General features: G+C 71.9%; 43 protein-coding genes (1 of these 43 running past the window's edge). 16 read left to right on the forward strand and 27 right to left on the reverse strand.

Translation table 11 applies throughout. From position 1 onward, the window contains the following. The 3 genes from AC069T_RS08965 to dxr form a co-directional block, all read right to left on the reverse strand. Positions 1-163: flavodoxin-dependent (E)-4-hydroxy-3-methylbut-2-enyl-diphosphate synthase (locus AC069T_RS08965; protein ID WP_450881400.1), on the reverse strand; the 163-nt coding region annotated here is incomplete at its 3' end. Positions 164-324: 161 nt separating this feature from the next. Next, on the reverse strand, positions 325-1,629 hold the full coding sequence (locus AC069T_RS08970) for a M50 family metallopeptidase (RefSeq protein WP_478782098.1): 1,305 nt from the start codon (positions 1,627-1,629) through the stop codon (positions 325-327). Then, positions 1,626-2,888, reverse strand: coding sequence for a 1-deoxy-D-xylulose-5-phosphate reductoisomerase (gene dxr, locus AC069T_RS08975; RefSeq protein ID WP_478782099.1), 1,263 nt, complete (start codon positions 2,886-2,888; stop codon positions 1,626-1,628). Before dxr ends, AC069T_RS08970 begins: the two co-directional genes overlap by 4 nt. A gap of 289 nt (positions 2,889-3,177) precedes the next feature. On the opposite strand from dxr, the gene AC069T_RS08980 reads away from it, so the two are divergent. Next, positions 3,178-3,627, forward strand: a complete 450-nt coding sequence (locus AC069T_RS08980) for a lamin tail domain-containing protein (RefSeq protein ID WP_478782100.1) — start codon at positions 3,178-3,180, stop codon at positions 3,625-3,627. Between the two features lie 90 nt (positions 3,628-3,717). Here the strand turns inward: AC069T_RS08980 and AC069T_RS08985 are convergent, their stop codons facing one another. After that, a complete protein-coding gene (locus AC069T_RS08985; RefSeq protein WP_478782101.1) occupies positions 3,718-5,658 on the reverse strand; it encodes an acyl-CoA dehydrogenase family protein in 1,941 nt (646 codons plus the stop codon). Positions 5,659-6,047: 389 nt separating this feature from the next. Here AC069T_RS08985 and AC069T_RS08990 point away from each other — a divergent pair, with 389 nt between their 5' ends. Next, entirely contained in the window at positions 6,048-7,055 is a 1,008-nt protein-coding gene (locus AC069T_RS08990; protein WP_476755613.1) for a LacI family DNA-binding transcriptional regulator, read from the forward strand. A gap of 115 nt (positions 7,056-7,170) precedes the next feature. Continuing rightward, the gene (locus AC069T_RS08995) at positions 7,171-9,222 is read left to right on the forward strand and encodes a glycoside hydrolase family 31 protein (protein WP_478782102.1); all 2,052 of its coding nucleotides are present in this window, start codon (positions 7,171-7,173) and stop codon (positions 9,220-9,222) included. Positions 9,223-9,282: 60 nt separating this feature from the next. On the opposite strand, the gene AC069T_RS09000 is transcribed toward AC069T_RS08995, so the two are convergent. The 7 genes from AC069T_RS09000 to AC069T_RS09030 form a co-directional block, all read right to left on the reverse strand. Beyond that, the gene (locus AC069T_RS09000) at positions 9,283-9,996 is read right to left on the reverse strand and encodes a glycoside hydrolase family 12 protein (RefSeq protein WP_478782103.1); all 714 of its coding nucleotides are present in this window, start codon (positions 9,994-9,996) and stop codon (positions 9,283-9,285) included. Positions 9,997-10,040: 44 nt separating this feature from the next. Next, positions 10,041-12,242 carry a glycosyl hydrolase family 95 catalytic domain-containing protein gene (locus tag AC069T_RS09005; RefSeq protein WP_478782104.1) on the reverse strand — a complete coding sequence of 734 codons (2,202 nt, stop codon included), beginning with the start codon at positions 12,240-12,242 and terminating at the stop codon, positions 10,041-10,043. Next, the gene (locus tag AC069T_RS09010; protein WP_478782105.1) at positions 12,235-14,214 is read right to left on the reverse strand and encodes a beta-galactosidase; all 1,980 of its coding nucleotides are present in this window, start codon (positions 14,212-14,214) and stop codon (positions 12,235-12,237) included. The genes AC069T_RS09005 and AC069T_RS09010 overlap by 8 nt, the downstream gene beginning before the upstream one ends. Then, positions 14,214-16,424, reverse strand: a complete 2,211-nt coding sequence (locus tag AC069T_RS09015; protein ID WP_478782106.1) for a 1,4-beta-glucanase — start codon at positions 16,422-16,424, stop codon at positions 14,214-14,216. The genes AC069T_RS09010 and AC069T_RS09015 overlap by 1 nt, the downstream gene beginning before the upstream one ends. A 152-nt stretch (positions 16,425-16,576) precedes the next feature. Continuing rightward, entirely contained in the window at positions 16,577-17,512 is a 936-nt protein-coding gene (locus AC069T_RS09020) for a carbohydrate ABC transporter permease (RefSeq protein WP_478782107.1), read from the reverse strand. Continuing rightward, the gene (locus tag AC069T_RS09025) at positions 17,509-18,576 is read right to left on the reverse strand and encodes an ABC transporter permease (RefSeq protein ID WP_478782108.1); all 1,068 of its coding nucleotides are present in this window, start codon (positions 18,574-18,576) and stop codon (positions 17,509-17,511) included. Before AC069T_RS09025 ends, AC069T_RS09020 begins: the two co-directional genes overlap by 4 nt. Positions 18,577-18,580: 4 nt before the next feature. Next, positions 18,581-20,263, reverse strand: a complete 1,683-nt coding sequence (locus AC069T_RS09030; RefSeq protein ID WP_478782109.1) for an extracellular solute-binding protein — start codon at positions 20,261-20,263, stop codon at positions 18,581-18,583. Between the two features lie 365 nt (positions 20,264-20,628). Here AC069T_RS09030 and AC069T_RS09035 point away from each other — a divergent pair, with 365 nt between their 5' ends. Next, a complete protein-coding gene (locus tag AC069T_RS09035) occupies positions 20,629-23,472 on the forward strand; it encodes a glycoside hydrolase family 3 C-terminal domain-containing protein (protein WP_478782110.1) in 2,844 nt (947 codons plus the stop codon). A 114-nt stretch (positions 23,473-23,586) separates the two neighbouring features. Here the strand turns inward: AC069T_RS09035 and AC069T_RS09040 are convergent, their stop codons facing one another. The 3 genes from AC069T_RS09040 to AC069T_RS09050 all read right to left on the reverse strand — a co-directional run bounded on the left by AC069T_RS09040 (position 23,587) and on the right by AC069T_RS09050 (position 29,439). After that, complete coding sequence (locus AC069T_RS09040; RefSeq protein ID WP_478782111.1) at positions 23,587-25,032, reverse strand: aldehyde dehydrogenase family protein; 1,446 nt, start codon at positions 25,030-25,032, stop codon at positions 23,587-23,589. A gap of 429 nt (positions 25,033-25,461) precedes the next feature. Next, complete coding sequence (locus AC069T_RS09045) at positions 25,462-27,165, reverse strand: PucR family transcriptional regulator (RefSeq protein WP_478782112.1); 1,704 nt, start codon at positions 27,163-27,165, stop codon at positions 25,462-25,464. A gap of 117 nt (positions 27,166-27,282) precedes the next feature. Next, complete coding sequence (locus AC069T_RS09050) at positions 27,283-29,439, reverse strand: ATP-binding protein (protein WP_478782113.1); 2,157 nt, start codon at positions 29,437-29,439, stop codon at positions 27,283-27,285. Positions 29,440-29,799: 360 nt separating this feature from the next. Between AC069T_RS09050 and gabT the strand changes: the two genes are divergently transcribed. Both gabT and AC069T_RS09060 read left to right on the forward strand, forming a co-directional pair. Next, entirely contained in the window at positions 29,800-31,134 is a 1,335-nt protein-coding gene (gene gabT, locus AC069T_RS09055; RefSeq protein ID WP_478782114.1) for a 4-aminobutyrate--2-oxoglutarate transaminase, read from the forward strand. Between the two features lie 199 nt (positions 31,135-31,333). Beyond that, positions 31,334-32,155, forward strand: coding sequence for a phosphatase PAP2 family protein (locus AC069T_RS09060; protein WP_478782115.1), 822 nt, complete (start codon positions 31,334-31,336; stop codon positions 32,153-32,155). On the opposite strand, the gene AC069T_RS09065 is transcribed toward AC069T_RS09060, so the two are convergent. The 8 genes from AC069T_RS09065 to AC069T_RS09100 form a co-directional block, all read right to left on the reverse strand. After that, positions 32,094-33,917 carry a chitinase gene (locus AC069T_RS09065; RefSeq protein ID WP_478782116.1) on the reverse strand — a complete coding sequence of 608 codons (1,824 nt, stop codon included), beginning with the start codon at positions 33,915-33,917 and terminating at the stop codon, positions 32,094-32,096. The genes AC069T_RS09060 and AC069T_RS09065 overlap by 62 nt on opposite strands. A 109-nt stretch (positions 33,918-34,026) precedes the next feature. Then, entirely contained in the window at positions 34,027-34,479 is a 453-nt protein-coding gene (locus tag AC069T_RS09070) for a hypothetical protein (protein WP_478782117.1), read from the reverse strand. A gap of 125 nt (positions 34,480-34,604) precedes the next feature. After that, the gene (locus AC069T_RS09075) at positions 34,605-36,023 is read right to left on the reverse strand and encodes an NAD(P)/FAD-dependent oxidoreductase (protein ID WP_478782118.1); all 1,419 of its coding nucleotides are present in this window, start codon (positions 36,021-36,023) and stop codon (positions 34,605-34,607) included. 27 nt (positions 36,024-36,050) lie between these two features. Then, on the reverse strand, positions 36,051-36,851 hold the full coding sequence (locus tag AC069T_RS09080; protein WP_478782119.1) for an ABC transporter permease: 801 nt from the start codon (positions 36,849-36,851) through the stop codon (positions 36,051-36,053). Next, positions 36,852-37,778 carry an ABC transporter permease gene (locus AC069T_RS09085; RefSeq protein ID WP_476755601.1) on the reverse strand — a complete coding sequence of 309 codons (927 nt, stop codon included), beginning with the start codon at positions 37,776-37,778 and terminating at the stop codon, positions 36,852-36,854. It lies immediately after the preceding gene. Next, the gene (locus tag AC069T_RS09090) at positions 37,778-38,929 is read right to left on the reverse strand and encodes an ABC transporter ATP-binding protein (RefSeq protein WP_478782269.1); all 1,152 of its coding nucleotides are present in this window, start codon (positions 38,927-38,929) and stop codon (positions 37,778-37,780) included. Before AC069T_RS09090 ends, AC069T_RS09085 begins: the two co-directional genes overlap by 1 nt. 5 nt (positions 38,930-38,934) lie before the next feature. Then, positions 38,935-40,182, reverse strand: coding sequence for a polyamine ABC transporter substrate-binding protein (locus AC069T_RS09095; RefSeq protein ID WP_478782120.1), 1,248 nt, complete (start codon positions 40,180-40,182; stop codon positions 38,935-38,937). A gap of 53 nt (positions 40,183-40,235) precedes the next feature. Next, a complete protein-coding gene (locus AC069T_RS09100; protein WP_478782121.1) occupies positions 40,236-41,756 on the reverse strand; it encodes a gamma-aminobutyraldehyde dehydrogenase in 1,521 nt (506 codons plus the stop codon). 207 nt (positions 41,757-41,963) lie between these two features. Between AC069T_RS09100 and AC069T_RS09105 the strand changes: the two genes are divergently transcribed. Then, a complete protein-coding gene (locus AC069T_RS09105; protein WP_478782122.1) occupies positions 41,964-42,566 on the forward strand; it encodes an NADAR family protein in 603 nt (200 codons plus the stop codon). 31 nt (positions 42,567-42,597) lie between these two features. Here AC069T_RS09105 and AC069T_RS09110 read toward each other — a convergent pair whose 3' ends face one another. Then, positions 42,598-43,557 carry a DUF4190 domain-containing protein gene (locus AC069T_RS09110; protein WP_478782123.1) on the reverse strand — a complete coding sequence of 320 codons (960 nt, stop codon included), beginning with the start codon at positions 43,555-43,557 and terminating at the stop codon, positions 42,598-42,600. A 54-nt stretch (positions 43,558-43,611) separates the two neighbouring features. On the opposite strand from AC069T_RS09110, the gene AC069T_RS09115 reads away from it, so the two are divergent. Together AC069T_RS09115 and AC069T_RS09120 are read left to right on the forward strand one after the other, a co-directional pair. After that, a complete protein-coding gene (locus AC069T_RS09115; protein WP_478782124.1) occupies positions 43,612-44,760 on the forward strand; it encodes an adenosine deaminase in 1,149 nt (382 codons plus the stop codon). Positions 44,761-44,954: 194 nt separating this feature from the next. Then, entirely contained in the window at positions 44,955-45,653 is a 699-nt protein-coding gene (locus tag AC069T_RS09120; protein ID WP_478782125.1) for a glycerophosphodiester phosphodiesterase, read from the forward strand. A 45-nt stretch (positions 45,654-45,698) separates the two neighbouring features. On the opposite strand, the gene AC069T_RS09125 is transcribed toward AC069T_RS09120, so the two are convergent. Together AC069T_RS09125 and AC069T_RS09130 are read right to left on the reverse strand one after the other, a co-directional pair. Next, on the reverse strand, positions 45,699-46,889 hold the full coding sequence (locus AC069T_RS09125) for a polyamine ABC transporter substrate-binding protein (RefSeq protein WP_478782126.1): 1,191 nt from the start codon (positions 46,887-46,889) through the stop codon (positions 45,699-45,701). Between the two features lie 225 nt (positions 46,890-47,114). Continuing rightward, positions 47,115-48,554 carry a gamma-aminobutyraldehyde dehydrogenase gene (locus AC069T_RS09130; protein ID WP_478782127.1) on the reverse strand — a complete coding sequence of 480 codons (1,440 nt, stop codon included), beginning with the start codon at positions 48,552-48,554 and terminating at the stop codon, positions 47,115-47,117. Between the two features lie 163 nt (positions 48,555-48,717). Between AC069T_RS09130 and AC069T_RS09135 the strand changes: the two genes are divergently transcribed. The 7 genes from AC069T_RS09135 to AC069T_RS09165 all read left to right on the forward strand — a co-directional run bounded on the left by AC069T_RS09135 (position 48,718) and on the right by AC069T_RS09165 (position 55,758). After that, a complete protein-coding gene (locus tag AC069T_RS09135) occupies positions 48,718-49,233 on the forward strand; it encodes an Lrp/AsnC family transcriptional regulator (protein ID WP_358853908.1) in 516 nt (171 codons plus the stop codon). After that, positions 49,218-50,597, forward strand: coding sequence for an aspartate aminotransferase family protein (locus AC069T_RS09140; protein WP_478782128.1), 1,380 nt, complete (start codon positions 49,218-49,220; stop codon positions 50,595-50,597). The genes AC069T_RS09135 and AC069T_RS09140 overlap by 16 nt, the downstream gene beginning before the upstream one ends. Before the next feature lie 331 nt (positions 50,598-50,928). Continuing rightward, a complete protein-coding gene (locus AC069T_RS09145; protein WP_478782129.1) occupies positions 50,929-51,666 on the forward strand; it encodes an ABC transporter ATP-binding protein in 738 nt (245 codons plus the stop codon). Then, positions 51,648-53,003, forward strand: coding sequence for a hypothetical protein (locus AC069T_RS09150; protein ID WP_478782130.1), 1,356 nt, complete (start codon positions 51,648-51,650; stop codon positions 53,001-53,003). Before AC069T_RS09145 ends, AC069T_RS09150 begins: the two co-directional genes overlap by 19 nt. Positions 53,004-53,133: 130 nt before the next feature. Further along, entirely contained in the window at positions 53,134-53,541 is a 408-nt protein-coding gene (locus AC069T_RS09155) for a VOC family protein (protein WP_478782131.1), read from the forward strand. A gap of 245 nt (positions 53,542-53,786) precedes the next feature. After that, on the forward strand, positions 53,787-54,926 hold the full coding sequence (locus AC069T_RS09160) for an LOG family protein (RefSeq protein WP_478782270.1): 1,140 nt from the start codon (positions 53,787-53,789) through the stop codon (positions 54,924-54,926). A gap of 178 nt (positions 54,927-55,104) precedes the next feature. Beyond that, positions 55,105-55,758 (forward strand): LAETG motif-containing sortase-dependent surface protein, encoded by a 654-nt coding sequence (locus tag AC069T_RS09165; protein ID WP_478782132.1) that lies wholly within the window; start codon positions 55,105-55,107, stop codon positions 55,756-55,758. Between the two features lie 161 nt (positions 55,759-55,919). On the opposite strand, the gene AC069T_RS09170 is transcribed toward AC069T_RS09165, so the two are convergent. Next, a complete protein-coding gene (locus AC069T_RS09170; protein WP_478782133.1) occupies positions 55,920-56,981 on the reverse strand; it encodes an ABC transporter ATP-binding protein in 1,062 nt (353 codons plus the stop codon). Then, positions 56,981-57,671: the 3' end of an ABC transporter permease gene (locus AC069T_RS09175; RefSeq protein ID WP_478782271.1), read on the reverse strand. The gene runs 917 nt beyond the window's last position; 691 of the gene's 1,608 nt are visible here — the last part of the coding sequence; its start codon lies beyond the right edge, outside the window; the stop codon is at positions 56,981-56,983. Before AC069T_RS09175 ends, AC069T_RS09170 begins: the two co-directional genes overlap by 1 nt.

Raw genomic sequence — 57,671 nt, forward strand, 5'->3', positions numbered from 1 at the left:
GCAACGTCGCCCCGACATCCGACGTACGCGTCGTCGTCATCGACTGCACCGAGACGGGTGCGTCTCCACCCACGGCCACGGTTCCGACCTGGATCTGCCGGCTCTTCCGGCGCTCGGCGAGCTTGGTCGGAACGGACGGCATGCCGAGAGAAATCGCAGTCATCTGCTGTGCAACCCCAAGTGCTGGATCAAGGTCCCGGGACAGCGGGCTCCAGGAACCGAGATTACGGCACGGGCTCCGGCCCGAGCACATCCCATGCCTGAACCCACTCATGAGTGACGGCCGGGCACACACCGTGCCCGGCCGTCATGAACGGAGTCGAACTAGCTGATTCGCACCGGGTTAACGACGTCCGCGATCAGCACCAGGATGGTGAAGCAGACGAAGATCCCGGCCACCACGTAGGCGACGGGCATCAGCTTGGCGACGTCGAACGGGCCCGGGTCGGGCCGGCGCAGCACCTTCGCGACGGTCCGCCGCAGGGACTCCCACAGGGCGCCGGCGATGTGCCCGCCGTCGAGCGGGAGCAGCGGGAGCATGTTGAACAGGAAGAGGGAGAGGTTGAAGCCGGCGACGAGCAGCAGCATCATCGCGACCTGCTGGGAGGCGGGGATGTCCAGGGTGAAGACGTCACCGCCGATGCGGGCCGCGCCGACCACGCCCATCGGGGAGTCGGCCTCGCGCGGTCCGTCGCCGAAGGCCGCGTCCCACAGCGCGGGGACCTTGCCGGGCAGCGAGATCAGCGACTCGACGCCGTTCTGCATCATGTCGCCCATGCGGTCCACGGACTGACCGAACGACTGCTCGACGATGCCGGAGGCAGGGGTGAAGCCGAGGAAGCCCGCGTAGACGTACTTGCCCTGGACGTAGCCGCCGTTGCCGTCGGTCTTGCTGACCTGGTTCTTGATCAGGTGGGCGGTCAGGTCGAGCCGCTCGCCCTTGCGGTCGACGGTGAGGGTGACGTCGCGGCCGGGGTTGGCGCGGATGTCGGACTGGAGGCTCGACCAGTCCTCGACCGGCTTGCCGTCGAACGCGACGATCTTGTCGCCGAGCCTGAGCCCGGCGGCCTTGGCGGGTGCGGGCTGGTCGCCCTTCTCGCACTTCGTGCGGTTCTCGCTCTGCTGGATGACGCAGTCGGAGACCCGGCCGACCGTGGTCGTCTGGGTGTTTATGCCGAACGTCATCATCACGCCGAGGAAGATCGCCACGGCCAGGATCAGGTTCATGAAGGGGCCCGCGAACATCACGATGACCCGCTTCCACGGCTTGCGCGTGTAGAAGAGGCGGGTCTCGTCGCCGGGCTTGAGCTCCTCGAACGCGGCCGATCTGGCGTCCTCGATCATGCCGCGGAACGGGGAGCTGGAGCGGGCCTCGATCCTGCCGTCGGGTCCCGGCGGGAACATTCCGATCATGCGGATGTAGCCGCCGAGGGGGACGGCCTTGATGCCGTACTCCGTGTCGCCCTTCCTGCGCGACCAGATGGTCGGGCCGAAGCCGACCATGTACTGCGGCACCCGGATGCCGAAGAGCTTGGCCGTCGACAGATGCCCCAGCTCGTGCCAGGCGATCGAGATGAGCAGGCCGACCGCGAAGACGACTATGCCGAGGATCATCATCAGGGTCGTCATGCACGGGCCTCCGCGGTCGTGTGCGCCGTCGTCTTGGTCAGCTCACGGGCCCGGGCGCGCGCCCAGGTCTCCGCTTCGAGGACGTCCGCGACGGTCAGGGAAGTTCCCGTACGCGGGGTGCCGTGTTCCTCGACCACCCGGGTGACGGTCTCCATGATCCCGTTGAACGGCAGCGCGCCGTTCAGGAACGCGTCCACGCACTCCTCGTTTGCGGCATTGAACACCGCCGGCGCCGTGCCCGCGAGCTGCCCGACGTGCCGGGCGAGTCCCACGGACGGGAACGCCGCGGTGTCGAGCGGGAAGAACTCCCAGCTGGACGCCCTGGTCCAGTCGAAGGCGGGCGCCGCCTCCGGGACGCGCTCGGGCCAGCCGAGGCCGATGGCGATCGGCCCGCGCATGTCGGGGGGCGTCGCCTGGGCGAGCGTGGATCCGTCAATGAATTCAACCATCGAGTGGACATACGACTGCGGGTGCACGACCACCTCAATCCGCTCGAAGGGAATGTCGTAGAGGAGGTGCGCCTCGATGACTTCGAGCCCCTTGTTGACCAGGGTCGCCGAGTTCACCGTGATGACCGGTCCCATCGCCCAGGTGGGGTGGGCCAGGGCGTCCGCGGGGGTGACGTCCGCCAGCTCGGCCTTCGTACGTCCCCGGAAGGGGCCGCCGGACGCGGTGACGACCAGCTTGCGCACGTCGGCGCGGGTGCCGCCGGCGAGGGCCTGGAAGAGGGCCGCGTGCTCGGAGTCGACCGGGATGATCTGCCCAGGCTTGGCCAGCGCCCTCACCAGCGGGCCGCCGACGATGAGCGACTCCTTGTTCGCCAGCGCCAGGGTGCGGCCCGCCTCCAGGGCGGCGAGGGTCGGTGCGAGGCCGATGGAGCCGGTGATGCCGTTGAGCACGGTGTGGCAGTCGGAGGCGGCGACCCGGGTGGCCGCGTCGGGCCCGGCGAGGATCTCCGGAAGCGGTTCCCCCGCTCCGAACCGCGCCGCGAGCGCCTCGCGCAGTGCCGGCACGGCGTCCTCGCGGGCCACGGCGACCGTCCTGACGCGCAGGCGGTGGGCCTGTTCCGCGAGCAGTCCGACCCTCCCGCCGGCGGCGGAGAGCGCGGTGACCCGGAACCGGCCGGGGTTGCGCAGCACGAGGTCGATGGCCTGGGTGCCGATCGATCCGGTGGAACCGAGGATCACGACATCCCGGACTCCGTCCACGGGGTCGAAAACGAGATGCGGATCGGCGAGGGGGACTGGACTGTCGCTCATGCCTCCATTGTGGCCGCAACGGGCGCCCGGCAGGGCAGGGCGCCCCACTCCCGTCTCTCATGACACCTCGGACGTCGGCCGGGCCCGGTCGTCGCGGCGGCCTGGGGTGCCGCCGGGGCCCGGTGGCGGTGACGTCCTGGGGCGCCGACCGGGTCCCGGTCACCCCGGCACCCCGAGAGCGCGGCCGAGCCGATCATCCTCTTTGTGAAACAAGAGTGAAGATCACGTGATAACACTGCACCACTGGCCTGTTGATCGACCGGCCGGGACGAAACCCAGGGGGGTTCTCATGCGCATTCGTGCTGCCCTGCCCGCGCTCGCCGGCGCCGTGGCTTTGACGGGCACGTTTCTCAGCACTCCGGCCCAGGCGGCGGGCGGTGTGACCATCCATCGCGTCTACTTCGACAGCCCGGGCTCGGACGACCGCTCCAACGCGAGCCTCAACGCCGAGTGGGTGCAGATCAAGAACACCGGTTCGTCGACGATCTCCCTCAAGAACTGGACGCTCGTCGACGCGTCACGGCACTCGTACACGTTCCTCGACGTGAAGATCGGGGCGGGTTCCACCAAGAAGGTGCGCACCGGCAGCGGTAGCGACACGGCGGCGAACAAGTACCAGGACCGCGGGGCGTACGTCTGGAACAACACCAGCGACACGGCCACGCTCTACAAGGCGAGCGGGACCAAGGCCGACTCCTGCTCGTGGACGACGCGGGACCCCAGCGACACCTACTGCTGAGGGCCGGCGCCGGTGTGCCGTCCGCCGCACGCGGGACGTGCGGGGACGGCACACCGGCGGCGGGGCAGGGGCGCCCTCCCGCGGAACGCGTCAGCGAATGGGGCGGTGGACGTTCTCCCGCCGGCTCGGGCCGGGTGCCGCGTCGGCGATCCACGCCCCCTCGCCCGACGGGTCGACAACGCCGTGCTCCAGCCACTCGTACGTGCCCGACAGGACGCCCTTGACCACCGTGCGGTCGACGTCGTCGGTGTTGTTCCACAGCCGCCCGAAGAGCTCCTCGACGCGGATGCGGGCCTGGCGGCAGAAGACGTCGGCCAGTTGGTAGGCCTCCCGGCCGTGGTCCTCGGTGGTGCGCAGCAGTTCGGCGCGTACGCAGGCCGCGCTCATCGCGAAGAGTTCGGCGCCGATGTCGACGATCCGGCCGAGGAACCCCTGCTTGGTCTCCATGCGCCCCTGCCAGCGGGACATGCCGTAGAAGGTGGAGCGGGCGAGCTTGCGGGCGGTGCGTTCCACGTAGCGCAGGTGCCCGGAGAGGTCCACCTCGCGCTTGAACTCGCTGTACGAGTTCGGGAGCTGCCCGGGGCCCGCGACCAGCTTCGGCAGCCACTTGGCGTAGAAGACACCCGCGTTGGCGCCCGCCCTGGCCTTGTCGGACAGGGACTTGTCGGGGTCGATCAGGTCTCCGGCGACCTTCAGGTGGGCGTCGACCGCCTCGCGGGCGATCAGCAGATGCATGATCTCCGTGGAACCCTCGAAGATGCGGTTGATGCGCAGGTCGCGCAGGATCTGCTCGGCGGGAACCGCGCGTTCGCCGCGGGCGGCGAGGGAGTCGGCGGTCTCGAAGCCGCGTCCGCCGCGGATCTGGACCAGTTCGTCGGCCATCAGCCAGGCCATCTCCGAGCCGTACAGCTTGGCGAGGGCGGCCTCGATGCGGATGTCGTTGCGGTCCTCGTCGGCCATCTGGGACGACAGGTCGAGAACCGCCTCCAGGGCGAACGTCGTCGCCGCGATGAAGGAGATCTTCGCCCCGACCGCCTCGTGGAACGCGACCGGCTTGCCCCACTGCTCGCGGGCCGCCGACCACTCGCGGGCGATCTTCAGGCACCACTTGCCGGCGCCCACGCACATGGCGGGCAGCGACAGCCGCCCCGTGTTCAGCGTGGTGAGCGCGATCTTCAGACCCGCTCCCTCGGCACCGATCCGGTTCGCGGCGGGGACCCTGACCCGGTGGAAGCGGGTCACCCCGTTCTCGAGGCCCCGCAGCCCCATGAAGGAGTTGCGGTTCTCGACGGTGACGCCCTCGGACCCGGCCTCCACGACGAAGGCCGTGATGCCGCCCTTGTGCCCCGGCGACCTCGGTACGCGCGCCATCACGACGAGGAGGTCCGCGACCACGCCGTTGGTCGTCCAGAGCTTCACTCCGTCGAGGACGTAGTCGTCCCCGTCCGGGACCGCCGTCGTGGCCAGCCGGGCGGGGTCGGAGCCCACGTCGGGCTCGGTGAGCAGGAACGCCGTGATGTCCGTGCGCGCGCAGCGGGGCAGGAACGCGTCCCGCTGCTCCTGGGTGCCGAAGATCTTCAGCGGCTGCGGTACGCCGATCGACTGGTGGGCGGACAGCAGGGCGCCGATGGCGGGGCTCGCGGAGCCGACCAGGGCGAGCGCCTTGTTGTAGTAGACCTGCGTCAGGCCGAGGCCGCCGTACTTGGTGTCGATCTTCATGCCGAGGGCGCCGAGCTCCTTGAGCCCGTTGACCACTTCGTCGGGGATCCGCGCCTCACGCTCGATCCGGGCCCCGTCGATCTTCGTCTCGCAGAAGTCGCGCAGTTTGGCGAGGAACTCCTCGCCGCGCTGGGCCGCCTCGTCGGACGGCACGGGGTGCGGATGGATGAGGTCGAGCCGGAAGCGGCCGAGGAACAGCTCCTTGGCGAAGCTCGGCTTGCGCCAGTCCTGTTCGCGCGCGGCCTCCGCGACCTGTCGGGCCTCACGTTCGGTGACTGTGGGCTGGTGGGGTGTTGCGGACAAGAGGCTCACCTCGCCGCGAATAGGGATCTTGGGACCGTTCGTTACCGACGGGTGCTACCCGATCGTATGTACCCGATCCGGTCCGCCCCCACCAGTCCTGGCGCAGCGTTCGGCTCAACGTCCGGCCGCCCGGGCGAACCTCCGTCCCTTCGCGAACGCGGTGCGGGTGTTGCGCCCCGGGTCCCTTCGGGGGACCGTCTGGGGCACGTACCCGCGTCGGGGGGCGCGCGGGAGACTCGGGCGGGAGTGCTCCGGCACCGCCTCGCGAGAAACGTGTCGAAGCGCTTCGACAACCTATGGACACCCATCCGCCGTCGGGCTACTGTCGAGCCACCCTCACTCGCCGTTGTCCGCAGGACGCGCTGTCGAAGCGCTTCACACAATGCTTGGAGAGCTGGATGGTCACCCTCGCCGAGGTCGCCCAGCACGCCGGAGTCTCGGCGAGCACGGTGAGCTATGTCCTCAGCGGCAAGCGGTCCATCTCCGCGGGCACCCGGCTGCGGGTGGAGCGGAGCATCCAGGAACTCGGCTACCACCCGAACGCGGGGGCCCGGGCCCTGGCGAGCAGCCGGTCCAACATCATCGCGCTGATGATCCCCCTACGCACGGACATGTACGTGCCCGTGATGATGGAGATCGCCATCGCGGTGGCGACCGCCGCCCGCGCCCACGGCTATGACGTGCTGCTGCTCACCGGCGAGGAGGGTCCCGACGCCATGCGCCGGGTCACCGGCAGCGGGCTCGCCGACGCGATGATCCTGATGGACGTCGAACTCGACGACGAGCGGCTGCCGTTGCTGCGCGAGACGGACCAGCCGTCCGTGCTCATCGGACTGCCGGCCGACACCACGGGACTGACCTGCGTCGACCTCGACTTCGGCGCGACGGGCGCCCTGTGCGCCGAGCATCTCGCGCTGCTCGGCCACCGTGACATCGCTGTCATCGGCGAGGCGCCCGCGGTCTACGAGCGCCACACGGGGTTCGCCGAGCGCACGCTCGACGGCCTGCGGTCCCGTTCACGGGAGTTGGGCCTGCGGGTGCTGCACCGCCCCTGCGAGGGCGGGTACGACGCGATGGCCGTGACCCTCGCCCGGATCCTCGACGAGCGCCCGGGCACCACGGGATTCGTCGTGCAGAACGAGTCCGCGGTCGAACCGCTGCTCGCGCTGCTGCGCCAGCAGGGCCGTGCCGTGCCCGAGGACGTGTCGGTGATCGCCATCTGCCCGGACCAGGTCGCCGTCCAGGCGTCGGTGCGGCTGACCTCGGTCGCCATCCCGGCCCAGGAGATGGGCCGGCAGGCCGTGGAGCAGCTGATCGCCAAGCTTGACGGGCACGGCAAGGACGAGGTCGTCCTGCTCGCGCCGGAGCTGACCGTACGGGCCAGCACGGGCCCCGCCGCTTCCTGACCCCCACGCCAGCCGACTTCCGTACGCCCAGGGGCTCGCCGCCACACCCCTGCCCGTCCCGGCGCCACAGCCGCGCCGGGTCCTGTCGCCACTCCTTACTCCGGGAGCACCCCACGTGAATCAGCCTGCCCAGAACCAGCCCCAGCAGGGGGCGGTCAGCCTCGCCCAGTCCTCCCCCACGGTCGGCACGTTCCGCGAACGGGACGGCGCGCTGGAATGGAGCGGCCGCCAGGAGACCCTACGCGTCGAGCCCTGGGGGCCCGACGCCGTCCGGGTCCGCGCACGTCTCGGCGGACCTGTCCTCGAGGGACTGCCCGGCGCCCTGCTCGACGAGCCGCCGGCCACCGGCGGCACCGTCACGATCGAGGGCGGCGAGGGCCGGCTGACGGTCGGCGCCCTGACCGTCGAGGTCGGCGCCGAGGGGCTCGTCCGCTTCCTGCGCACCGATGACGGCACGGAGCTCCTCGCCGAGGAACGCGCCCACTTCTGGTGGCCGGGCCCGCGGCTCTACACGCCGACCGGCAACGGCCACCACCGCCTGGAGCAGCGGTTCGCCGCGTACGACGGCGAGAAGCTGTACGGCCTCGGCCAGCACCAGCACGGGCTGCTGGACCAGAAGGGCACCGTCCTCGACCTGGTGCAGCGCAACGCCGAGGTGAGCATCCCGGTCCTCACCTCCAGCCGCGGCTACACCCTCCTGTGGAACAACCCGGCGATCGGCCGCGTCGAGCTGGCCGGCAACGGCACGCGCTGGGTCGCCGACTCGGCCCGCCAGCTCGACTACTGGATCACGGCGGGCGACCCGGCCTCGGCCCAGCGCCGCTACAGCGCGGTGACCGGCCGGACGCCGATGCTGCCCGAGTGGGCGGCCGGCTTCTGGCAGTGCAAGCTGCGCTACCGCACCCAGGACGAACTCCTCGCCGTGGCACGGGAGTACAAGCGCCGGGAACTGCCCCTCGACGTCATCGTCTGCGACTTCTTCCACTGGACGCACCTGGGCGAGTGGAAGTTCGACCCGGCGGAGTGGCCCGACCCGGCCGCGATGCAGCGGGAGCTGGCCGAACTGGGTGTCGAACTGGTGGTGAGCGTCTGGCCCTCGGTGTCGCCGCTCTCCGAGAACCACCAGCTGATGGAGCAGCGCGGCTACTTCATCGGCACGCAGTACGGCCCGATGGCGCACGCCGACTGGCCCGACAAGGAGGTCGCCTCCACGGTCCAGGTCGCCTTCTACGACGCGACGCACCCCGAGGCGCGCGACTTCGTCTGGTCGAAGGTCCGCGACCACTACTTCGCGCCGTACGGCATCAAGTCCTTCTGGCTGGACGCCTGCGAGCCGGAGCTGAAGCCGGGCTTCCAGGAGAACCTGCGCTATCACGCGGGCCCGGGCCTTGAGGTCGGCAACATGTACCCGCGGGAGAACGCCCGCACCTTCTACGAGGGTATGACCGCGGCGGGCGAGAGCGAGATCGTCACCCTCAACCGCTCGGCGTGGGCGGGCAGTCAGCGCTACGGCGCCGCCCTGTGGTCCGGCGACATCGGCACCGACTTCGCGACCCTGCGCCGCCAGATCGCGGCCGGCCTGAACACGGCCCTGTCCGGGATCCCCTGGTGGAACACGGACATCGGCGGTTTCCACGGGGGCGACCCGGACGATCCGGCGTACCGCGAGGTGATGGTGCGCTGGTTCCAGTTCGGGGCGCTGTCCCCGCTGATGCGGCTGCACGGCTTCCGCGACCCGGGGACGGCGCTCGGCCCGCGGATGACCGGCGGCCCGAACGAGGTCTGGTCGTACGGCGAGGAGGCGGGGGCGATCCTGGAGAAGTACCTGAGGCTGCGCGAGCGGCTGAAGCCGTACGTCCTGACCGTCATGCGGGAGGCCCACGAGGAGGGGCTGCCGGTGATGCGCCCGCTCTTCCTGGAGTTCCCCGACGACCAGGCGGCCTGGTCGGTGGACGACGCGTACCTGTTCGGCCCCGACCTGCTCGTCGCGCCGGTGCTGACCGCCGGGGCGACGGTCCGTACGGCGTACCTTCCGGCGGGGGCGCGCTGGACGGACGCGTGGACCGGGGAGGAGTACGCGGGTGGCACCCGCGTGACGGTCGACGCCCCGCTGGACCGCATCCCGCTGTTCCTGCGGGACGGCGCGCGGCTGCCCGTGGCGCCGTAGCCGCACACGGACGAGTGCGGCCGGCCCGGGGAGGGACCGGCCGCACTCCGCCCGCCCGGGTCAGCTGCTGCTGACGGTCAGGTTGTTGGTGGTGAAGTTCAGGCCGCCGGACGAGGACGTGATCTCGTAGCCGAACTGGACGTCACCGATGGTCTCGTCACCGAACCAGTGCTTGGTGTCCTTGATCCACTTGAGGATCGGGAGGATGTTCACCGTGCCGGACGAGGAGTCCGAGGTCCGCAGGAACGAGAAGACCTCGTTGGCGCCGTTGCTGCCTTTGTAGACGGTCCAAGTGTGGCCGCCGAGGGTGACGTTGCCCTGCGAGGTGCCGAGGGGGCCGACGGCGCCGTTGTAGTTCACCCAGAGCATGATCTCGTAGTCGTAGTCGGTGTCCCAGATGTCGTACGAGGTGTTGTACGCGCCGGACGACGGGACCGAGACGTTGTAGCTGCTGCTGAGCGAACCGAGCGAGGTGATCGACTTGTTGATCACCTTCTTGGAGTTGGGGTACGACTTGATGCCGCCGGTGTTGGGGTGGTTGGCGTTGACGCCCCAGTTCGTACCGGAGTTGGCCCAGACGCACTGCGAGCCGGCGCCCGAGCCCCAGATGTTGTTGTAGAGCGTGTAGCCGTTCAGTGAGGTGTTGCCCCACTGGTCGCAGGAGCTCCAGACGGCCGCCTGGGCCGGCGCCGAGGCGAGGCCGACGGTGGCGCCGAGGGCGAGCGCGGGGGCCAGCAGCGCCTTGACGATGCGGCGGGGAGTACGTGATGCCATGGTGTCCCTTCCATGGGTGGGGGGAGTTCGGTGGTGCGGTGGGTCTACTGCGGCCCCAGGGTGAGGACGCAGTCTTCTCCGGCGCGCAGCTGGAGCGTTCGCGCTCCGGAGGAAGTCCTGAGATCGACGCGGACGGTGCGGGCGGGGCGGATGACGGCCGTGCGCCGGGCGGGGCCCCAGTCGAGGTCGATCTCGGCGCCGAAGCGGGTGCGGATGCCGTGCAGGCGGCCCGTCGGGTACGCCGTGGGGAGCGCGGGGAACAGGACGAGCCGCCCGGGTGTGGAGTGGACCAGCATCTCGATGAGCACGGCGGGGAGGGTGTGGGCGGCGTCCGCGTTGTACACGTGGCGGTGCGGGTAGTGGCCGCTCATCAGGGAGACGTGGAAGTAGTCGCCGGCCAGGACGTTGCCGAGGGCGCCCGCCACCCGCTCGGCGTCGCCCAGCCGGGCCGCCACCAGGGCGTGGTGCAGATGGCCGTGCGCGGAGTCGTTCTCGGCGCCGCGCAGTGCGAGGGCGCGGTGGGCCGCCGCGGCGAGTTCCGGGGTGTCGTACGGGTTGATCTCGTCCAGCGGCCAGACGCCGTAGAGGTGGCTGAGGTGCCGGTGGTCGTAGCTGTCCCGGAGGCCGTCCCGGGCCCATTCGGCCAGCGCTCCCTCGTCGTTGATCCGGTGGGGCGGCAGCCGCGCGGCGAGCGCGCGCCGGCGTTCGGCGCCTGGTCCGGGGTGGTAGTCGGCCGCCGTGAGCAGGGCGTGGCGGGCCGCCGAGAGGTCCATGGCGGCGTTGACGGCGACGGGGCCCGAGCCCGCCGGGTGGTTCTCCGGTGAGTACGAGGGCACCACGACGAGGTGGCCGTCGGCGTCGGTACGGGTGAGGAAGTCCTCGTAGAAGCAGGCGACTTCGTCGAGGGCGGCGGCCAGGTGCGGGTCCCGGGCTCCCCGCACCTCGTCGTGGTCCACCAGGGGTTTCAGCAGCCAGTCGGCGCCCGCCGTCCACACGTGCAGCGGATAGTCGCGGCTGAAGTGGTGGAGGTGCCCCGACTCCCCGTCGGTGTGGGCGGGGGCGACGACACCGCGGGTGCCGAAGACCGAGCGGGCGTTGTCGCGCCAGTGCGGCAACTGGCCGTACACCAGGGCCGCGTGGGCCTCGGTGACCTCGGGGAGCGCGGCCGCGGCGGCCGACGCGGTCTGCAGGTTCACGTTGGCGTCGGTCGTGAAGGCTCCCGACCAGGCCGTGTCCCACTCCCCCGTCCACAGGCCGGTCAGCCGCGGCGGCAGCATGCCCGAGGCGGACAGCAGGTGGTAGCGGCCGGCCGCGAAGAGCCGCTCGACGAGCGCGGGGCTCTCGGGCCGGCGCACCAGCTCGGAACCCGGGAGGGCACGTTCGCCGGGGCCGGCGCCGAGGTCGAGGCCCGCGCGGAGATAGGCGCTGCGGTGCCGGCCGGTGTGGCGGTCCAGGAGGCGGCGGTAGGGGTCCTCGTCACCGTCCGGCAGCAGGGCGCGCAGGGTGCGGGCCTCGGCCAGGACGTCCAGCTCGCCGGTGTGCCGCCGTACCCGCGTGAGCAGGAGGACCGCGCCCGCTCCGGCCACCCGTATCCCGGGCAGCGCGGTCCGGGTCCGGCCGCCGGTGACCACCGCGAGCGTCACGCCCGTGTAGGCCCGCTCGCCGCCCGGGTAGCGGGCCCGCAGGGTCAGGAGCGCGCCCTCGGGGGTGAGGACGGCGCCGTGGCCGACCGACAGATCCCGCGGCGCCCCCGGGAGCCGGTGGTCGAGGGTCACGTCGACGGTGAGGCCGGGCTCGGTCACGTACTGCACGACGACGTCGTCGGCGCGGGAGACGAAGACGTCGCTGCGCCAGCCGTCGCACTCGGCGCGGACCACACCGGTGGTGAAGTCGACCTCGCGCCGGTAGGAGCGCCGCTGGGCGGCCGGTCTGCGCAGCCGCACCTGGAAGGCGGGGTGGAAGGGCTGCACCCATTGCAGCGGCCGGCCGTCGGTGAAGTCGTCCCCGCCGGTGGTGTCCCCGGCCAGCAGCCGGTCCTGGAGTTCCGGCAGGGCGGCGGCGAGGGCGGGCGGCCGGGCGTTCTCGCCGCCGTTCGGCCGGACCAGGCTGTGCTGGTTCACGATGACCCGGTCACTGTCCGGATCACCGAACACCATGGCGCCGTGCCGCCCGTTCCCGCTCAGGAAGGCGTCCTCCCAGCGGGCGGCGGGCGTCGGCTCCCAGGTGCCGTGGACAGGCTCACTCATGGGCCGCCTCCAGCACGGCGACGCCGTAGCGGCCCAGTTCCACGGTGTCGGTGACGTCGGCGCCGGTGAGCAGTTCGCGGTGGCGGCCCGGCACGGGCACGGTGACCGGGTCGCGCCCGTGGTGCAGGAGGAACAGCAGCCCGCCGCGCCGTACGGCCTCCACCCCGGCGGGGAGCGCCTCGAGCGGCGGCCGGACCCCGGCGTCCGCGGCGATCCCGGCGAGCAGGGTCCGCAGCGCCTCGGGCTCCGGAAGAGTGGAGAGGTACCAGGCGCGGCCCTTGCGCAGCACGGCCGGGAGCCCGTCCAGTTCGCCGCCCTTGTACGGCGTGACGGCGTCGGCGTCCGCCGCCTCGATCTCCTCGGACCACAGGGTGCCGCGGAACCCCTCGGCGTCGACGTGCTCGCCGGCGTCGAGCGGCCACCACTCGTGCAGGGTGCGGATGCCGAAGAGGTCGCGCAGCCGGGCGTCCATGCCGCCGGGGCGCACCCGGTCGTCCTGGTCCGCGACGCCGGTCAGGAAGCCGGAGACGAGGGTGCCGCCGCCCCGTACGTACGCGACGAGGTTGTCGATCGCCGTGTCCGTCATCAGGTACAGCTGCGGGACGACGACGAGCCGGTACGCGGACAGGTCGTGCTCGGGGTGGGCGAAGGACACCGTGGTGTGCGCCTCCCACAGGGCGCGGTGCCAGGCGCGGACGAGCGCCGGGTGGTCGACCTCGGAGGAGAGCCGGCCGTCCTGGAGGCCGGCCCACCAGGAGTGCCAGTCCAGCAGGACGGCGACGTCGGCGCCTTCGACCCGGGTGTCCGCCACCCGTTCGCTCAGCCGCGCGAGGTCGGCCCCGATCCGCTTGACCTCCTGGAAGGTGCGGCCCTGCTCCCCGGCGTGGCCGACCATGCCGGAGTGGAACTTCTCGGAGCCCTGCCGGGACTGGCGCCACTGGAAGTAGCAGACGGCGTCGGCGCCGCGGGCCACGGCCTGGAGCGACCACAGGCGGTTCAGGCCGTGCGGCTTGGGGTGGTTCACCCCGCGCCAGTTGACCGGTCCCGCGGCCTGCTCCATGACCATCCAGGGGCCGCCGCGGGCCTGCGAGCGGGTCATGTCGTGGATCAGCGCGGAGTACTGGCCGCCGTGCGGGTCGCGCGGGTCCGGGTAGACGTCGATGGAGACGACGTCCTCCCGCTCGGCCCAGGCCCAGGCGTCCTGCCCCTGCCAGAACGGCATGAAGTTGCTGGTCACCGGGATGTGCGGGGTGTGCCGGGCGACGATGTCCCGCTCGGCGAGGTAGCACTCCAGCAGCGCGTCGGAGGTGAAGCGCCGGAAGTCGAGCACCTGGGTGGGGTTGTTCATGTACTGGGCGCGGCGCGGCGGGATGATCTCGTCCCAGGTGTCGTAGCGCTGGCTCCAGAAGGCGGTGCCCCAGGCCGTGTTGAGCGCGTCGACCGTCCCGTACCTGCGGCGCAGCCAGTCGCGGAACGCGCGGGCGGCCTCGTCGCCCCAGTCGTGCGTGCAGTACTCGTTGTTGATGTGCCACATCGTGAGGGCCGGGTGGCCGCCGTAGCGGGCGGCCAGGTCCTCGGTGATGGCGGCGGCGTAGTGGCGGTAGACGAGGCTGGAGTGCGAGAACTGCTGCCGCGAGCCCCACCACACGATCTGCCCGTTCTCGTCGCGGGGCAGCGTCTCGGGGTGCAGCCGGCCCAGCCACGGGGGCGGGGCTGCGGTGGGGGTGGCGAGGACGACGGTGATGCCGTTCTCGTGCAGCAGGTCCATCAGCCGGTCGAGCCAGCCGAACTCCCGTGCTCCGGGCCTTGGTTCGAGCCGGGCCCAGGAGAAGACGCCGACGGTGACGGAGTTGACGCCGGCGTCCTTCATGAGCCGTACGTCGTCCTGCCAGGTCTCCTCGGGCCACTGCTCGGGGTTGTAGTCGCCGCCGAAGAGGATGCGGCCGCGGGTGGCGTCGGCGAGGGCGGGCATCAGGCCGGGTCTCCGTACTGGATGCCCCGGCCGTTGGTGCCGAGGTACACGCGGCCGTGGATGCGGGGGTCGCCGGTGATGACCTCGCCGGTCCAGCCCCACTGGTGGGCGTCGTCGTTGATCCGCACCCAGGTCTTCGCCTCGTCGTCGGACCGCAGGACGGCGGTGACCGTCCCCGTCGAGCCGACCTGGTAGAGCGCCGGGTACCGAGCACCGTCGGCGGCCCGGCCGAAGCCGAGGGTGTACGAGGACCGGCAGCTGCTCACCTTGTCGAAGCTCGCGCCCGCGTCGGTGGACCGGTAGAGGCCGTTCCCCTTGGCCGAGAGCCACAGGTCCCCGGTCCTGCCTGGGGCGGCGGCCAGCCGGAACTGGCTGTCCCCTGACGGCAGTCCGCTCGCGCGCGGCGTGAAGGTCGCGCCGCCGTCGGTGCTGGCGTGGAGCGTTCCGGTGGCGGTGTCGTACGCGTAGAAGCGCGCCGGGTCGGCGGGGTCGGCGACCGGGGTGGCGCCCTTGGGGAAGGTGGCGGTCTCGGTCCAGGTCGCGCCGTTGTCCGTGGAGCGGTGGGCCGCGTACGTCGTGCCGTCCCAGTGGACGAAGGACCACAGCAGGGCGGAGCCGTCGGCGGCGGCGGCGATCGGGCCCGGCGCGTCCTTGGCGATGGCGGGCTGGGCCGCGAAGGGCGTCCAGGTCCGTCCGCCGTCGTTCGAGTACGCGCCGTTGCCGTGGTCGCCCCAGCCGGTGCGCACGACGTAGGACGGCCTGGCCGCGGCCTGGGCGAGTCCGGTCGCCGAGCCGGACACGGGGTGGGTGGCCATGCCCCGCGACGGGGAGGCGGTCAGCCGCTCGTGGTACATCACACCGATGTCGCCGAGCCCGCTGATCAGATGGGCCTCGCCGGCCGGGGGCGAGACCAACTGGCGTACGGCCGTCTCCTCCAGGCCGCGGATCTGCGGCGCCCAGTGTCCGAGGTCACGGGTGCCGTAGAGGGTCGCGCCGGTCCCGTACACGATGTGCCGGGAGTCGTACGGGTCGACGGCGACCGTCTGGATCCACCAGCCGAACTTGGGTGTGCTGCCGCCCCAGTTGAGGTACGGGGTCTCGGTCACGTCGAGGACCGCGGTGTCCTTGAGGGACGTCCAGGTGCGGCCGCCGTCGGTGGTGCGGAAGAGGGTGTCGACGTCCGCCCAGCGGTTGTTGGTGGAGACGACGGCGGTTCCCGGGCGGCGGGCGTCGACGGCGACACCGCCGTAGCCGAAGGTGTCGGCCGAGCCCTCGGAGGTGGTGCCGCCGGGCCGTACCGGTGTCACGTCGGTCCAGGTCCCGCGCGCCGTCCGCAGCTTGTGCACGCTGCCCGCGGACTGGCCGTTGGGGCCGGGCGCGTCGGCATAGGTCACGTACAGCTCGTGGGTGTGCGCGTCGTACGCGGCGCGTACCGGGACCTTGGCCGAGGTGCCGGAGGGCTGTCCGGGGACGGCTTCCCAGTGGGTGCCGTCGGATGTGCGGTACAGGTTCGCCGTGCCCGCGGTGCCGTCGCCGTCGCCCCAGCCGGCGTAGAGCGTACGGCCGGCCGCGACCAGGAGGGTGACGCCCTGCCCTGTGCCGCTCGCCCTGGCCGGGAACGTGGCCACCGGAGCCCAACTGGCGCCCCGGTCGGTTGACTTGAGGAGGCCGTCGTGACGGGTGCCCAGCCAGAGGGTGTCACTGTCGCGCGGGTCGACGAGGAGCCGCTCACCGGCGCCGCGCCCGTCCTCGTTGGCGCCGAGCCGCACGTCCAGGTCGGTGCGGGCCCAGGTGGCGCCGCGGTCGTCGGAGCGCAGGACGGCACCGGGGCCCGCCCACGGCTGAGCGTACGTGCCGAGTGCCAGGTACAGCCGGTTCGGGTGCGCCGCGTCGACGGCGATCGCCTCGACGCCGAGGAGGTTCCAGTCGTCCCAGCCGAGGTGGTCGGTGAGGGGGGTCCAGCGCGCGGCGCGCTCGTCCCAGCGGTAGGCGCCGCCGATGTCCGTACGCGCGTAGGCGAGTCCGCGGACCGAGGGGTGGAAGAGGACTCCGGTGACGAAGCCCGTGCCGCCGATGACGACGTTGCGCCAGCGGTACGGGCGCGCCCCGGCGGCTCGCGCCGGGGCCCCGGCAGCGGGGACGGCGGTGAGGGCCGCGGTGGCGGCGGTCCCGGCGAGCACGGCTCGTCGGCTCAGGCGCGGCGTGCGCATGACATACCTCGTTCCTGGAAAGAGCGTGGGGAGGGGCCCGTCGGCCGAGGGGCGCGGGGAACTGCGCGACCGGTCGCCTGCGGTGGTACACGGATGCTGCTGCTCTCCCGGGCGCACCGCCCGGTGAGCCGGCGGGAGGAGGCGGGCCTGCCTCAGCCCTTCACGGCCCCGGTGAGCATGCCCTTCTTGAAGTGCCGCTGGACGAAGGGCGAGAGCACGGCGACCGGGAGCAGGGCCAGCACCATGACCGCCATCTGCACGGCGAGGGCGGACAGTTCGCCCGTCTTGATGGCCTGCCCCATGCCGACCGGGGGCTCCTGCTTCTGGACGAGCTGGATCATCACGTTCTGCAGCGGCATCATGTCCTGGTCGCTCAGGTAGATCGAGGCGTTGAACCAGGCGCTCCAGTAGCCGACGGCGTAGAAGAGCGTGATCACCGCGATGACCGCGCGGGAGAGCGGCACCACGATCTGCCGCAGGATCCGCCAGTCCCCCGCGCCGTCGATCCGCGCGCTGTCGACGAGTTCCTGCGAGATGCCCATGAAGAAGCCGCGCAGCACCAGGATGTTGAAGACGCTGACCGCGCTCGGCAGGATCAGCGCGAGATACGTGTCGGTGAGGCCGAGCGACTGCACCAGCAGGTACGTGGGGATGAGGCCGGCGCCGAAGAACATCGTGGCGAGCAGCGTCATCAGGAACCAGCGGTGCCCGACCGACCCGATGCGGGAGAGCCCGTACGCCGCGAGGACGGACACCGTCATCGAGAACAGCGTGCCGACGAGGGTGACGCCGAGGCTGACGAGGGTGGCCCGGGTGACCTGCCCGCCGCTCAGCAGCTCCTGGTACGCGACGAACGTGATGCCCTTGGGGATCACCACCAGACCGCCGGCCTCGGTGATGGTCTCCTTCGAGGACAGACTGGTGACGGCGACGATCCACAGCGGGAACAGCACGCCCAGGCAGGCGCCGGCCAGGACGATGCCCTTGCCCGCGAGGCCCGCCGTGCGGGGCTGCTCCTCCCAGACGGGCCGGGGCGGGGCGGCCCAGCGGCCGGGGGCCTTCGGCCGTTGCTCGGTCACGGCGCTCACTTCTTGTACACCCCCTGCTCGCCCATCAGATGGGCCACCTTGTTCGCGGCGAGGACCAGCCCGAGACTGACCACGCCCTTGATCAGTCCGGCCGCGGCCGCGTAACTGAAGTCCTGGTTGCGGACGCCGTTCCACCAGACGTAGGTGTCGAGGACCTCCGCGGCTCCCGGTCCCACCGCGTCCCGCTGGAGCAGGATCTGCTCGAAGCCGACGGTGAGCGCGTCACCGACCCGCAGCACCAGCAGCAGGGCGATCACCGGACGCAGGGCGGGCAGCGTGACGTGCCACATCCGGCGCCAGCGCCCGGCCCCGTCCATCGCCGAGGCCTCGTACAGGTCCGGGCTCACGGAGGCCAGCGCGGCGAGGAAGACGATGATCCCCCAGCCGGCGTCCTTCCAGACGCCCTCCGCGGTCACCAGGAACTTGAAGATCCCCGGGTCGGTCATCAGGTCGAAGCCCTCGTACCCGTGCTGCCGCAGGGTCTGCGCGATGATGCCGGCGCCGCCGAAGATCTGCTGGAAGACGGTGATGACGAGCACCCAGGAGAAGAAGTGCGGCAGGTAGAGGATCGCCTGGGACACCGCCCGCACCCGGGGCCTGACCACGCTGTTGATGAGCAGCGCGAGCAGGATCGGGACGGGGAAGAAGAGCACGAGTTGCAGCGCGAACAGGACGAGGGTGTTCTCCACGGCGTCCCAGAACGCCGAGTCCTCGAAGATCCGCGTGAACTGCTCGAAGCCCACCCAGGGGCTGTGGAAGATGGCGACGAAGCCGTTGTCGCTGACGTACGGGTCGTACTCCTGGAACGCGACGACGTTGCCGAGGATCGGTATGTAGTTGAAGACCAGGACCAGCAGGACCGCCGGCAGGGTCATCAGGATCAGGGTGCGGTCCCGCTTGAAGCGGGTGCGGAAGCTGCCGCTCTTCGACGCCTTGGCCGCTCCCGGTTCCGCGGCGGCCCGGCCGGCCTCGGCGGCCTTCGCGCGGCCCACGGACGGCTCGGCGGGTTCGGCCGCCGACGACGCGGCGGCGCCGGTGGTGCCCGGTGCGGTGCTGTGTGCCACCTCGTCACCCCTGCGCGGAGCCGGTGTCGTCCAGCAGCTTCTTGTACCAGTCCCGCAGCTTGTCGCCGCCCTGGCTCTTCCAGTCCGACACCGCCTGCTGCATGGCGCCGATCTTCTTGCGGCCGCGGACGATGTCGTCCTCCAGCTGTTCGAAGTCGTTGGAGAGGTTGGTGTAGCGGGCCGGTTCGGTGATCTGGAGGCCGTAGAAGGAGGACTTCCTGGTGAAGGCGCCCATCCGCTGCTGCCACTGCACCTGTTCCTTCGCGATGTCCGGGAAGTCGGGGTGCGCGATGGTCGGGGCGGGACTGGCCAGCATCACGTAGGCGTTGAGGACCTCCTGGTTGCCCTTGTCGTTCTTGACGGGCGTGCCGTCCTCGACGGTGTAGTGCGTGCCCTCCACCCCGTAGTTGGTGAGCATGTACTCCTCGGTGCCGTACGGGGCGGCGGAGACGTTCGCGGCGGCCAGCACGTCGTGGATCACGGACTTCGACGCCTTCTTGTTGACGAAGGCGAAGATGCCCGCCGGCGATCCGGACCACAGCCGGGGGTCGCCTCCGTCGTGGCCGAATATGTCCATGCCCGCGATGCGGAAGTCCTTCTTGTGGGTGGCCTGTTCGGCCATCTTGCCCCACCAGTCCGAGATGTTCTGGTTGTACATCAGGACCTCGCCCGCGGTGAAGCGCTGGCCCGCGTTGCCCTGGTTCGCCGCCTTGGCCTCGGGGTGGACGACACCGGCCGCGTACAGCTTGCGCGTCCACTCGAGCGCTTCGAGGTACTCGTCCGTCTCGACCCGGTAGACCAGTTTGCCGTCGACGAGGTTCCAGCCGAGCGGCTTCTCGCTGCCGGACAGCACGCCGAAGACGTTGAAGGCCGTCCACTTCATGTCGTCGCAGGCCCACACCTTGGCGCGGGCGTTGGTGATGTCCTTGGCGAGGGCGAGGAACTCGGCGGCCGAGGTGGGGACTTCGTACCCCTCCTTGTCGAAGACGTCCTTGCGGTAGAAGGGCACGATGCCGGTGACGGTGGGCGCGGGCTGCGGCAGGCCGCGCAGCCTGCCGCCGAAGATGGAGTACTTCCACGCGTCGCTCGGAATGGCGGCGAGGTTCGGGTATTCCTTGACCTTGTCGCCGGAGAGGTACGGGCCGAGGTCGGCGAACTTGCTGATGATGGCGCTGGGGATCTTGCCGCCCATGTTCCAGCTGGGGATGACCACGACGTCCGGCATGTCGCTGGAGGCGAGGACGGCGCCCAGCTTCTCGTCGTACGTGTTGCCGTCCTGGTTCTGCCAGACGATGTCGGCGCCGATCTTCGCGTTCATCGCCTTGTAGTAGGCGTTGCCGCCCTTCGGGGGTGTGCCCCAGAACGGCGACATGATCCTGACGGTGCCGCCCTTGCCGAGCTTCCCGGGCACCGACGTCTTCAGGCCGGTGAGCGAGAGTTCGCCGGTGAAGCCGACCGCTGAGCCGTTCTTCGACGGGATGTCCGGCGTCACCACGTTCTGCGCCACGAAGGTGGGGAGGATCTTCTGCGCGTCCTTGCCGGAGGTGGTCCCCTCCTTGGAGCCGCCGTCGGACCCGCCGCAGGCGGCGAGCAGTGGCGTCCCGCCGGCCACGGCGGCCGCGGCCACCGCCGTGGAGGCGAGGAAGCTTCTCCGGCTGGTGCCGGAGGTGGCGGAGTTCGGCGTCATTGCGTCAACCCTTCGTGGCGCACAGCAGGACACCCGGCGGTGGAGCCGTCGGCTGCGGTGTCTTGAGTGGAACTGGCTGAGCTGAAGCGGCCCTCCGAGGACTGCACATCCCCGGGTGGGCTCTCGTCGCTTGTCGAAGCGCTTCCATGTTGCTGCGAGGTTAAGTGAACACCTGAGGGTGCACAAGAGCCGTTTCCAACATTCCTGCGCGACCCCGAGGACTGGACCGCTCTCGTGCGGCGCCTGAAATGCCGGTCGGAGAACGGAGTTCGCGCGTCCCGGTGTCTTGACACTCGCCCCTTGCCCGAATGAGCATCGAAGCGCTTCGAAAGCGCCCCGTCGCTCCACCGCAAAGGGATCACCACGTGACCGCACACACGCCTTCCACGCCGTCCTTCCGCGATTCGCGGCTGCCGTTCGCGAAGCGCATCGACGATCTGCTGGCGCGGCTCACCCGCGACGAACGCATCGCGTTCCTGCACCAGTTCGGGCCCCCGGTCGAGCGCCTCGGCCTCGCCGCCTTCCGCACCGGCCAGGAGGCCCTGCACGGAGTGGCGTGGATGGGCCCGGCGACCGTGTTCCCGCAAGCCGTGGGGCTCGGCGCGACCTGGAACGACGACCTCGTGCACCGGGTCGGCGAGGCGGTCTCGGCCGAGGCACGCGCGATGCGCGCCCGCGACGACCGCGTCGGCCTCAACGTCTGGTCGCCCACGGTCAACCTGTTGCGCCACCCGCTGTGGGGACGCAACGAGGAGGGCTACTCCGAGGACCCGAAGCTGACCTCGGCGATCGCGACGGCCTACACCCGCGGCCTGCGCGGCGACCATCCCACGTACTGGCGCACGGCCCCGGTCCTCAAGCACTGGCTGTCCCACAACAACGAGACGCACCGGGACACCTCGTCCTCGTCGGTGCGCCCGCGCGTGCTGCACGAGTACGACCTGCGGGCCTTCCGCGAGACGGTCGAGGCGGGCGCGGTGGCCGGCGTGATGCCCGCCTACAACCTGGTCAACGGCCGCCCCAACCACGTCTCGCCGTACCTGCGCGAGCACCTGCGTGCCTGGACGGAGCAGGAGCTGCTCGTCTGCTCGGACGCGGGCGCGCCCTCCAACCTGGTCGACTCCGAGCACTACTTCGACACCCACGAGGAGGCGACCGCGGCCGCGGTCCGCGCCGGGGTCGACAGCTTCACGGACCACGGCACGGACAGCTCGCAGATCGTCGCCCGCCTCCACGGAGCGCTCGACCAGGGCCTGTTGAGCGAGGACGACATCGACACGGCGGTCCGCAGGCAGCTCTCGGTCCGGTTCCGGCTCGGCGAGTTCGATCCGCGGTCGGACCCGTACGCCGGCACGGAGGACTTCGACACCCCGGCCCACCGCGCGCTCGCGGCGGAAGCGGCCGAGCAGGCCGTCGTCCTGCTGAAGAACGACGGCCTGCTGCCGCTCGGCGAGCACACCCGCGTCGCGGTCGTCGGTCTCCTCGCCGACGAGTGCAAGCTCGACTGGTACAGCGGCACGCTCCTGCACCGTTCGACGCCCCTGGAGGGCCTGTACGAGCGCTTCGGCGCCGACCGCGTCACCTTCGCCGAGGGCGTGGACCGGGTACGGCTGCGGACGTCCTCCGGCGTGTATCTGAGCGTGCCCGCGGCCCAGGACGCGGCCGACGAGGTGCGCGGCGCCGAGGGCGCGCTGGACCCGGCGCTCCTCGCGGGCCGCACGGACCTGCCCCCGCTCACCACCGACGCCCGGGGCAGCGAACTCGCGCTGACCGACTGGGGCGACGGCGTACTGACCCTGCGCGCGCCCGACGGCCGCTACCTCTCGGTGGCCGAGGACGGCTTCGTCCGCGCCGCCGCGGACCAGCCCGGCGGCTGGGTCGTCCAGGAGACCTTCCGCCTCGAACCCTCCGCAACCCACGGGAACGGCCACCTCCTCAAGCACCTGGGGACGGGCAGGTACGTCTCCGTCGCCGCCGACGGCGTGAAGGTTGCCGAGCGGGACGGGGAGATCTTCGAGCTGGAGGTCACCGAGCGCGGCGAGGACGCGGTGGCCCGCGCCGCGGCCGGCGCCGACGTGGTCCTCGTCGTCGCCGGCAACGACCCGCACATCAACGGGCGCGAGACGGAGGACCGGACGACCCTGCGCCTGCCCGATCACCAGGAACGCCTGCTGCGGGCGGCCCGCACCGCGAACCCGCGCACCGTGCTGGCCCTCGTCAGCTCCTATCCGTACGCCGTGGAGCCCGCGGGCCTCCCGGCCGTCCTGTGGACCGCGCACGGCGGCCAGGCCGCGGGCACCGCGCTGGCCCGCGTCCTGGCGGGCGACGTCTCGCCCGCCGGCCGCCTCCCGCAGACCTGGTACGCCGCGGACGAGGACCTGCCGGACCTCCTCGACTACGACGTGATCGGCGGCCGCCAGACGTACCTGTACTTCGAGGGCACCCCGCTGTTCCCGTTCGGGCACGGACTGTCCTACACATCGTTCGGCTACACGGACCTGCGGTTCCTTGCCGACGGGGAACGGGTACGGGTCTCCTTCACCGTCACCAACACCGGTGCGGTGACCGCCGACGAGGTCGCCCAGCTCTACGTCCGCGCCGTCGGCCCGTCCGTACCCCGCCCCCGCCGCGAGCTGGCCGGGTACCGCCGCGTCCGCCTGGCCCCCGGCTCCTCGGCGGAGCTGTCCTTCGAACTCCCGCTGTCCGTCTTCGAGTTCTGGGACGTGGCGCACGGCAGGTGGCGACTGGAGCCGGGTGCGTACGAACTGCTCGCGGGCGCGTCCAGCGAGGACGTCCGGCTGCGCGCGGCCGTCGAACTCCTCGGCGAGGCCGCCGGACCGCGCCCGGTGCGGGAACGCGGCCTGGACGCCGCCGACTTCGACGAGCAGCGGGCGGCCGAGATCGTCGACCGCACCAGGACGGCGGGCGACGCGGTGACGCCGGTGGGTGGCGGCACGGGCGAACTGCTGTACCGCTCCTGCGACTTCGGGACCGGCGTCGGTGCGCTCACCGCGGAGGTGGCGGGCGAGGGGACCGTGGACGTCTCCCTGGACGACGGCCCGGTGCTGGCGACCCTGACACCGGCGGCCACGAAGGGCCCGTACGACTACACCACCGTCGACGCCGCGTTCGCCGCCGACGGTGTGCACGACGTCCGCCTGCGACTGCGCGGCACGCTGCGGCTCGCGCACGTCGGCTTCTCCGGCTGAGGGTCCGGACAGGCCGGCGCGAGGGGCCCGGCAGCACGGATGCCGGGCCCCTCGGCCCACGACAACGGCCGGAGCCCCCGCACAGTGGGCTCCGGCCGCCGGTTTCGAACGGTCCTACAGCGCGAGGCCCGTCAGGACCAGCACGCGCTCGTACGTGTAGTCGTCCATCGCGTACCGCACACCCTCGCGGCCGACGCCGGACTGCTTCACGCCGCCGTACGGCATCTGGTCGGCACGGTAGGAGGGCACGTCGCCGACCACGACTCCGCCGACCTCCAGCGCCCGGTGGGCACGGAAGGCGGTCTGCAGGTCGTGCGTGAACACCCCGGCCTGCAGGCCGTACTTGGAGTTGTTGACGGCGGCGAAGGCCTCGGCCTCGCCGGTCACCCTCTGCACGGTGAGGACCGGTCCGAAGACCTCCTCGCAGGACAGGGTCGCGTCCGCCGGGACGTCGGCGAGGACGGTCGGCGCGTACGAGGCGCCGTCCCGCTTGCCGCCCGTGAGCAGCGTGGCTCCGGAGGCGACGGCCTCGTCGACCCAGGACTCGACGCGACGGGCCGCGTCCTCGCTGACCAGCGGCCCGACGTCGGTCCTGTCGTCCGACGGGTCACCGGTGACCTGGGCCTCGACGGCGGCGACGATGCGCGGCAGCAGCCGCTCGTACACCGAGGCGTCGGCGATCACGCGCTGCACCGAGATGCAGGACTGGCCGCCCTGGTAGTTGGAGAAGGTGGCGATACGGGTCGCGGCCCAGTCCAGGTCCTCGTCGCTCGCGAAGTCGGCGAGCACCACGGCCGCGCCGTTGCCGCCGAGCTCCAGCGTGCAGTGCTTGCGCGGCACCGAGTCCATGATCGCGTAACCGACCGTCTCGGACCCGGTGAACGAGATGACGGGCAGCCGCTCGTCCTGCACCAGCGCGGGCATCCGGTCGTTGGCGACCGGCAGGATGCTCCACGAGCCGGCGGGCAGCTCGGTCTCGGCGAGCAGGTCGCCGATGATCAGGCCGGACAGCGGGGTCGCGGGCGCGGGCTTCAGGATGATCGGGGCGCCGGCCGCGATCGCCGGGGCGACCTTGTGCGCGCACAGGTTGAGCGGGAAGTTGAACGGCGCGATGCCGAGGACGACACCCTTGGGGAAGCGGCGGGTCAGCGCGAGCCGGCCCTGGCCGCCGGCGTCGGTGTCGAGCCGCTGGGCCTCGCCGCCGTTGAAGCGGCGGGCCTCCTCGGCCGCGAACCGGAACACGGACACCGCGCGGCCGACCTCGCCGCGGGCCCACTTGATCGGCTTGCCGTTCTCGGCGGAGATGAGCTGCGCGATCTCCTCGGTGCGCTCCACGAGGCGCTTGCTCACGTGGTCGAGGGCGGCGGCGCGTACGTGGGCGGGGGTCGCGGCGAACTCGTCGCGTACGGCGTACGCGGCGGCGACGGCCTCCTCGACCTGGGCCTCGGTCGGCACGCTGACCTTGCCCACCAGCTGCCCGTCCCAGGGCGACGCGACGTCGAAGGTGGTCTCGCCGGTGGCCTGGCGGCCGGCGAGCCAGAAGGCGTGGGTGGAGGTCATAGTCGAGTCCCGGCCCTTCCGAGGTTGGTGTGTCCGTGTCTTACGGCCCCACGGTAGGGCCGGAACCCCACGGTTCCGCTTGTCCACCCCGGAGCACTGCCCCCGCCCCCCACTCCGCTACGGCCAACGCCAACCGGCACCCGGTGGTGAGACGGCGGCGGCCCGCAGCGCAATCGGCACGACCCGCACCCGCGCTCCCACCGGAGGGGCCGTGCCGGTACATCAGATGCCCGTTGCAGGTCGGGCAGGAAGCGCCGGTCCACCCCCGTCACCAAGGTGCACGCCCGACCTGCAACGGGCGGATGTACCGGCGCGGCCCCGACCCACCCACCGCGGCGCGGGCTCCCCACCCACCGCAGCCAAGACGCCCGCCGTGCCCCCGCCCCGCACCACCGCAGCCAAGACGCCCGCCGTGAGCCCGCCCCCGCCCTACTCCCCCACCGCCGTCGCCTTCAGCGCCAGCCACAGCTCCATCCGGACGTCCGGATCGTCCAGTGAGCGCCCCAGGATCTCCTCGACCCGCCGCATCCGGTACCGCAGCGTGTGCCGGTGCACCCCGAGGTCGGCGGCGGCCGCGTCCCACTGACCGTGCCGCGACAGCCACGCCCGCAGGGACGCCACCAGGTCCCCCCGCCCGGTCGCGTCGTGCTCGCGCAGCGCCCGCAGCAGCCCGTCCGCGAACGCCCGCACCGCGTCGTCCGCGAGCAGCGGCACCACGGACCCCGCGGCCACCTCCTCGTGCTCGACGAGGGAACGCCCCCGCCGCCGGGCCACGGACAGGGCCTGCTCGGCCTGCTTGTAGGCCGCCCGCGCGGCGATCGGCCCGGCCGGCGCCGACAGCCCCACGACCAGTTCCCCCTCGTCCCGCACCGGCTGCTCCCGCCCCGCGGCCCGCGCGGCCTCCAGCACCTCCGCGTACTCCTGGCAGGCCGCCACCGCGGAGCCCCCGTCCGCCGCGAGCACCACCAGCCGCTCCCCGTCGGGCACGACCAGCACGGACTCCCCGGACCGCGCGGCGGCAGACTCGACGACCTCGGCGAGCCCGCCCAGCGGGTCGCCCTGGAGGTCGGGCACCGCGGCCTTGGCGGCCGACGCCTTCGCGGCGCCAGGCCCGCGGCCGGGCTCGGGCCCGGGCTTGTGCTCCCGCCCGTGCCCGCGCCCGTCGGCATGCGCCCGCCCCGCCGACGCGGACGCCGACTCGGCGAGGATCAGCCGGAAGGGCGCGTCGAGAAGCTCCCCGTACAGGTCACCGGCGACGGCGCGCGCGTGGTCGGACTCCCCCGCGAGGAGCATCCGCAGGACGGCTGCCCCGATCCGCTGCTCGGCCGCGTGCAGCGACCGGGACCGTTCGGTGGTGAGGGTGAGCAGGGCGATCGCGGAGTGGACGGCATACCGCTCGGCGGTGCCGAGGGCGGCGGCCGTCCCGACGGCGAGCGCGGCGCGGGCCCGCCGCCCGGTACCGAGGGAGTGCAGCTCGATCCGGTCCTCGCCGTCCGGTCCGCCGACGACGGAACTCGCCGGCGCGGCCCGCTCCCGCAGCCGCTCGACGTCGGCGGTGATGCGCGCGGCCCGGCGCCCGGCCCACTCGGGCGCGGCGGCGACGACGGCACCGGACGCGTCGTACAGCGCGGCCCACCCGTCGACCTGCCCGGCGAGCGCGGCGAGCAGCTTCTCGGGGCCGTCGTGCAGCGCCTTCTTGGTCAGCTCGCGCTGGGCGGCGAACCCGGCGGTGACGGCGCGGTACTGGTCGGCGGCGATCGCGGCGGAGACGGCCTTGCTGATGGCGAGGAACGGCGTGCGCCGGGGCACCTCAAGGAGCGGGAGGCCCTCCTGCTCGGCGGCGTCGACGAGGGCCCCGGGGATCTCGTCGTAGTTGACCCCGACGGCGAAGCCGAGGCCGACGACTCCCGCCGCGGCCAGCCGCTTCACGTACCGCCGCATGGCGTCGGGATCCTCGGCGTCCAGTTTGAGCGCGGTGATCAGCAGCAGCTCCCCGCCCTCCATGTACGGCACGGGGTCGGCGAGCTCGCTGACGTGCGCCCAGCGGACGGGCACGTCCAGGCGTCCCTCGCCCGCCCGCACGGTCAGCTTGAGCGCGGAGTGGTGGACGAGGGAGGCGAGCGTGGGGGGCATGGGACCTTCAGGTCTGAGGCGGACGCACGAGCGGTCGACCGGGTGATCTTTTGGCCGCTTCGTATGAAGGGCCTCTGCCGATTCTGCCTCACCGTAGGGGTGTCCCGCGCTCTCGTTTCAGCCGCGCAGATCCACCAGCAACGGCGGCGCGTGCTCACCCTTCACGCTGGTGAGGGAGAGCACCGCGTGCCCCGGGGGCACCCCGTGCGCCAGTTCGGACGCCGACCACCGCTCCCGCTCGACCTGGCGCACGGTGACGGCGCGTGCGGTCGGCGCGTTCCCGGTGATCACCCGGCGCAGCATGTGGACGGCCTTCCCGGCCGGGGTCTCGGCGATGATCTGCCGGTCGGTGACGTCCCGGGTCTCGGTCCACTCCTTGCCCCAGACCTCGGCGAAGTCCTGGCCGTCCCAGGGGGTCAGTCCGGAGAGCGCCATCCGGCAGCCGATCGCCCCGAGCAGCGGACTGCGCAGCGCCCGTGGCACGTCGTCGAGGGTGCGCAGGGTCAGGACGGTGCCCGCGTTGGCGGAGCGCAGCCGCTGGATGCCGCGGACGGCTTCCGGGGTGACGACGCCGGTGGCGTCGTCGAGCACGAGGCAGGCGAACAGGGAGCGGTCCTCGCGCACGGCGACGCTGGCGGTGAACTGGGCGAGTACGAGCCGCGCGAGGATCCGGGAGGCGTCGGCGTGCCCCCGCTGCGGCAGGTCGATGCGCACCCGGACGGGGTGGTCGAGGGCGCGGAGCGAGAAGGGCCGGGACTGCCCCGAGGTGTCGAAGAACCCGGCGAAGGCGGGCCGGTCGAGCAGCGCGACACGGTCGGCCAGGACGCCGCCCACGTCTCCGGGGTGCCCCATCTGCCGCTCGCGGGCGTCGAGTTCGCGCAGCAGCGAGGCCTGTCCGGCCTCCTCGAGGCCGCTGCGCAGCGCGGCGAGCGGGCCGGGTGAGCCGTCGAGGAGCTGCCGCAGTTCCGGTACGGAGGGGAAGCGGCCGTGGACGGCGCGGTACGGGCCGAGGAGCTGGGCGAGGACGGTGGTGGACCGCCGGCTGTCGCCGGAGGGGTGCGGGTCGGCGAGGTCGCCGACGAGCGCCTCGGCGAGGACGGCGGCGGCCTCGTCGGGGTCGGTGGTCCCGCCGTAGAGGTCGAGGTCGTAGACGGACTCGGGGTTGCCGACCCGCACGACGACGTCGTACGCGTCGGCGGCGCCGAGCCCGGCGCCGGCCGCGCCGACCACCACGACGGCGGCCCGTCCGGCGAGCGCGTGCAGGCACAGCGACTCGGCGAGCGGCCAGACGACACCGCCGGTCTTGCCCGAGCCGGCAGGGCCGACGGCGAGCAGCGAGGTGCCGAGAAGGTCGGGTCCGAGGGCGAGGCCGGTGGCGCGGTAGGCGTAGGGGTTGCGGGGGTCGTCGGCGGTGGCGCCGAGCCGTACCTGCCCGGTGAGCAGGTCGTGCCGGGCGTGCCGGCCGGGCAGGTCGCGGTCGCCGGAGGGGTGCAGGCAGGCGGCGGAGCCGTCCTTGAGCACGGCTCCGGTGAAGGTGGCGAGGCTGTGGCGGCCGTTCTGCACGCCCTGCCAGGCGCGGGCGATGCGGGCGTGGTCGACGTCCCGCATGAGGCCGGCGCGGGCCTCCGCGGCGAGCCGGTCGGCGGCGTCCGCGGCCCCGGCGGCGCGGAGCCGGTTCCACTGGGCGGGGTCGTCCTCGGGGGCGGGCGGCCGTTCGTTCGCGGGTGCCGTGCGACGCCAGGCGGGCAGTCCGTAGCGCCGCCACACCTCACTCCAGCGGCCGAGCCGCCCGACGCCGATCATGATCGCCAGGGCGACCGCGGCGTAGTAGGCGTAGACGACCACGACGGCGCCGAAGCTGTGGGGCTCGGCCCAGGAGTCCGGGATCATCGCGTACAGCGGGAGCAGCCACCAGCCGCCGAGGTAGCCGTTCCACAGCAGTGACCAGATCAGCCAGCCGACGAGGAAGGCGATCAGCGCGCCGCTGAGGAGCTGTCGCGCCGGCACGACCTCGGGCTCCTCCTGCGGCCGCGGCCGGTGCCCGAACCGCCACACGCCCGGCGCGGCCTCGGGACGCGGCGTCCGCAGCCACGCCAGGAAGTCGGACCCGTCCGGCAGCGGCGGCAGGCCCGGCGCGCGGGCGGGCCGGGGCGGTGCCGCGGGGGCGGGCGGCCGCGCCGGGGGCGGGGTCGCGGGCACCGCGGGTGGCCCCGCCGGGCGCGGCACCGGACCGGCGTGCGTGCCCCGTGCGTCCTGCGTGCCGTCGCCGTCCATCGCCCTTGCCCCCTGACCAGCCGCTCCGTGCCCCGTACGCGGGTCAATCTAGTGCCCCTGCGCGGGGAGTTCACCGCTTACGCGGCCGGAGCCGAAAGGACTTGGCCGGTCGGGGGGGGCAGGGCCCGGCCGGGCGGGCCGTCAGGGTCCGGCCGGGCGGGCCGTCAGGGTCCGGCCGGGCGGGTCGTCGGCACTGCTATGTCCACGGCGGACAAGGGAATCCCCCGACACCGCCCACATGGAGCATGCCGAGCCCCCTGCCCCGGCCCTAGCCTGCGAAGAAGCGTCCGAAAACACCCCCGCCCGGAAACCCCCGGCTCGCCGGAACCCCCGGTTCGCAAGATCTTCAGGGAGCCCCTCATGACCGCACTTCCGCAGGAGCGCCGCGTCGTCACCGCCATCCCCGGCCCGAAGTCGCAGGAGCTGCAGGCCCGCCGTACCGCCGCGGTCGCGGCCGGTGTGGGCTCGGTGCTGCCGGTCTTCACCACGCGCGCCGGCGGCGGGATCATCGAGGACGTCGACGGCAACCGTCTGATCGACTTCGGTTCCGGCATCGCGGTCACCTCCGTCGGCGCGTCCGCCGAGGCCGTCGTGCGCCGGGCCTCCGCCCAGCTCCAGGACTTCACCCACACCTGTTTCATGGTCACGCCGTACGAGGGGTACGTCGCCGTCGCCGAGGCGCTGGCGGAGCTGACCCCGGGCGACCACGCCAAGAAGTCGGCCCTGTTCAACTCGGGTGCCGAGGCCGTCGAGAACGCGGTCAAGATCGCGCGTGCGTACACCAGGCGCCAGGCCGTGGTCGTCTTCGACCACGGCTACCACGGCCGCACCAACCTGACGATGGCGCTGACCGCCAAGAACATGCCGTACAAGCACGGCTTCGGCCCGTTCGCGCCCGAGGTCTACCGCGTGCCGGTGGCGTACGGCTACCGCTGGCTGACCGGTCCCGAGAACGCCGGTGCCGAGGCGTCCGCCCAGGCCATCGACATGATCAACAAGCAGATCGGCGCCGAGAACGTCGCCGCGATCATCATCGAGCCGGTGCTCGGCGAGGGCGGCTTCATCGAGCCCGCGAAGGGCTTCCTGCCGGCCATCAGCGAGTTCGCCAAGGACAACGGCATCGTGTTCGTGGCGGACGAGATCCAGTCCGGCTTCTGCCGCACCGGCCAGTGGTTCGCCTGCGAGGACGAGGGCATCGTCCCGGACCTGATCACCACCGCCAAGGGCATCGCGGGCGGCCTGCCGCTGGCCGCCGTCACCGGCCGCGCCGAGATCATGGACGCCGCGCACGCGGGCGGTCTGGGCGGCACCTACGGCGGCAACCCGGTCGCCTGCGCGGGCGCGCTCGGCGCGATCGAGACGATGAAGGAGCTCGACCTCAACGCGCGGGCGAAGAACATCGAGGCCGTCATGAAGGCCCGGCTGGGCGCGATGGCCGAGAAGTTCGACATCATCGGAGACATCCGCGGACGTGGCGGCATGATCGCCATCGAGCTGGTGCAGGACCGCGGCACCAAGGAGCCGAACCCGGCGGCCACGGCGGCGCTCGCCAAGGCCTGCCACCAGGAGGGCCTGCTGGTCCTGACCTGTGGCACCTACGGCAACGTCCTCCGCTTCCTGCCCCCGCTGGTCATCGGCGAGGACCTCCTGAACGAGGGCCTCGACATCATCGAGCAGGCCTTCACCCGCATCTGAGGTCCCGCCCGCCCCGGCCCCCGGGGCGGACCGGCCCCCGCCCCGGATTCCGGTTCGGTTCCGGGCGGGGGCGCCGGGGGTCGGAGCGTGTGAAGAACGTGTGCGAGGTGGATGGCGGGACGCGCATGTGGCTGTCGGAGCCGCATCCGCTGTCGTAGGTTTGGCCCAGATGAGAGATACACCCCGCCCACAGGGGACTGTGGGCGACGCCGGGTCGGGGCCTCCCCAGCTTCGCCCTGGTCGTGCCCTCGCGCACACACCCGGAGCTTTTGGCTCCACTCCTCACCGATCGGACGGCCGCCCGCCCCAAACCCCCCGGGGCGCGCGGCATCCCGATCCGGACGGCCACCCCGGAACCACCCCCCCTGTTCCGGGGTGGCCGACCTTCCTCCTCGGACTTCCGGCCCTCCTTCTCGCGCTGATCACCTGGCAGGTCGCGGCCCACGGCCCCCTCGCCCGCGCGGACGAACGCCTCAGCCACGCCGTCGTCCACCCGAACCGCTGGTTCGAACTCCTCGCCGACCTCGGCAACATCACGGTCGCCGTCCCGGTCCTGGCCGTCGCCCTCGTCCTCGCGGCCCGCTGTTCCCGCCGGGCCGGCGCCGACCGCTGGTGGCTGCCGTCCGTCGCTGCCGCCGTCCTGATGGCCGCCGTACCGGCCGTGATCGTGCCGCTGAAGGAACTGATCGCCCGCCCGGGCCCACCGGTCATGGGCCCGGGCACGGGTTTCTTTCCCTCGGGCCACACGGCGACCGCCGCCGTGGCGTACGGCGCCGCGACCCTGCTCCTCCTCCCCCGGCTGCCCTCCGCGACGGCCCGCCGCACCCTGGTCGCCGGCTGCCTCGCCCTGAACCTGGCGGTGGCCACCGGCCTGGTCGCCCGCGGCTACCACTGGCCCCTGGACGTCGTGGCGAGCTGGTGCCTGTGCGCGCTGCTGCTTACGGGGCTTTCGATGTTCCTCAGCCGAAGTACGCGTCGAAGTTCCGCGAGAACTCCCAGCCGCCGAACCGGTCCCAGTTGACCGACCACGTCATCAGGCCGCGAAGCGCCGGCCAGGTGCCGTGGGGGGTGTACGAGCCGCAGTTGGTCTTCTTCGTCAGGCAGTCGAGGGTCTTGGTGACCTCGGCCGGGGAGACGTGGCCGTTGCCCGCGTTCGTGGTCGCGGGCATGCCGATCGCGATCTGGTCGGGGCGCAGCGGCGGGAAGACGTTGTTCGGGTCGCCCGCGACCGGGAAGCCGGTCAGCAGCATGTCGGTCATCGCGATGTGGAAGTCCGCGCCGCCCATGGAGTGGTACTGGTTGTCCAGGCCCATGATCGAGCCCGAGTTGTAGTCCTGGACGTGCAGCAGCGTGAGGTCGTCGCGCAGGGCGTGGATGACCGGGAGGTAGGCGCCGGCGCGCGGGTCCTGGCCGCCCCATTTGCCCGTGCCGTAGTACTGGTGACCGAGCTGGACGAAGAAGGTCTCGGGCGCCATCGTCAGGACGAACCCGGAGCCGTACCTGGCCTTGAGGGTCCTGACCGCCGAGACGAGGTTGACGACCACGGGTGTCGTCGGGTTCCTGAAGTCCGTGTCGTTCGCGTTCAGGGAGAGGGAGTGGCCCTCGAAGTCGATGTCCAGGCCGTCGAGACCGTACTCGTCGATGATCTTCGACACCGAGGAGACGAACGTGTCGCGGGCGGCGGCCGTGGTGAGCTGCACCTGGCCGTTCTGTCCGCCGATGGAGATCAGGACCTTCTTGCCCGCCGCCTGCTTGGCCTTGATGGCGGCCTTGAACTCGGCGTCGCTCTCCACGTTCGGGCACTCGGTGACGGGGCAGCGGGTGAAGCGGATGTCGCCGGAGGTGGTGGAGGTCGGTTCGCCGAAGGCGAGGTCGATGACGTCCCAGCTGTCGGGGACGTCGGCCATGCGGGTGTAGCCGGCCCCGTTGGCGAAGCTCGCGTGGAGGTAGCCGACCAGGGCGTGGGCGGGGAGGCCGGGGGTCCCGCCGCCGGAGCCCGGGGAGGTGGTCGCGGTGACGGCCGCCGACTTCGCCGACTCGCCCGTGTCGTTCACGGCCGCCACCTGGAAGCTGTACGCGGTTGCGGGGGATAGACCGGCCACCGTGGCCGAAGTGCCGCTCGCCGTCTGGGCCTTGACCCCGTCGCGGTAGACCGCGTACCCGGTCGCGCCGGGGACCGCGGACCAGGACAGGGCGACGCTGCCCGCGGTCACGGTGCCGGTCTTCAGGCCGGTGGGCGGGGCCGGCGGCTGCCCGGCGTCGGCGCCCGGGCCGACCAGGGAGATGTCGTCGGCGTGGTAGGCGCCGGTGCCGTACCAGCCGTGCGTGTAGAGGGTGACCCTGGTGGTGGAGGGTCCGGTGCGGAAGGTGGTGGTGAGCTGCTGCCAGTCGGTCGCGGACTGCGTCCAGGCGGAGACGTCGGTGGTGCCCGTGCCGTTCGCGCCGAGGTAGACGTAGTTGCCGCGGACGTGACCCGTGAGGGTGTACTGCGCGCCCGGTTTCACGGTGACCGTCTGGGAGCACTGCGCGTGGTCGCTGCCCGCCGGGGTCGCCTTCAGGGCCGAGGTGCCGCTGCGCACGGGTGAGGTGACGGTACTGCCCGCCGTGCAGGTCCAGTTGTCCAGGCCCGCCTCGAACCCGCCGTTCCTGACGAGGTCCGCGTCGGCCGCACGGGCGGTCGACGAGAGGGCGGTGACGCCGGGGACGGCCAGGACGGCGGCCGTGCACACGGCGAGAAGTCCGTGTCGGCGTACGAAGGGGCTGTTGGGTCCGGTGGGGTCCACGAGTGCCTCCGGGCAGGGGGGAGTTGGAGGGTGAAGCGCGCCCAACTTGGTCCAGACCAATGCAGTTGTCAAGGCCTCCGCCGGGATCCCGGCCGGCCCGGCTCCGCGGTCAGGGCCCCTCCCCGCCCGCCAGACCCGCCGCCGCCTCGTGCATGGCCAGCTCCAGGAGCGCCGGATCGGTGAGGGTGCCCGAGCCGTCCGGCGGGACCAGCCAGCGCACCCCGCGGGCCGGCCTCCCCGGGTACGGCACCACGATCCAGGTGCCGCGGCCCGCTGTGCGCACCCCCGTACCGAGCCAGCGCGCCGCGGTGCCCGCGGGGACGAAGAACCCCGTCCGGGCGTCCCGGAGGCCGGCGAGCACGGGACCCGGCCGGTCGGTCACCCGGGTCAGCACGTCGAGCGTGGGACGGCCCAGCCCGGCCGGCAGGATCAGTACGTCCCACACCTCGCCCGCCGGCAGCAGCGCGACTCCCTGCGGGCTGCGCTCCCACTCCCAGCGGCATGCCTCGGGGTCCGGTGCTGCGGATGCCAGCCACTCGACCGCCGTCCTGGCGCCTGTCATGGCGAAACCTCCCTCTCTCATACCGACGCCGGTCGCGTCACAGGAGAGAGGGAGGTCCGGGCCGGGCATTACGCGGGTTCCCGCCCCCTGTCGGCAAACCGGGTCACAGGGGGACGTCCGCTCGGTCAGCTGTCGAAGCCGAGACCCAGCCTGTCCATCGCCTTCAGCCAGAGATTGCGCCGCCCGCCCCGCGCGTCCGCCCGCGCGAGGGACCACTTGGTGAGGGCGATGCCGGTCCACGCGAAGGGTTCGGGAGGGAAGGGCAGCGGCTTCCTGCGCACCATCTCCAGCTCGGTGCGCTCGGTGCGCTCCCCCGCCAGCAGGTCGAGCATGACGTCCGCGCCGAAGCGGGTGGCGCCGACGCCGAGCCCCGTGTAGCCCGCCGCGTACGCCACCCGGCCCTGGTGCGCGGTGCCGAAGAAGGCGGAGAAGCGCGAGCAGGTGTCGATCGCGCCGCCCCACGCGTGGGTGAAGCGGACGCCCTCCAGCTGCGGGAAGCAGGTGAAGAAGTGTCCGGCGAGCTTCGCGTACGTCTCCGGGCGGTCGTCGTACTCGGCGCGCACCCGGCCGCCGTACGGGTAGATCGCGTCGTAACCGCCCCACAGGACGCGGTTGTCGGCGGAGAGACGGAAGTAGTGGAACTGGTTGGCCGAGTCCCCGAGGCCCTGGCGGTTCTTCCAGCCGACGGAGGCCAGCTGGTCGGCCGTCAGCGGCTCGGTCATCAGCGCGTAGTCGTAGACCGGGACGGTGTACGCGCGTACGCGCTTGACCAGGTTCGGGAAGATGTTGGTGCCGAGGGCGACCCGGCGGGCGCGGACGGAGCCGTAGGGGGTGCGTACGGCCATGCCTGCGCCGTACGGCTTCAGGGCGAGGGCGGGAGTGTGCTCGTAGATGCGGACGCCCAGCTCGCGGCAGGCGCGCTTGAGGCCCCAGGCGAGCTTCGCGGGGTGGAGCATGGCGACCCCGCGACGGTCGTGCAGACCGGCGAGGAATGTCGGTGAGTCGACTTGTTCCCGTACGGCGTCGGCGTCCAGGTACTCGAGGCCGTCCGCGAGACCCTCGCGCTGCAACTCCTCGTACCACTCACGCAGTTCGGCCGCCTGGTACGGCTCGGTGGCGACGTCGATCTCGCCGGAGCGCTCGAAGTCGCAGTCGATGGAGTAGCGGGCGACGGCCGCCTCGATCTCGTCGAGGTTGCGGGCGCCCAGCTCCTCCAGCTTCCTGATCTCGTCCGGCCACCGGGTGAGGCCGTTCGACAGGCCGTGGGTCAGGGACGCGGCACAGAATCCGCCGTTGCGGCCGGAGGCGGCCCAGCCCACCTCGCGGCCCTCCAGCAGGACCACCTCGCGCCGCGGGTCGCGCTCCTTGGCGAGGAGCGCGGTCCACAGTCCGCTGTAACCGCCGCCGACGACGAGCAGGTCGCAGGTCTCGGCGCCGGTGAGGGCGGGCTCGGGGCGGGGTCTGCCCGGGTCGTCCAGCCAGAAGGACACCGGCCGGGCGCCGGAGAGAGACGTCGTCCAACGGGTCATGGCGCCTGGGGCCATGATTTCAACTCCCTACGAGAATCGCTCTTACGCCTTCTGCCGGTTGCGGCGGTTGCCGATCACCATGCCGGCCAGGACGAGAAGTACGGCGACGACGAACATGGCCGTACCGATGACGTTGATCTGCACGGGTGTTCCGCGCTGTGCCGATCCCCAGACGAACATGGGGAAGGTGACGGTCGAGCCCGCGTTGAAGTTGGTGATGATGAAATCGTCGAAGGAGAGCGCGAAGGCCAGCAGCGCGCCCGCCGCGATCCCGGGCGCCGCGATGGGCAGCGTGACCCGCACGAAGGTCTGCACGGGACCGGCGTACAGGTCCTGGGCCGCCTGCTCGAGACGCGGGTCCATCGACATCACGCGTGCCTTGACGGCGGTGACGACGAAGCTGAGGCAGAACATGATGTGGGCGATCAGGATCGTCCAGAAGCCCAGCTGCGCGCCCATGTTGAGGAACAGGGTGAGCAGCGAGGCGGCCATCACGACCTCGGGCATCGCCATCGGCAGGAAGATCAGCGAGTTCACCGAGCCGCGCGCCCGGAAGCGGTAGCGGACCAGGGCGAAGGCGATCATCGTGCCGAGGGCGGTGGCACCGAGCGTCGCCCAGAACGCGATCTGCAGGCTGAGGGAGAGCGAGCCGCACATGTCGGCGACGCCGCACGGATCGCGCCAGGCGTCCGTGGAGAAGGACTGCCACTCGTAATTGAAGCGGCCCTTCGGCTTGTTGAAGGAGAACACCGTGACGACGACGTTCGGCAGCAGCAGATAGCCGAGCGTCAGCAGTCCGGCGATGACGACGAGATGGTGCTTGAACCAGCGTACGAAGGCCATTTAGACCAGATCCTCCGTCCCGGACCTGCGGATGTAGAGCGTGACCATGATGAGGATCGCGGCCATGAGGAGGAACGAGAGCGCTGCGGCCGTCGGATAGTCGAGGATCCGCAGGAACTGTGTCTGGATCACGTTGCCGACCATGCGGGTGTCCGTGGAGCCGAGCAGGTCGGCGTTCACGTAGTCGCCGCTCGCGGGGATGAACGTGAGCAGGGTGCCCGAGACGACCCCCGGCATCGACAGCGGGAAGGTCACCTTGCGGAAGGTGGTGACGGGCCTGGCGTACAGGTCGCCGGCCGCCTCGTGCAGCCGCCCGTCGATCCGCTCCAGCGAGGTGTACAGCGGCAGGATCATGAACGGCAGGAAGTTGTACGTGAGTCCGCAGATCACGGCGAGCGGGGTCGCCAGCACCCGGTCGCCCGAGGTCATGCCGAGCCAGCTGGTGACGTCCAGGACGTGCAGCGAGTTGAGCGCGCCGACGACCGGGCCGCCGTCCGCGAGGATCGTCTTCCAGGCGAGCGTGCGGATCAGGAAGCTGGTGAAGAACGGCGCGATCACCAGGATCAGGACGACGTTGCGCCAGCGGCCCGCGCGGAACGCGATGAGGTACGCGAGCGGATAGCCGAGGATCAGGCACAGCACCGTGGCGGAGCCCGCGTACAGCACGGAGCGCAGGAACTGGGGCCAGTAGTCCGCCAGCGCGTCCCAGTAGGTCGCGAAGTGCCAGGTGACCCGGTAGCCGTCCTCCAGGGAACCCGTCTGCACGGACGTGGAGGCCTGGTAGACCATCGGCAGCGCGAAGAAGACCACCAGCCACAGGATGCCGGGCAGCAGCAGCCAGTACGGGGTGAGCCGGCCGCGCCTGCGGGGCGGCTTCTTGGCCGGGGCGGGTGCGAGAGGCGGTGGCGCCTCGGTGAGCGTCGACATCAGGCGGCCTCCTCCTCGACCGTCTCGACGCCCGCGTCGATGTCCTGCGCCGCGTCCAGACCGAAGGTGTGCTCCGGGCTCCAGTGCAGGACGACGTCGGCGCCCGGCGCGAGCCGGGAGTCACGGTCGATGTTCTGGGCGTACACCTCGAAGCCGGGGCAGACCGCGCTGTCGACGACGTACTGCGTGGAGACGCCGATGAAGCTGGAGTGGGCGATCCTGCCGGTGATCCGGTTGCGGCCGGCCGGGATGAGCCCGGCGTCGTCGGCGTGCGTGAGCGAGATCTTCTCGGGGCGGACGCCGGCCAGCACCCTGCCGCCGGCCGCGGTGGGCGCCGAACATCGCGCGGCGGGCAGCAGGAGCTTGCCGCCCCCGGCCTTGAGGACGATCTCGTCGCCGGTGCGGGTGTCGACCTCGGCCTCGATGAAGTTGGAGGTGCCGAGGAAGTTGGCGACGAACGTGGTGTTCGGGTTCTCGTAGAGGTCGGCGGGCGAGCCCAGCTGCTCGACGCGGCCCGCGTTCATCACGGCCACCGTGTCGGCCATGGTCATGGCCTCCTCCTGGTCGTGCGTGACGTGGACGAACGTGATGCCCACCTCGGTCTGGATGCGCTTCAGCTCCAGCTGCATCTGGCGGCGCAGCTTGAGGTCGAGGGCGCCGAGCGGCTCGTCGAGGAGCAGCACCTTGGGGTGGTTGATCAGGGCGCGGGCCACGGCGACGCGCTGCTGCTGGCCGCCGGAGAGCTGGTGGGGTTTCTTGCGGGCCTGCTCGCCGAGCTGCACCAGCTCCAGCATGTCCTCGACCTGCTTCTTCACCGACTTGATGCCGCGCCGGCGCAGGCCGAAGGCGACGTTCTCGAAGATGTCGAGGTGCGGGAAGAGCGCGTACGACTGGAAGACGGTGTTCACCGGCCGCTTGTACGGCGGCAGGTTCGTCACGTCCTGGTCGCCGAGGGCGACGGTGCCCGAACTGGGCTCCTCCAGGCCGGCGATCATCCGCAGGGTGGTGGTCTTGCCGCAGCCCGAGGCTCCGAGGAGCGCGAAGAACGAGCCCTGCGGGACGGTCAGGTCGAGTGGGTGGACGGCCGTGAAGGAGCCGTAGGTCTTGCTGATGCCGGAGAGGCGGACGTCGCCGCTGCTGTCAGTCTTCATCATCGTCACGCCCCTGTGAGCTTCGCGAACTTCTCTTCGTAGGCCGTCTCTTCCTTCTGGCTCAGTGAGCGGAAGGGGTGGGACCTGGCGGCCATGGCCTTGTCGGGAATGATCAGCGGGTTGTCCGCCGCGTCCTGGTCGATCTTCGCGAGCTCTTCCTTCACGCCGTCGACGGGACACACGTAGTTGATGTACGCGGCGAGTTCGGCGGCCGGCTTCGGCTCGAAGTAGTAGTCCATCAGCCGCTCGGCGTTCGTCTTGTGACGTGCCTTGTTGGGGATCAGCATGTTGTCCGTGGACGTGATGTAGCCGCTGTCCGGGATGATGAAGCCGATGTCCGGGCTGTCCGCCTTGAGCTGGACGACGTCGCCCGCCCAGGCGACGCAGGCCGCGAGATCGCCCTTGGTGAGGTCGGACGTGTAGTCGTTGCCGGTGAAGCGGCGGATCTGGCCCTTGTCGACCGCCTTCTGGAGCCGGGCGATCGCCGCGTCGAAGTCGTCGTCGGTGAACTTCGCCGGGTCCTTGCCCATGTCCAGCAGCGTCATGCCGACGCTGTCGCGCATCTCCGAGAGGAAGCCGACCCGCCCCTTGAGCCTGGGGTTGTCGAGCATGTCGGAGATCGACTCGACCTTCTCGCCGTCGAGCGCCTTCTTGTTGTAGGCGATGACGGTGGAGATGCCCTGCCAGGGATAGGAGTAGGCGCGGCCGGGGTCCCAGTCCGGGTTGCGGAACTGCTGGGAGAGGTTCGCGTAGGCGTGCGGCAGGTTGGCGGCGTCCAGTTTCTGGACCCAGCCGAAGCGGATCAGGCGGGCCGCGAGCCAGTCGGTGACGACGATGATGTCGCGGCCGGTGTCCTGGCCCGCCGCCAGCTGCGGTTTGATCTTGCCGAAGAACTCGACGTTGTCGTTGATGTCCTCGGTGTACTTGACCTTGATGCCGGTCCGCTCGGTGAACGCGTCGAGCGTGGGGTGGTGCTTCTCGCTCTCGTCCACGTCCATGTACTCGGTCCAGTTGGAGAAGTTGATCGTCTTCTCCTTGGCCGAGTGGTCCTCGGCGGAGACGCCGCCCCGGGTCGTGCCGGCCGCGGGGATGCCGCAGCCGCTCAGCGCTCCGAGGCCGCCGGCGGCGAGCGCACCGCCCGCGGAGGCCCGCAGCAGCGAGCGGCGGGTGAGGGACGCCCTGCCGTTGTGGAGGCTGCGGCGAAAGGCGGCCAGCTGGGCCGGGGACGGACGGTCTGGCTCGTACTGCTCCATGCTCCTGGTGCCCTTTCGGAGGGAAGCGGCCGTGGTCGAGCGGCCTGTTCTGGCTATCGGTCCCCGAAGATCGTGCGGTGCCAGTCCTTCCTGGCGACCGCGGTGTTGTCGAACATGACGTGCTTGACCTGCGTGTACTCCTCGAAGGAGTAGGCGGACATGTCCTTGCCGAAGCCGGACGCCTTGTATCCGCCGTGCGGCATCTCGCTGATGATCGGGATGTGGTCGTTGACCCACACGCACCCGGCCCTGATCTCACGGGTGGCACGGTTCGCCCGGTAGACGTCCCGGCTCCATGCCGAGGCGGCGAGGCCGTACGGCGTGTCGTTGGCGAGCCGGATCCCCTCGTCGTCGCTGTCGAAGGGGAGCACGACGAGGACGGGGCCGAAGATCTCGGCCTGCACGATCTCGCTGTCCTGGGCGGCGTCGGCGACGAGCGTGGGCCGGTAGTACGCGCCGTCCTTCAGCTCCTCGGGGATCTCCCCGCCGGTGACCACGCGCGCGGAGGAGCGGGCCCGGTCGACGAACGCGGCGACCCGGTCGCGCTGCGCGTGGGAGATCAGCGGGCCGAGGTCGGTGTCCGGTGCGAAGGGATCGCCGACGCGGACGCTCGCCATGAGCGCGGCCGTCCGTGCGACGAACTCGTCGTAGAGGGGCCTCTGCACGTACGCGCGCGTGGCGGCGGTGCAGTCCTGCCCGGTGTTGATGAGGGCGCCCGCGACGGCGCCGTGCACGGCGGCCTCCAGGTCCGCGTCGTCGAAGACCAGGAAGGGCGCCTTGCCGCCCAGCTCCAGATGGAGCCGCTTGACGGTGGAGGTGGCGATCTCCGCGACACGCCTGCCGACGCCGGTGGACCCGGTGAAGGAGGTCATGGCGACGTCGGGGTGGGCGACGAGATGCTCGCCCGCGTCCTTGCCCGCGCCGGTGACGATGTTGACGACGCCGTCGGGGATGCCGGCCGCGGTGGCCGCCTCGGCGAACAGGAGCGAGGTGAGCGGGGTGAGCTCGGCGGGCTTGAGGACGACCGTGTTGCCCGCGGCGATCGCCGGGAGGATCTTCCAGGCGGCCATCTGGAGGGGGTAGTTCCAGGGCGCGATGGAGCCGACGACTCCGATGGGTTCACGGCGTACGTACGAGGTGTGGTCCCCGGAGTACTCGCCCGCGGACTGGCCCTGCAGATGCCGGGCCGCGCCCGCGAAGAACGACGTGTTGTCGATGGTTCCGGGGACGTCGAACTCGCGGGTGAGCTTGAGCGGCTTGCCGCACTGCAGCGACTCCGCCTGGGCGAACTCCTCGGCCCGCTCGGCAAGCACGGCGGCGAAGCGGTGCAGTGCGTCGGAGCGCTCGCCGGGGGTCGCGCCGGCCCAGCCCGGGAAGGCGGCGCGGGCGGCCGCGACGGCCGCGTCCACGTCGGCGGCTCCCGCCAGCTCGTACGTGTAGACCTCGTCGCCGGTGGCGGGGTCCACGACCGAGTGGGTGCGGCCCGAGGTGCCCTTGGTCAGCCGGCCCGCGATGTACTGCGCGCCGTCCGCGAAGCGGTCCTGCGCCTGGAAGCGATGGCCCGGATTGTGCATGTCGCTCTCCTCCGCCGCCCTCCCCGTCCCACGGGGGTCGGCGTAGCTCCAGCTCGATTTGAGTGCCGATCCTGACAGAGCGGGGTGACCTCAACAAGTGATTCCGTTGTTGCCTTTTGGTTACGCGACGGAATCTGTCGACCAGGTGTCGAGTCCACCCGGAAAAGCCGGGACGGAGTGTCAGTGGTGCGTGCCAGACTCGCGTGCATGGGGACGATCGATTCCTGGGAAACCCTGGTCAGGGAGGTCCGCGCGGGGGCGCGGATCAAGTACCTGCTGTTCTGGGGACACCGGCCGCGGCCCGACGGCCGGGTCGGTGCGAGCTGTCTGAGTCAGTGGTGGCCGTCTCCGTTCACCGTGGACGGTGTCGAGTATGCGACGGCGGAGCACTGGATGATGGCGGCCAAGGCGCGCCTCTTCGGCGACGCGGAGGCGGAGCGGCAGGCGATCGACGCGCCGAATCCCGCGCTCGCCAAGAAGGCGGGCCGGCTGGTGCGCGGTTTCGACGCCGCGCGCTGGGAGCGCGAGCGCTTGCGGATCGTGGCCGAGGGCAGCGTCCACAAGTTCGCCGCGCACCCCGGCCTGCGGGGATTCCTGCTGAACACCGGCGACCGGGTGCTCGTCGAGGCCAGTCCCGTGGACCGCATCTGGGGCATCGGGCTCGCGGCCGACGACGAGCGCGCGCTGGACCCGGAGCGGTGGCGCGGTCCGAACCTGCTGGGGTTCGCGCTGATGGAGGCGCGGAAGCGGCTCAGATCCCCGGGCGACGGCGCCCCGGCGGCCCTGGAAGCGGACCGGTCCCTCTCCTAGAACCGGGCGGAGCCGTCCCGGCGGCGCTGTCCTAGCGGCGCCCCTCCACCACCAGGGACGTCGAGTATCCGTCGTCGCTCCCGAAGTAGGGGTCGTCGTCGCGGTCGTCGGGAAGGGCGAAGATCAGCACGGCGAAGCCGATGCCGAGCAGCAGGCCGACCGCGCCGCAGATGATGCCCGCCAGGGCCTGGCCCGGGTTCGTCGCCTCGCCCCGGCCCGCCTTGCGGCGGCCGATCACGCCGAAGACGACGGCGAGGATGCCCAGCAGGATGGCCAGCGGCCACAGGCAGAAGAGCGCGGCCGCGATGATGCCGAGCACCAGCGAGGTGGTGCCCATCCCGTTGCTCGGCATCGGCGCCAGGGCGGACCAGCCGTAGCCCGGGTTCCCGCCCGGGTAGGGGACGTGACCGCCGTGGACCGGCGGACCCGGGTACTGGGGGTAGCCGTACAGGGGCATGCCGGGGCCCTCGGGGGCCAGGGGCGGCGGCGGGACCGGCTCCCCGGGTGCCGGCCCGCCGAAGGAGCCGGGGCCGCCGGGCGGCGCGAAGGGGTGGTGCGGCGCGGCGCCCGCCGAGGGCTGGTGACCGCCGGGCGGGGCGTACGGGCCGGGGGCCGTGCCGGACGCCGGCGGTGCGAAGGGGCTCGCCCACGGCTGGGAGGCCGCCTGTCCCCCGCCGGTGGCCGGGGAGCCCGCTCCGTGCGGCACCGGTCCGCCGACGGCCGGCATCGACGTCACGGTGGGCTGGTTGTGCACCGAAGGCGGCGCCGTGGTGCCGGCGCCCGAGGGCACCGCGTCCTCCGGGGGCGGAGCCCAGGGGTCCGGCTCGGGTGCGGGGGCCTGCCCGGGTGCGGGAGTCTGCTTGTCCAGGGCGACCTTCGGCGCGGGAGGCGCGTCCTGCGGGCCGGCGCCCGGTCCGTACCCCCGGAAGGCGGGCGCGTGCGGCCCGGCGGCGTGGTCCGGCGGTTCCGGCGTGCGGGCGTCGTCGGACATGCGCGAGGTCCCCTCTGTTGTACGTTCCGTCATGCTACGGCCCGGGCCCTCGGCGTGCGGACGGCGGCCTACGATGATCCGCGAGTCACCGATCAGCCGATCACCCGCGTCCCCCGACACCCGCGGCGGGGCGCCGTTCCCGGGGAGGAACCCTTGACCGACCACCGCGACGCCCGCGACCCGCACGCCTTCATCGCCGGACTGCCCAAGGCCGAACTGCATGTGCACCACGTCGGTTCCGCCTCCCCCCGGATCGTCTCCACGCTGGCCGCCCGCCACCCCGACTCGAAGGTCCCCACCGACCCCGAGGCCCTCGCCGACTACTTCACGTTCACGGACTTCGCCCACTTCATCGAGGTGTACCTGTCCGTCGTCGACCTCGTGCGCACCCCGGAGGACGTCCGGCTGCTGACCTACGAGGTCGCCCGGGACATGGCTCGCCAGCAGGTGCGGTACGCCGAACTCACCCTCACCCCCTTCTCCTCCACCCGCCGCGGCATCGACGAGCTGGGCTTCATGGAGGCGATCGAGGACGCCCGCAAGGCGGCCGAGGCCGAGCTCGGCGTCGTCCTGCGCTGGTGCTTCGACATTCCCGGCGAGGCGGGCCTCGAAGCCGCCGAGGAGACGGCACGGCTCGCCACCGACGACCGCGTACGGCCCGAGGGGCTCGTCTCCTTCGGCCTCGGCGGGCCCGAGATCGGCGTACCGCGGCCGCAGTTCAAGCCGTACTTCGACCGGGCGATCGCGGCCGGGCTGCACTCGGTGCCGCACGCCGGTGAGACGACGGGACCGCAGACCGTCTGGGACGCGCTGAACGACCTCGGCGCCGAACGCATCGGACACGGCACCAGCTCCGCCCGGGACCCGGAACTGCTCGCGCACCTCGCCGAGCACCGCATCGCCCTGGAGGTCTGCCCGACCTCCAACATCGCGACCCGCGCGGTCCGCACGCTCGACGAGCACCCCCTGAAGGACATGGTGAGCGCGGGCGTGCTCGTCACGGTCAACTCCGACGACCCGCCGATGTTCGGCACCGACCTCAACAACGAGTACGCGGTCGCCGCCCGGCTGCTGGACCTCGACGAGCGGGGTCTCGCCGCCCTCGCCAAGAACGCCGTCGAGGCGTCCTTCCTCGATCCGGCCGGCAAGAAGCGGCTCGCCGAGGAGATCGACACGTACACCTCGGCGTGGCTGACGTCCTGACGTACACCGGGGCGTGGCCTGCGTCCTGACGAACACCTCGGCGTGGCGGGCGTCCTGACGTCGGCCTGCACCTCGGCGTGGCCGGCGTCCTGACGCGAGGCACTTTTCGCGTGGCCGGCGACCGGCGCCCGCCCGGCCCCGGCAGCCGCACCCCGATGAGCGGTCGCGGGGTGTCCGGCCCGCACAATGGGCGCATGCGCACCGTGACTGCCGTGGCCCACCGCGGCGACCCCTACCGCGTCCGTGAGAACACGATCGGCTCCCTGCGTTCCGCGCTCCGCCGCGGCGCGGACGCGGTGGAGATCGACGTCCGGCTCACCCGCGACCGCGTGCCCGTCCTGCTGCACGACGAGACGCTCAGGCGGCTGTGGGAGCACGACCGGCCGCTGCGCTCGCTCTCCTCGGACGAGGTGCGCGGGCTGACGGCGGGCGGGGTGCCGACCCTCGTGGACGCGCTGGCCGCGACGGCCGGTGCCCGGCTCATGATCGACCTGCCCGGCGCGGACGGCGTGACCGTACGCGAGGTCGTCGACGTCGTCCGCGCGTGCGGGGCCGAGGAGCGGGTGTACTACTGTGCGGGCGCCCCGGCCATGCTCGCGGTGCGCGAGGCCGACCCGGCCGCGGAGATCGCGCTGACCCGGACGACACTGGCACCGCCGAGGGCCGCCCTGCTCGAAGCGGTGCGTCCCCGGTGGCTCAACTACCGCTTCGGGCTGATCGACCGGGACCTGGTGGCGCGGGTGCACCGCAGCGGCTGCCTGCTGTCGGCGTGGACGCCCGACACCCGGCGCTCCATGCGGCGGCTGCTCGGCCTCGGCGTCGACTCGATCACCACGAACCGCATCGACACACTGTGCGCCCTGCGCGAGGTGCGGGCACCGGTCAGCCCCTGAGACGGCCGGCTGACCCGACAGCTCCGGCCGGCCGTGGGCGGGCGGTCACAGCCCCGCGATCGCGTTCCACCGCCTCGCGAACTCCGGGCGTTCCGCGGACGTGATGTCGCGGGCGATCGCGAGGCGCCTGCGCATGGTGGCGTCCGGGAAGATCAGCGGATCCTCGGCCAGGGCCGCGGTGTCCTTGTCCTTGGCGGAGGCGAGGACGTCCCGGGCGGCCGGAACCGGGCAGACGTAGTTGACCCACGCGGCGAGTTCGGCGGCGACCTCGGGGTCGTAGTAGTGGTCGACGAGCTTCTCCGCGTTCGCCTTGTGGCCGGCCAGGTTCGGGATCATCAGGGACTCCGCCCACAGTTCGGCGCCTTCCTCCGGCACCACGAAGCGGATGTCGGGGTCGTCGGCCTGGAGCTGGATCACGTCACCGGAGTACGCCTGGCAGGCGAGCACGTCGCCGCTCGCGAGATCCTTGACGTAGTCGTTGCCGGTGAAGCGCCGGATCCGGCCGTCGCGCACGTGCTCGTCGACCTGGTCGCACACGGTGTGGAAGTCGTCCGCCGTCCACCGGGTGATGTCGACGCCGTTGCCCTGCATCAGGAGGGCGAACGCCTCGTCGAGACCGGAGAGGAGTGTGACCCGGCCCTTGAGGTCGTCCGCCCACAGGTCGGAGACCCGGGCGATCTCGCGGCCCACCCGGCGCCGGTTGTACGCGATGCCGGTGATGCCCGACTGCCACGGCACGGTGGATCTGCGCCCCGGGTCGAAGGACGGTGAACTCAGCAGCGGGTCGAGGTACTTGGTGACGTTCGGCTGGTTGGCCCGGTCCATCTTCTGGACCCAGCCGAGCCGGACGAAGCGCGCGCACATCCAGTCGCTGACGACGATCAGGTCGCGTCCCGTCCGCTGATGGTTCATCAGGGAAGGGCTGACCTTGCCGAAGAACTCGTCGTTGTCGTTGATCTCCTCGACGTAGTCGACCGTGATCCCGGTGCGCTTCTCGAAGGCGTCCAGCGTGGGCCGCCGCGTCGTGTCCGTGTCGTCGGTGTCGATGTAGAGGGGCCAGTTCGCCCAGGTGAGGCGCTTGTCGCGGGCGGAGAGGTCGGCTCCGGCACGCTCGCCCGGCGCCACGTACGCGGCCGGGACCCCGCACCCGGCCAGCGCACCGAGCGCGGCACCACCGCCCAACGCGCTCAGCAGGGAACGGCGGGACGGGGACGGGGACTTCGGGGGCGCGGGCACCCGGGCAGCATGCCGCCGGATGCCCGGCGCGGACAATGGACGCAGCGTCGAGCGATCGCGCACGGGGCCGACACCCTGTCGACCGCCCCTGCCGCCGGGCGACTTCGGGCGAGGCGCGCGGCACGGCGCCCCCGCGCCCCCGCGCCCCCGCGCCCCCGCGCCCCCGCGCCCCGAGAACACCGCGGCCCCGGACGGGAGTTCCGCCCGGGGCCGCGCGCCTGCGGACTACGCGTCCAGCGACGTCATCACGTGCTTGATGCGCGTGTAGTCCTCGAAGCCGTACCCGGAGAGGTCCTTGCCGTAGCCGGACTTCTTGAAGCCGCCGTGGGGCATCTCGGCGACCAGCGGGATGTGGGTGTTGATCCACACGCAGCCGAAGTCGAGGGCCTTGGACAGGCGCATGGCGCGGCCGTGGTCCTTGGTCCAGACGGACGAGGCGAGGGCGTAGTCCACGCCGTTCGCCCACTCGAGGGCCTGCTTCTCGTCCGAGAACGACTGCACGGTGATGACCGGGCCGAAGACCTCGTTCTGGATGATCTCGTCGTCCTGCCGCAGACCGGAGACGACGGTCGGGGCGTAGAAGTAGCCCTTCTCGCCGACCTGGTGGCCACCGGCCTCGACCTTGGCGTGGGCGGGCAGGCGCTCGATGAAGCCGGACACCTGCTTGAGCTGGTTGGGGTTGTTGAGCGGCCCGTACAGCACGTCCTCGTCGTCCGGCTGCCCGGTCTTGGTGTCGGCGGCGGCCTTGGCGAGCGCGGCCACGAACTCGTCGTGGATGCCCTCCTGGACCAGGACGCGCGTGGCGGCCGTACAGTCCTGCCCGGCGTTGAAGAAGCCCGCCACCGAGATGTCCTCGACGGCCTTGGCGATGTCGGTGTCCTCGAAGACGACGACGGGGGCCTTGCCGCCCAGCTCCAGGTGGACCCGCTTGAGGTCCTTGGCGGCCGACTCGGCGACCGACATGCCGGCGCGCACGGAACCGGTGATGGACGCCATCGCCGGGGTCGGGTGCTCGACCATCGCGCGGCCGGTGTCGCGGTCGCCGCAGATGACGTTGAAGACGCCCTTGGGCAGGATCGAGCCGATGATGTCGGCGATCAGGACCGTGGAGGCGGGCGTCGTGTCGGACGGCTTGAGGACGACCGTGTTGCCCGCGGCGAGCGCCGGGGCGAACTTCCAGACGGCCATCATCATCGGGTAGTTCCACGGCGCGACCTGCGCGCAGACGCCGATGGGCTCACGGCGGACGATCGAGGTCAGACCCTCCATGTACTCGCCGGCGCTCCGCCCCTCCAGCATCCGGGCCGCGCCCGCGAAGAAGCGGATCTGGTCCACCATCGGCGGGATCTCCTCGGACCGGGTCAGTCCGATCGGCTTGCCGGTGTTCTCCACCTCGGCCGCGATCAAGTCCTCCGCCCGCTCCTCGAACGCGTCCGCGATCTTGAGGAGGGCCTTCTGCCGCTCGGCCGGGGTCTGGTCGCGCCAGGCCGGGAAGGCCGCGGCGGCGGCCGCCATCGCGGCGTCGACGTCCGCCTGCCCGGACAGCGGCGCGGTCGCGTATGCCTCGCCGGTCACGGGGTTGACCACCTCGGTGGTCCGTCCGTCGGCGGCGTCACGGAATTCTCCGTCGATGTAGTTGCGCAGACGACGCAGCTCGGTGCTCACTGCCGGCCCTCCTGTCGGGTGTCCAATCACTGAGACACCCACCCTAATCCGTGTGTCCACGTTTTCAACACCCCCGATCCCCCCAGATCTGCGAAATCCGCAAGTCACGTCCTCGCAAACAACGAATTTCATCGCTGCGGCCTTGCGGAACTGTCGAGACGTCGTGCAGAGTGAGTGCGTGGCCAGTCGAAGCGCAGACCCCAGGGACTCTCGGGAGTCCAGGAACGGCAGTCCCCAGCTGGATGCCGTCTCCCTCGCCATCATCGAACAGCTCCAGCAGGACGGGCGCCGTCCGTACGCCGCGATCGGCAAGGCCGTCGGCCTCTCCGAGGCGGCCGTGCGCCAGCGCGTCCAGAAGCTGCTCGACCAGGGCGTCATGCAGATCGTCGCCGTCACGGACCCGCTCACCGTGGGTTTCCGCAGGCAGGCGATGGTCGGTGTGAACGTCGAGGGCGATCTCGACCCGGTGGCGGACGCGCTGACGGCCATGTCGGAAGTCGAGTACGTGGTGATGACCGCGGGCTCGTTCGACATCCTCGCGGAGATCGTCTGCGAGGACGACGACCACCTGCTGGACGTCATCAACAAACGCATCCGGGCCCTCCCCGGCGTGCGCTCCACCGAGAGCTTCGTCTACCTGAAGCTCAAGAAGCAGACCTACATGTGGGGAACCCGATAGCCGTGAGCAAGGACCTCAGCCGAACCGCGTACGACCACCTGTGGATGCACTTCACCCGCATGTCCTCGTACGAGAACGCGCCCGTTCCCACCATCGTGCGTGGCGAGGGCACCTACATCTACGACGACAAGGGCAAGCGCTACCTCGACGGCCTGTCCGGACTGTTCGTGGTCCAGGCGGGCCACGGCCGCACCGAGCTGGCGGAGACGGCGTTCAAGCAGGCGCAGGAGCTGGCCTTCTTCCCCGTGTGGTCCTACGCCCACCCGAAGGCCGTCGAGCTCGCCGAGCGCCTCGCGAACTACGCGCCGGGCGACCTGAACAAGGTCTTCTTCACCACCGGTGGCGGCGAGGCCGTCGAGACCGCCTGGAAGCTCGCCAAGCAGTACTTCAAGCTCCAGGGCAAGCCGACCAAGTACAAGGTCATCTCGCGCGCGGTCGCCTACCACGGCACCCCGCAGGGCGCCCTGTCGATCACCGGCCTGCCCGCCCTGAAGGCCCCCTTCGAGCCGCTGGTCCCCGGCGCGCACAAGGTGCCGAACACCAACATCTACCGCGCCCCGCTCTTCGGCGACGACCCCGAGGCCTTCGGCCGCTGGGCCGCCGACCAGATCGAGCAGCAGATCCTCTTCGAGGGCCCGGAGACGGTCGCGGCCGTCTTCCTGGAGCCGGTGCAGAACGCCGGCGGCTGCTTCCCGCCGCCGCCCGGGTACTTCCAGCGCGTACGCGAGATCTGCGACCAGTACGACGTGCTGCTCGTCTCGGACGAGGTCATCTGCGCCTTCGGCCGCCTCGGCACGATGTTCGCCTGTGACAAGTTCGGCTACGTGCCGGACATGATCACCTGCGCCAAGGGCATGACCTCGGGCTACTCCCCGATCGGCGCCTGCATCGTCTCGGACCGCCTCGCCGAGCCGTTCTACAAGGGCGACAACACCTTCCTGCACGGCTACACCTTCGGCGGCCACCCGGTCTCCGCGGCCGTCGGCGTCGCCAACCTCGACCTGTTCGAGCGCGAGGGCCTCAACCAGCACGTGCTGGACAACGAGAGCGCGTTCCTCACCACCCTCCAGAAGCTGCACGACCTGCCGATCGTCGGCGACGTCCGCGGCAACGGCTTCTTCTACGGCATCGAGCTGGTGAAGGACAAGGCCACCAAGGAGACCTTCACGGACGAGGAGTCGGAGCGCGTGCTCTACGGCTTCGTCTCGAAGAAGCTCTACGAGTACGGCCTCTACTGCCGCGCCGACGACCGCGGTGACCCGGTCATCCAGCTGTCGCCGCCGCTGATCTCCGACCAGTCGACCTTCGACGAGATCGAGGGGATCATCCGTCAGGTCCTGACGGAGGCGTGGACGAAGCTCTGATCCTCCGGATCCCCAGAGATCCCACAGATCCGAGAGATCCCAGGGATCGCAGAGATCTTCCTGATCTTCCTTCTGGATGATCAATACCGGCCCCGGTGCCGCCCGTTCGAGTGAGAAAGGGCGGCCCGGGGCCGCGTGCTGTCCGGCCCCACGCCCCCGCATCCCTAGCGTGCCAGTGACCGATCGGCCCTGCCTTCGTTCCCCCGAGCGGGGGACCGGGCGACCCCGAGGACGTCCAGGCGCGCTCCCACGCCGGCCGGCACGGGAGCGCACCGGCTCCTCCCCGAGGGCGCCGGGCAGCGCAAATCAGATCCGAACCGAGGTGTACGCGATGGTGGCCCCGCCGGACAACGACGTGCTCTGGGCACGCTCCCTGCACGTCAAGCACAACGGCTCGCCCGCGCTCAGCGGCGTCTCGCTCGGCGTCCGGGAGGGCGAGATCCTCGCCGTCAGCGGCCCGCGCGGCAGCGGCAAGACGACCCTTCTGCGATGCCTGTCCGGGCAGCTGCTGCCCGAGCACGGCGAGGTCTGGTTCAACAGCACCCCCGTCCACACCATGGGGCCGCTCACCCGGGAGCGGCTGCGCCGCGACCGCTTCGGCTGGATCGACCCGACGCCGGTCCTCGTACCGGAACTGAACGCCTGGGAGAACGCCGCACTCCCCCTGATGCTGCGCGGCACCCGGCGCCGCGCCGCCAAGACCGCCGCGCTCGAATGGCTGGGGCGCCTCGACATCGGCGACTGCGCCCGCAAGCGGCCGCACGCCCTCCCGCAGGCCGAGCGTCAGCGTGTGGTCGTCGCCCGCGCCCTGGTCGCGGCGCCCACCGTCCTCTTCGCCGACGAGCCGACGGCCTCGCTGCACCGCGCCGACCGCGCCCAGGTCCTGCGCACGCTCACCACGGCGGCCCGCTCGCACGGCATCACGGTGGTCCTCGCCACGCACGACGCGGACACCGCGGCCCTCGCCGACCGGACGGTGTCGCTGCTCGACGGACGGCGCGTGCACACCGTCCACCTCCCGCCCGTCACCGAGCCGGAAGGCCGGGCCGCGTGCTCGCTCTCCGTCTAGCCCGCGCGGGGCAGCCCCTCGTCCAGCTCCGCCGGCTGCTCGTCGCCGCGGCCTCGGCGGGCACCGGATTCCTGCTGCTGTGCACGCTGGGACACGCGATTACGCACCCGGAATCCTCCGCCGCCTCGGTGCTGCGCCTGGCCTGGTGCGCCGCTCCCCTGGCCGCCACGGTGTACTTCGCCGTCGCCGTCGCCCGCACCGACCCCGGGACCCGGCCGCGTCCCGGCCTCTCGGCGGTGGGCCTCGGCCCCGGCCGGCTGACGGCGATCTCCGCCACCACCACGGCGCTGGCGACCACCCTCGGCTCGACGCTCGCCCTGCTGCTCTTCCTGCACCTGCGCGGCGACCTGACCGGCATGCCGTTCGACGGCGCCGCGGCGGACTTCCTCGCGGCGGACCGCCCACTGCCGCTGCCGGCCGCCCTGACGCTGCTCTCCCTGGTGCCGATCACCGCCTCGGCGGCCACCGCCCTCGCCCTGCGCCCGCGCGCCGAGAGCCGCGCCCGCGGCAGGCGGCACACCGGTGACAGTGCGACGCGGCCGGGCGGCGGCCCCGCCGGACGGCACGCCGTCGGCGCGCAGGCCGGCCCCGGCGAACCGGGCACCCCGGCCACCGCCGGCGCTCCCGTCACCGCCGACACCCTGCTCGCCACCGAAGCGTCCGCCGCCCCGTCGGACCACCCCGGACGGCCCGACAGGGCGCTGGACCCCCGCGGACTCGTCCCCGCGCAGACCGCGCCCGGTGGCCTCCCCTGGGGTGCGGCCGTCGTCGCGGCGGGCCTCGCCGTGGAGACGTACGCGAGCCGCTCGGACCCCACTCCCGGGCTCGCGCTGCCCGGCGGCTTCGCGGGCGGCCCGGCCGGCGTGCTCATCGGCTGGGCGCTCACCGCGGTCGGTCTCGCGCTGGCCGGACCGGCGCTCACCCACCTGTGCGGGCTGGTGCTGCAGTCCGTACGCCCCGGCGCGCTCCGGCTGCTCGCCGGGCGTGTGCTGCAGACCGAGGCGCGCCGCATCGGGCAGCCGCTGGGCGTGCTGTGCGCGGTGGCCTCGGGCGCGTACGCCATGGTGACCCTGTACGCCGGCGAGCGGCCCGACTTCGGTCCGCTGAGCACGCTCGGCGCGCTGGTGGTCGGCGGGTGCACCCTGCTGACGCTGGTGACGGCGGCCGTCGAGGCCAGGCAGTCGCGCGCCGACACCACGGCCGCCCTGCTGCGCCTCGGTGCGCCCGTCACGATGCTGCGCAGTGCCGCGGCCCTGCGCGTCGGCGCGCTGCTCGCCGTGTTCGGTCCGCTGACCTGGACGGTCGCCCAGCTGGCCGCGCTGCCGCTCACTCGCTGACGCGCCGTACGCCAGCCGCCGGGCGGGCCGTGCGACAGCGGTTCGAGAAAATTCCGTGCCGGGCGATGAGTTCGCCGGGGCTCCCCGGTCTACCCCTGCGAACGGCACGACACCGACGGGAGAGGCCCTCATGTACCAGCAGATGATCTTCGTGAACCTGGCCGTGAACGACGTGGACGCCTCGAAGAAGTTCTTCACCGAACTCGGCTACACGATCAACCCGCAGTTCTCGACCGACGACTGCGCCTGCGTGGTGATCAGCGAGACGATCATCGCCATGCTGCTGAGCCGGCAGCGCTACTCCGACTTCACGAAGAAGGAGATCGCGGACTCGACGAAGACCAGCGAGGTGCTGCTGTGTCTGAGCGCGGAGAGCCGCGAGAAGGTCGACGAGCTCGTCGAGAAGGCCATCGCCGCGGGCGGCTCCGCGAGCGGCGAGCCCCAGGACCACGGCACGATGTACGGCCGTTCCTTCGACGACCCCGACGGCCACACCTGGGAAGTCGTGTGGATGGACCCGGCGGCGGTCCAGGGCTGAGCCCCGCGGGACCCTTCGGCGGTACGGCCCCGGGTGCGCGGCACGGGGGTCCGCGCACCCGGGGTGGAGGCTCGCCGTAGGGCGGCGGCGGGCCTCCGCCGTATGCGGGCCTCCGCGGTAGGGACGCGCTGGGAAGTCCCGTGGCGGGGCCGCGGCCCCGCCGTACGGAGGTGGCCGGGGTCCCGTGGGTCCGGGGGCGGTGCCGCCGGGGACGGCGGCGTGCCTAGCATGGGCGGGTGCAGCCGATACCCGAGTCCTCGACCCCGCCCGGGCAGGGAGAGATCCCCGTCGCCTCCCACGACCGCGAGATCGAGTCACTCGCCGAGTTCGACGAAGTCGTCGCGGCACACGGCTCCCTCGCCGGATTCCGTGTCCAGGCCGTTGATCTGACGGACCGTACGGACGTACTGCGTTCCGTGGACTGCGCGACGGCCGTCTTCCTCGGCTGCCCGATGGACCCGGAGGCGGCGGCCCGGGTCAGGACCTCCGGCGCCCTGGTCTTCCCGCCCGTCCCGGGTCTGCCCTTCGACCCGTACCGCGGGCTCCTCTACTCGCCCGGCGAGCTCTTCGACGGGCTCGGCGCCGGTTACGAGACAACGCCCGACGCCCTCGCCCACGCCTGGTTCCAGCGGACCAAGGCCGACGGCGACGTCTTCGCGTCGATGCTGCGGGCCGTCCACGACGACTCCGTCTCGGACGCGCTGGACGAACTCCTCGTCGGCGCCCGGGTGGTGGGCGTCATGGGCGGTCACGCGATGGCACGCGGCACGACGGCGTACGAGGGCGCCGCGCGGCTCGGCCGCGACCTCGCCCGTGCCGGTCTCACCGTCGCCACCGGTGGCGGCCCCGGCGCGATGGAGGCCGCCAACCTCGGTGCGTACGCCGCCCCCTTCGACGACGACATGCTCGGGGAGTCCCTGCGGCTCCTCGCGCCCGTACCGTCGTTCACGCCGTCGGTGACCGACTGGGCCCGCGCCGCGTTCGACGTGCGCGAGCGCCACCCGGCGGGCGGCCCCTCGGTCGGCATCCCGACCTGGTTCTACGGCCACGAACCGCCGAACGCCTTCGCCACGCACATCGCCAAGTACTTCGCCAACGCCACCCGGGAGGACGGGCTCCTGGCGCGCTGCAACGCGGGGGTCGTCTTCCTGCCGGGCGCCGCGGGCACCGTCCAGGAGATCTTCGACAGCGCGACGCCGAACTACTACGAGTCGCGCGGCGAACCGACCCCCATGGTCCTCGTCGACGAGGCCCACTGGACCGTGAAGCACCCCACCTGGCCGCTCCTGAAGTCCCTGGCGCGCGAGCGCGCGATGGAGTCCCGCATCGCGCTCGTGGACCGCATCGAGGACGCTCCGGAAGCGCTCAAACGTCTGGGCGGTTAATGACAACGTAAAGCCAACGCCGGTGCGGGGCATATTCATTGACAGTAGTCGGGCGTCGCTTATAGACCTGTGGGGCTACCGGGGGTGCTGTTGTCACGGCAGAACCCCCCAACCCCCCGCAGTTTGCACATTTTTGTGAAGGGCGATCGTGTCCATATCTCGCCGTACCGCACGTTCCGTGCGCATCCTCGGTGTTGCCTCCGCCTCCGCCGCACTCGTACTCGGCGTCGCGGGCAACGCACTTGCCTGCAACATCGGTGACTTCTCGGCCGCCGCCGCCTGCGACGACAACGGGAAGGGCATCATCACCGTCACCGACACCGACGCCTCGGGTGTCGAGGCCGAGGTCTCCGTCTACCTGGAGTCGAACGGCGCGGACGAGCGGCTCGTCGGCACGCAGAAGGTCAAGGGCACCGCCAAGGGTGCCACCGTCACCTTCTCCGAGGCCTGGGCCCCGAAGTCCGAGTACCGCGTCCACGTCACGGCCGGGAAGCTCGTCGACGAGGACATCTCCCCGAACCTGACCGCGCCCGCCGAGGCGGCCTGCGGCAAGCCCACCACGGCGCCGAAGCCTTCGGCGACCCCCGAGCCCTCGAAGTCCCCGTCCTCTTCCGCGACTCCGTCGGCGACCCCGTCCGCGTCGGACAGCACCGCGCCCGCGGCCCCCGGTGACAACTCGCCCTCCGCCGCGGCCGGTGAGTCCAACCTCGCCGAGACCGGCGCGAACTCCAACACCGGCATGATCGCCGGCATCGCCGGCGCGTTCGTCGTCGCCGGCGGCGGCGCCGTCTACTTCGCCATGCGCCGCAGGAACAGCTCCAAGACCGGCTGACATCCGCGACAGCTCCAAGACCGGCTGACGTCAGCACAGTTCAAGACCGGCTGACGTCCGCTCAGCGCACGACCGTGTGGCCCGCTCCCGTCCCAGGGTGCGGGCCACACGGGCGCACCGGGCCCCGCCTCCCGCTCCGCGCCGACCAGCGGAGCCGCACCCTATGCGGCCGCGCTCTCCCCGAGCACCACTATTTCCGCCGCGTCGAACTCCACTCCGACCTCGTCACCGGGTCCGGGCGCGTCCCGCAGCGCGCAGGCCGCTTCGAGCCGCGGGGCGCCGTGCGGCTGGAGCTGCACGGCGACATGGGTGCCCCGGAAGGTGCGTGCGGCCACGGTGCAGCGCAGCCCGTCGGCCGGAGCCACCAGCCGTACCCCGGCGGGCCTGACGAGCAGCATCCGCCGCCCCTGGGGTGCGCCGTCAGGAACCGGGACCTTCCCCCACGGGGTGTCCGCGGCCTGCCCGCTCACCGTCGCCTCGACCACGTTGTCGAAGCCGAGGAAGCGCGCCACGAACGCGTCCGCCGGGCGCTGCCAGACCTCCAGCGGCGTACCGGACTGGGCGATGCGCCCGTCCCGCATCACGACGACCCGGTCCGCGAGCGCGAACGCCTCGCCCTGGTCGTGCGTCACGGCGAGCACCGTCGTCCCCAACTCGCCGAACAGCTCCCGAAGTTCGACGACCAGCCGTTCCCGCAGGGAGCGGTCGAGCTGGCCCAGCGGCTCGTCCAGCATCAGCAGCCGGGGGCGGGGGGCGAGGGCGCGGGCCAGCGCCACCCGCTGCTGCTCCCCGCCGGAGAGCGAGGCGACGGCCCGGGAAGCTGCGCCGGGCAGCCCGACGAGTTCCAGCAACTCCCGCACGCGGCTGCCGCGTTCACTCTTCGAGACACCGTGCATCCGCAGCCCGAAGGCAACGTTGCCGCCCACGTCCCGCTGCGGGAACAGCTGGTGGTCCTGGAACATCAGGCCCACCCCACGCCTGTGCGCGGGCACCCCCGACTGGTCCCGGCCGCCGAGCAGCACCCGGCCCGCGTCGAGCGCCTGGAGCCCGGCCACCGCCCGCAGCAGGGTCGACTTGCCGCTGCCGCTCGGCCCGAGCACGCACACGATCTCGTGCTTTACGACATCGAGGCCGACGGCGTCGAGCACGGGCCGCCCGCCGAAGCGCACGGTCGCCCGCTCCAGCCGCAGCAGGGCGTCGGACCCCGTCGTGAGCGCGCTCATCAGAACTCCCCCGTCCGGTCGGTGCGCATGCGCTCCAGCAGCAGCAGCGCGACCGCGCACACCGCCATGAGGATCGTCGAAAGGGCCATGGCCTGGCCGTAGTTGAGATCGCCGGGACGGCCGAGGAGACGGTCCACGGTCACCGGCAGCGTCGGGTTGTCGGGCCGCGCGATGAAGACGGTCGCCCCGAACTCGCCGAGCGACACCGCGAACGCGAAACCGGCGGCGATCAGCAGCGCCCGCCGCACCATCGGCAGGTCGACCTCGCGCCACACCCGCCACGGCGACGCCCCGAGCACGGCAGCCGCCTCCCGCAGCCGCTCGTCGACCGCGCGCAGTACCGGCAGCATCGTGCGGACGACGAAGGGGACTCCGACGAGCGCCTGCGCGAGCGGCACCAGGATCCACGAGGAACGCAGATTCAGCGGCGGCTCGTCCAGGGCGATCAGGAACCCGAAGCCGACCGTCACGGCGGACACCCCGAGCGGCAGCATCAGCAGCGCGTCGAAGCCGCGGACGAGCCGTCCCGCGCGCCGGGTGAGAGCGGCGGCGGCCAGTCCGCCGATCAGCACGGCGATGGCGGTGGCCGCGAGCGCGTACTGAAGGGAGTTGCCGATCGCCTCGATCGGCGCCACCAGGAACATGCCGCTGTCCGCCGACGTCAGCGCCCTGTAGTACGCGAACCCGTGG

Source organism: Streptomyces sp. NPDC043867, assembly GCF_056435845.1.

Excerpts from the sequence above, each read along its gene's own strand:
- AC069T_RS09155 (WP_478782131.1), top strand. The coding sequence starts at position 53,134 with ATGTACCAGCAGATGATCTTCGTGAACCTGGCCGTGAACGACGTGGAC.
- AC069T_RS09120 (WP_478782125.1), top strand. The coding sequence starts at position 44,955 with ATGCGCACCGTGACTGCCGTGGCCCACCGCGGCGACCCCTACCGCGTC.
- AC069T_RS09045 (WP_478782112.1), bottom strand. The coding sequence starts at position 27,165 with ATGCCCCCCACGCTCGCCTCCCTCGTCCACCACTCCGCGCTCAAGCTG.
- AC069T_RS09170 (WP_478782133.1), bottom strand. The coding sequence starts at position 56,981 with ATGAGCGCGCTCACGACGGGGTCCGACGCCCTGCTGCGGCTGGAGCGG.
- AC069T_RS09100 (WP_478782121.1), bottom strand. The coding sequence starts at position 41,756 with ATGCACAATCCGGGCCATCGCTTCCAGGCGCAGGACCGCTTCGCGGAC.
- AC069T_RS09050 (WP_478782113.1), bottom strand. The coding sequence starts at position 29,439 with ATGGACGGCGACGGCACGCAGGACGCACGGGGCACGCACGCCGGTCCG.
- AC069T_RS09010 (WP_478782105.1), bottom strand. The coding sequence starts at position 14,214 with ATGCCCGCCCTCGCCGACGCCACCCGCGGCCGCATCCTCTTCGGCGGC.
- AC069T_RS09015 (WP_478782106.1), bottom strand. The coding sequence starts at position 16,424 with ATGCGCACGCCGCGCCTGAGCCGACGAGCCGTGCTCGCCGGGACCGCC.
- AC069T_RS08990 (WP_476755613.1), top strand. The coding sequence starts at position 6,048 with ATGGTCACCCTCGCCGAGGTCGCCCAGCACGCCGGAGTCTCGGCGAGC.
- AC069T_RS09095 (WP_478782120.1), bottom strand. The coding sequence starts at position 40,182 with ATGGAGCAGTACGAGCCAGACCGTCCGTCCCCGGCCCAGCTGGCCGCC.
- AC069T_RS09030 (WP_478782109.1), bottom strand. The coding sequence starts at position 20,263 with ATGACGCCGAACTCCGCCACCTCCGGCACCAGCCGGAGAAGCTTCCTC.
- AC069T_RS09000 (WP_478782103.1), bottom strand. The coding sequence starts at position 9,996 with ATGGCATCACGTACTCCCCGCCGCATCGTCAAGGCGCTGCTGGCCCCC.
- AC069T_RS09080 (WP_478782119.1), bottom strand. The coding sequence starts at position 36,851 with ATGGCCTTCGTACGCTGGTTCAAGCACCATCTCGTCGTCATCGCCGGA.
- AC069T_RS08970 (WP_478782098.1), bottom strand. The coding sequence starts at position 1,629 with ATGACGACCCTGATGATGATCCTCGGCATAGTCGTCTTCGCGGTCGGC.
- AC069T_RS09075 (WP_478782118.1), bottom strand. The coding sequence starts at position 36,023 with ATGGCCCCAGGCGCCATGACCCGTTGGACGACGTCTCTCTCCGGCGCC.
- AC069T_RS08980 (WP_478782100.1), top strand. The coding sequence starts at position 3,178 with ATGCGCATTCGTGCTGCCCTGCCCGCGCTCGCCGGCGCCGTGGCTTTG.
- AC069T_RS09145 (WP_478782129.1), top strand. The coding sequence starts at position 50,929 with ATGGTGGCCCCGCCGGACAACGACGTGCTCTGGGCACGCTCCCTGCAC.
- AC069T_RS09070 (WP_478782117.1), bottom strand. The coding sequence starts at position 34,479 with ATGACAGGCGCCAGGACGGCGGTCGAGTGGCTGGCATCCGCAGCACCG.
- AC069T_RS09105 (WP_478782122.1), top strand. The coding sequence starts at position 41,964 with ATGGGGACGATCGATTCCTGGGAAACCCTGGTCAGGGAGGTCCGCGCG.
- AC069T_RS09090 (WP_478782269.1), bottom strand. The coding sequence starts at position 38,929 with ATGAAGACTGACAGCAGCGGCGACGTCCGCCTCTCCGGCATCAGCAAG.
- AC069T_RS09110 (WP_478782123.1), bottom strand. The coding sequence starts at position 43,557 with ATGTCCGACGACGCCCGCACGCCGGAACCGCCGGACCACGCCGCCGGG.
- AC069T_RS09085 (WP_476755601.1), bottom strand. The coding sequence starts at position 37,778 with ATGTCGACGCTCACCGAGGCGCCACCGCCTCTCGCACCCGCCCCGGCC.
- AC069T_RS09040 (WP_478782111.1), bottom strand. The coding sequence starts at position 25,032 with ATGACCTCCACCCACGCCTTCTGGCTCGCCGGCCGCCAGGCCACCGGC.
- gabT (WP_478782114.1), top strand. The coding sequence starts at position 29,800 with ATGACCGCACTTCCGCAGGAGCGCCGCGTCGTCACCGCCATCCCCGGC.
- AC069T_RS09005 (WP_478782104.1), bottom strand. The coding sequence starts at position 12,242 with ATGAGTGAGCCTGTCCACGGCACCTGGGAGCCGACGCCCGCCGCCCGC.
- dxr (WP_478782099.1), bottom strand. The coding sequence starts at position 2,888 with ATGAGCGACAGTCCAGTCCCCCTCGCCGATCCGCATCTCGTTTTCGAC.